We start from the raw sequence: 57,671 nt of genomic DNA on the forward strand, positions 1-57,671 counted from the left end.
GCTCGGATGGTGAAATTGGTAGACACGCTGGACTTAAAATCCAGTGAACAGCAATGTTCGTGCGGGTTCAAGTCCCGCTCTGAGTACTTTAAAAACTCCAACACAGTCGTGTTGGAGTTTTTTTTGTTTATAGAATTGGGTATTAATTGATATCTTTTCCTTTTATATCCTTCTTTCTTTATTTTATTCGTATTTTAGCTAAGCTATTTAAAAAACAAATTATTATGAAAAAATATATCATTGGGAGTTTTCTGTTTGCTTGTATTGGTTTACAAAGCTGTCAAAACAAAACATCTGAGAAGAAGCTTAAGAATGACGCAGCTAAACAAGAAAAACCTATTGCTGTTACCTGTTACAAGTCTATTTATGATAAAGATTCTATAACTTTACAACTGAACTCATTAAAAGATGGGAAGATTAGTGGGGATATGGTAATGAGTTTTAACAATGCTGCAGTAAAAAAAGGTACTGTATCTGGTAATACGAGTGGTGATACTATTTTTGTAAGTTATACTTTTATTGAAGGAGATAATACAAAAGTTACTTTTAAAAATCCAATGGCTTTTTTAAAACGTGGTGATTCGTTAGTGCTAGGTAATGGTAAAATGCAAACGACCATGGGTGCTACTTATTTTGTAAAAGGAGAGCCTATAGATTTTGATCGAGTTAAATTTAAATTTTCAGTTGTAGATTGTAAGTAATTTTTAATAGATTTCACGTTGATTGATTTCTAATAGATGAGAGTCGATTGAAATCATTATTTCTTCATTTTTAATTTCCCTTTTTGTGAAGCTAGTACACTTTACAAGTTAATTTTTTATTCGTTTTTTTAAGGGAATTGACATTTGAACTATTATGTGCCTATTTTTTTATGATTTTGTCCCAATAATTTTTTTCCTACTTTAATTCTTTGCCTACAATGAATTTGAAAGAATCAACCAATGCCACGTGGTTGTTTGAAATAACACCAAAAAATAAATTTTTCTCACTGCATCTCAAAGAAGTGTGGTTGTATCGTGATCTTTTGTTTCTCTTTGTAAAAAGAGATATTGTGACGGTTTATAAGCAAACTATTTTAGGGCCTTTATGGTATTTCATTCAGCCCTTGTTAACTAGTCTAACTTTTACTATTGTTTTTAATAATTTAGCAGGAATAAGTACTGGATCTGTTCCTCCATTTTTGTTTAATCTTGCTAGTATAACTGTTTGGAATTATTTTACTGCTTGTTTGAATGGTACTTCTAATACTTTTGCCTCAAATGCTGGAATTTTTGGTAAAGTTTATTTTCCTCGGATCATAGCTCCTTTAACTGTCGTCCTATCTAATTTGATCAAATTTTTTATCCAACTTTTTATTTTTCTTTGCTTTTTTATTTATTACTACAGTCAAGATGCTTTAGTATCTTTCAATTCATGTACCTATTTTTTTCCTCTTGTCGTTATTCTCTTGGGAATTTTAGGTTTGGGTTTTGGAATGATAATTTCGGCACTTGTTACAAAGTACAGAGACTTAACGTATTTAATTGGTTTTGGAATACAATTGTTGATGTATATTTCTGCCGTATTTTTTCCGCTGGATTTAATTGCTGTTAAAATGCCAAAATATGCTTGGCTTGTACAATATAATCCTTTGGCATATTGCATTGAAGCAACACGTTATATGCTTCTCAGCACAGGTGCTTTTCCTTTTTGGGGAATAATGTATACGTTATTCTTTTCTATCGCAGTTTTATTTATTGGATTGTTATTGTTTAATCATACAGAGAAAAAGTTTATTGATACCGTATAAAGTGAATAGTGAGCAGTGAATAGTGAGCAGTTTACAGTATACAGCTAGCAGTAAATATATAGGGAGATAGATGAATCCGATAATATGAATTAAATAGAAAACAGTTAATAGTGGGCGATGACGGGTGAACTGTAAAAAGGAGTAGTAAATAGTGATCATTCATCATTTGCAATTCACCACATAAGATTTATCTCTGGTAAGAAAAATGAAAGACATAATATTAAAAGCAGAAAATATTTCAAAGCAATACCGTTTGGGTACTGTTGGAACGGGTTCATTGGTTCATGATTTGAATCGTTGGTGGCACCAAATTCGTGGTAAGGAAGATCCTTATTTGAAAATTGGGGATACCAATGACCGTTCGACTAAAGCTGAAAGTGATTATGTTTGGGCGCTACAAGATATTAATTTTGAAATTGAGCGTGGTGAAGTAATTGGTATTATTGGTAAAAATGGCGCTGGAAAATCGACCTTATTGAAAATTTTATCACGTGTAACGGCACCAACAACCGGCAGTATTAAGTTTGGCGGACGTGTAGCTTCTTTGCTCGAAGTAGGGACGGGTTTTAATGGTGAAATGACCGGACGCGAAAACATCTATTTGAATGGTGCTATTTTAGGTATGACTAAAAAAGAAATTACCTCCAAGTTAGATGAAATAATTGAATTTTCAGGTTGCCAGCGTTATATTGATACTCCTGTAAAACGTTACAGTAGTGGGATGTACGTGCGTTTGGCCTTTGCGGTAGCTGCGTTTTTAGAGCCTGAAATCTTAATTATTGACGAAGTTTTGGCCGTAGGTGATGCCGAATTCCAAAAAAAAGCCATTGGCAAAATGCAAGATATTTCTAAATCTGGCGGTAGAACTGTGCTGTTTGTCAGTCATAATATGGAAGCAGTGAAGCAATTGTGCAGCAGGGGGATTGTTTTGGAGCATGGAGGAGTTGCTTTTGATGGAGAAATTTCAGAAGCAATTAGTTTATATTTATCAAAAGAGAATTTTGAACAAGTACTTGTAAATAACACTTTATTTGTGGGTGAAAATTGTGAAATTTCCAACACCCATATGCAGGCAGAAAATAATTTGGTTACTAATGGTGATGAAATTTTGATAAAAACGCAGTTTAAATCAATTGTAGATCAAAATTATTCTGTTATCCTTAGTGTTTTTCGGGAGTCAATTTTAGTATTTGCCGCAACGAGCTTTTATCATGAAAACCCAATATCTGGAATAGGTACTTTTGAAATTGAGTTTGCTATTCCCAAGTACTTATTAAATCCAGGTTTTCATCATTGCAATATTTCCATTGTAGATGGGACTGGGAATTTTAAACAATATTTATTAGTAGAAGAAATTCTTTCCTGCAATATAATTGATGACGGTTTTAGAAGAGGAAATAAGTATATGAAGGGATGGGATGGAGCAGTTTCTCCTATATTAAGAATAAAATGTACAAAATGTATATGTTAAATAGACTCAAAAAAGTAGCACATAAAGTTGTCAATAGTTTTGGTTTTACATTTTTAAAAACATCAGTTTTTGAAAATAAATACCGGTTGAATAGTGATTTTGTCCCTTTGGAACAGCTCTTTTATAAAAATCTTCATGCTGATTTTTTCTTTGTCCAAATTGGAGCCAATGACGGAGTTAGTTATGACCCTATCTTTAACTTAGTTACTAGGGAAAAAGTTAAAGGGATAGTTATTGAACCAATAAAAGATATTTTTTATCTTTTGGAAAAAAATTATCGAGATTATCCTCAAGTAAAGCCTTTAAATGTTGCTATTCATAAAAATCAAAAAAGAAAGACATTATATCGAGTTGATCCTAACAAGAAAAATTATCCTGAGTGGACAAAAGGCACTCCGTCATTTAACAAATCACATCATAAATTAAGTTTTATTGCTGAAAATGACATTATCGAAGAAATTGTTGAATGTATCTCGTTTAATGAACTAATTAAGGATTTTAATATAAAAGCGATTGACTTATTGCAGATAGATACGGAGGGATACGATGCGGAAGTTATTAAAATGATTGATTTTGAAATCGTCAAGCCTACGATTATTTCTTTTGAACATGGTATGCAACAAGGTATAATGAGTAAAAGTCAGTTTCAAGAATGTCAAGAATTATTGCTAAAAAACAATTATAATATTGTAGTCTTAGAAAATGATGCCATAGCATATTTAAATCGATTATGACAAAGAAAGTTTTAATTATACCGTCTTGGTATCCTAGTAACGACAACTTTTTAGTTGGATCATTTTTTCAAGAACAAGCATTTTTAATGCATCACAGTGGATTTGATATAAAAGTTTTGAATGGAAAAATTATTAAAGTTAAGCGTGTTAATTTTGTTTTGCAAACCATTAAGAATTTATTTGTTCCGAAGAAAATTAATCTAAACAAAAAATTCTTACTTCAAAATCCAGAGGCATTTTCCTTCCCAATTGTACAATCAATTCGCGGTACAGAGGAAGAAAATATGAACATCATTTGTAAAGCTTATTTGCTTGCATTTCTAGAATTGAAAGAACAAGGCTGGTTACCAGAATTAATTCATGCACAGTGCTCAGCCGATGCAGGTATTATTGCTAATTATTTAAGTAAAAAACTAGAAATACCCTATGTTTTAATTGAGCATCAAGTTTTTCTTTTAGGTCAATATTCTAAATTTAAACAAGAGCTTATTAAAAATTCTTTTATAAATGCAACCAGAGTTGGAGCAGTTAGTAATCATCAAGTAAGGTGTATACTAATGCATGGAATAAATTGTAAAATTGATATTGTACCGAATTTTGTGGATGAGAATAAATTTAAAATTGAACTTCAAAATAAGAGTGAAAAATTTAGAATCATCACAATCACATACCCAGACTTAATAAAAGATATTGAAACTTTCTTCAAAAGTGTAGCCTCTTTTTCAGAGATGTGTCCTGAGATTTTTGAGGTTGTAATTATCGGGAATAATTCCTTTAATAATTTAGCGGATGCTAATACAGCTATTTTTAATAATTTAGCAAAAAAATTTAATATTGAATCTAAATGCATTTTAATTCCATATGTTTCACGAGATGATATAAATAGCTATTTAACTACTGCAGATGTATTTGTTTCAACGAGTATAGCAGAAACGTTTGGAGTTGCCGTGAGAGAAGCCATGCTATGTGGTTTGCCTGTTATCGCAACCAAAAGTGGAGGTGTTGAGGACAGTATCAATGAAATTACTGGAATCAAAGTTAATATTGGAGATTATACAGCTATTGCAAATTCGTTACTCAAAATAAAAAATAAAGAGTTCAAGTATAATCCCCAGCAAATCAGGAATTTTGTAATTTCCCAATGCGGGAGTGAATATTTTTTGAATAAAATGAATTCATTTTATAACTAGTTCTATGATTAACGTAACCAAAACTTTCTTACCTCCAATTGCTGAATATACAGTTTTTGTGCAACGTGCATGGGACAATCAATGGTTGACCAATCGTGGGGAGTTAGTCTTGGAACTAGAACAAAAATTAAAAGAATATTTAGAAGTTCCCTATGTTACTGCAATGACTAACGGAACTATCCCTTTACAGATTGCTTTAAAGATGATGGGCAAAGGTGGCGAAGTCATTACGACTCCGTTTTCATATGTAGCTACGACTGCATCTATTGTTTGGGAAAATTGTAAACCCGTATTTGTAGACATTAACCCAGATTATTTGACTATTGATGAAACTCAAATTGAAGGTGTAATTACAGATAAAACAACCGCTATTTTAGCTACTCATGTTTTTGGAAATCCATGTGCTACGGACGTTATTGAGGCTATAGCCAAAAAGTACAATTTAGCAGTTATTTATGACGGAGCACATTCCTTTGGGGTACGCTATAAAAACCGATCTATTTTTGAATATGGAGATTTGAGTACCTGTAGTTTTCATGCAACAAAGTTGTTTCATTCAGGCGAAGGAGGTGCTTTATTTACTACAAATTCAATAGTACAGCAGCAGTTGTTCTACCATCATAACTTTGGTCATGATGGTCCTTTGGCTTTTCACGGCTTGGGGATCAATGGAAAAATGTCTGAGTTGCAGGCTGCAATGGGATTAGCAGTTTTTCCGTATTTAGAAACCATTATTTCGGATCGAAAGAGAGTAGTCGAATTTTACGATCAAAATTTGGATTTATCTCAAATTCAAACGTTAAAAATACGAGCAAATACAGAGTGGAATTATAGTTACTATCCTGTAATTTTTAAAAATGAGGCTCAGTTGTTAGCCATTCAAAAAAAATTAAACGAGCATCAAATTTTTCCAAGAAGGTATTTTTATCCTTCGCTCAATACTTTGCCTTATGTACAACGCATTGCTATGCCTGTATCAGAAAGTATTTCATCAAGAATCATGTGTTTGCCTTTATATGTTGATTTAACAAATGAGGACTTAAATTTAATTGTGTCACTAATTCATGAAAGTATATGTTGATAGTAGGAGCTAAGGGATTTGCCAAAGAAGTTTTGGAAGTGATGCATGAAAATAATCAATTGCAAAATTTAGTTTTTTACGATGATGTTAATTTGGATGCACCTGACTTACTTTTTGACACCTTTCGAGTTTTAAAGAATCCTCAAGAAGCCAGTTACTATTTTAAAACAGTAGACAATCGGTTTACTATTGGTATTGGGAATCCCGTACTTCGAAAAAAAATGTTTGATACATGCAATGCTTTAGGAGGAGAGTTAACTACAATTGTGAGTCCTCGAGCTACTGTAGGGAGTTATGATCTAGTTATAGGCACTGGAAGTGTGGTATTACCTCAAGCAATTTTGTCAAATTCGGTCTCAATTGGCATAGGATGTATAGTCTATTTCGGTGCCATGATCACACACGATTGTGTGATTGGGGATTATGTCGAAATATCTCCAAATGCTATCTTACTTGGACGTAGCAGTGTAGGATCTTATTCTCGAATAGGAGCAAATGCAACGGTATTGCCAGATATAAAAATTGGTCAAAATGTAACTGTAGGAGCAGGAGCGATTGTTACAAAAGATTTGCCCGATGATTGTGTAGTAGTGGGAAACCCAGCAAGAATAAGCAAACAATTAACACCACTACAATTCAATAAATGATGCAAAAACCCATGGTTAGTGTATGCATGATCACGTATGGTCACGAAATGTTTATTCGTCAAGCGATAGAAGGCGTGTTGATGCAGCAGTGTGCATTTGAAGTTGAATTTATAATCAGTAATGATTGTTCACCAGATGGAACTGATGACGTAATTAAAAATACAATCAATGCGCATCCTAATGGGAGTTGGGTTAACTACATCAAGCATAAAAAAAACTTGGGAATGATGCCGAATTTCCTAGATACGTTGCAAAATGCACGAGGAAAATATGTTGCTTTGTGTGAAGGGGATGATTACTGGACCGATCCTCTAAAATTGCAAAAGCAAGTCGATTTTTTAGAATTGAATCCCAATTACAGCATTCATAGTGGTAAGGCAGAAATTATTAAAGATGGAGTAATCGAAGAATTAATTGGAGATCCATTGGCAAAACAGGATTATATACTTTCTGATTTTTTTACACAAAATAATTTGATTTCTTGTACCGTTTTGTTCAGAAACACTTCGCTTTTACAAAAGTATTTTAAAAAGATAGTATTTGGAGATTGGATGCTTTATGTGCAAGTAATATCACAAAATACAAATACTATGGCTTATGTGTCTTCGGATATTTATGCTAATTATAGGCTTCATCAAGGTGGGATCATGCAAACACTAGTTACACTAGAAGATCATTTTGTGACACAACTTAAGCAGATACAAGCAATTCAAAAATGCATTAAAGTTCACTACACGACAGATGATGTTGACAAAATTGACACTTACTGCTTGCATTTATTTAAATATTATTTCCGGAGAGAAGAATATACAAAAGCTATACGTTACGGTTTCAAAAATTTGATTTTGATAAAAAAGCTAAGGCGTATTCGGGTTTATTTGAGTTTTATAAAACGGCATTTTAAAAGGAATCACGATGCAAAATAGTTTAATTTCAATTATCGTACCATGCTACAATCAGGCGCAATATCTGGATAAAGCGTTACAATCAGTACTCGACCAAACCTATAGCAACTGGGAGTGTATTATTGTAAATGATGGTAGCTCAGATGACACTGACATTTTAGGTAAGAAATGGGTAGGCAAAGACTCTCGGTTTAAATATATTTATCAAGAAAATGGAGGTTTGAGTAGTGCTAGAAATACAGGTTTGGATGTTTCTCGTGGTGGTTTCATACAATTTTTGGATGCTGATGATTTTTTAAATGATCAAAAACTAGAAAAGTCCATATTCGCTTTTCAAACGCACGATGCAACTCTTGTCCTTACTGATTTTAAAATGTTTGATTTAGATGTTTCTAAAACTAGTCCCCCTTTCTGTGTGTTGAAGTCGGACTATTTCAATTACAACAATATGCTTTTAAATTGGGATCATTTATTTTCAATACCAATTCATTGTGGACTATTTCAATCTGTTTTTTTTCAGGATTTTAGATTTCCCTTGGACTTAGCCGCCAAAGAAGATTGGATTATGTGGCTTTCATTATTTAAATCAAATCCCAAAACTATTTTTATTCAGGAAGCTTTAGTTCTGTATCGATTACATGAAATGAGTATGACTCAAAATCAAGACTTGATGAATGAAAATTTAGTTAATGCATTAGCTTATCTTAAAGAGGTATTGAGTAACGAAGATTATAAAGCTTTATTGGGTCATAAAATCAATCGGTTGCAAGCAAAAACAATAGCATTAGAAAAAGAAGTAGCTTTTCAAAAAAATAATTTTAGAACTATAAAGGATTCAAATACCTACAAGTTGGGTTATACATTGCGATATTTATTACAAAAAACTAAAACCTTGGGAATAGCCATAAAGATGTTAAAACTGAAGCAAAAATAGCACTATTTACTTTTTATTGAAGGAACAGCAATACATTGTTAATTTAAGAGAATTGAAATGAAAATAAAACTACCCTTTGGCTATTTTATTCGGGTTACCCGAAAATTTAAATCAAAGAAAGTTATTTTATCGGTGGGTTATGATTGCCATCCTGATTATGCACTTCAAAAAACTACTTTGCGAAGCAGAGTTTTCCTTTTGACTGGATGTTGACGGATCCTATTAAAGCTATAGATTTTGCTTTCTCCAATATTCAAGAGGAATTTCAATATTTTATGCGTGATTTAGTGGTGGACCAAGCGAGAAATGTTTTTGAAAAAAAATACTCTGAATCAGTATTTTCCATTATAAAGATTTGATAAAAAATGCTGCGTTACGGGAAAAATAAATATAAGATATAGTATTGCCATGCGCAACAGCTAATGAAAACCGGTTTCTTATTTATTGTTCCTTGTTTGCATGTGATTTCAGAAAAAGCAGTTCAAATGTATTTTCAATCCCTGCAGCATTTTCAACTATTTTGAAACCAACTCACAATTTGTTAGTCAATGGATGATTTGAAAATTTAGAAAAAGAAAATCAGCAATTTTGTAGCCAATTACTATAGAAAACAAAAGTTCATCTCAGGTACACACCACCACTTTTGTATTAGAATCAGCGGTGTACTGCTTTTGGGAAACGAACAGAAATACCGTACTTTGCAAACTAATTTAAAAGTAGATTATTATCAAGTAGCGTCTAAGATCAAGCTTGAAAAAAATAAAAAATAGATTTTACTCATACCTTCTCCTTTATGCTGGCCATTGTCATACCATACTACAAACTCACTTTTTTTGAAGCTACTTTGCAATCATTAGCGTTGCAAACAAATCAATGTTTTAAAGTCTATGTGGGTGACGATGCTAGTCCCGAAGATCCTAGCATATTAATAGATCAGTACAAGTCTCAATTGAACATGATGTATCATCGTTTTGATGAAAATTATGGAGGTGTAGCACTTTCTAAACAGTGGGAACGATGTATAGCATTAACCCATGAAGAGCCATGGATTATGATTCTTGGAGATGATGATTACTTGACTCCTAATGTGGTTCAGGATTTTTTTGAGCATCTAGGAATAATCTCAAAGGAAAAAATTAAAGTAGTACGTTTTGCTACAAAAGTGGTCAACGCAAAAGGAGAGTCTAACAATATGATTTATACACATCCAGTTATTGAATTATCAACAAACGCATATTATAGACACTATAATTGTGAAACTAGAAGTTCACTTTCTGAATATATTTTTAGTAGAGAAAGTTTTGATGAGTTCAAATTTAAAAATTTTCCATTAGCTTGGCATGCTGATGATTTAGCTTGGTTAGAATTTTCAAATTGCGGATCCATTTATACAGTAAATCATTCTACTGTTATTATAAGGCTCTCTCATCTAAATATTTCAGGAAGGACCGATAATCAATTTTTAAAACAAAAAGCAAGATTTCTTTTTTTTAAAACTATAGTTTTAAATTCTAAATTTAAGTTCTTAAAGAAACATAAAATCCAATTCCTTTTTGAATTTGGAATTCTTATTAAAGAACAAAACGCAGTAACATTAAAAAATGTTTTTCAAGTTTTTTTTCAATTTTTACAGATTGGGGAATTTTACAATGGAATGCGTTTTCTACGAAGGATGATACGTGCCAAACAAAATAAATAAAAAATGATAAACCCTTCAATATCGATAATCATTCCAGTTTATAATGCTGCTTTATACGTTGAAAAAGCTATCTTTTCGGCATTGCAACAACCTGAAGTTTTGGAAGTATTAGTTGTTAATGATGGCAGTACTGATGGCTCAGATGAAATTTTACAAAGCATAGCGTCTACTACAACTCGTGTTACTCTTCTGTTTCACCCTCAAAGAATTAACAAAGGTCGGTCAGCGAGCCGTAATCTGGGTTTACAACATGCAATAGGAACATACATCGCTTTTTTGGATGCCGACGATTATTACCTCGAAAACCGGTTTACAAACGATATGAAACTGTTTGCACAAAATGCTGCTTGTGATGGAGTTTATAATGCAATTGGTACAGATTTTTATAGAGATCCTGTCACTGATTTAGAAAAGAAAAATGAGTTATTTACTGTAAGGCAACGTATTGCCCCTGATGCTCTCTTTGATGCTTTAATCAGTGGGAAACATGGCCATTTTTCTATTGATGGATTAACTGTAAAGAAAAAGGTTTTCGGAGTAGCAGGTCTATTTAATGAGGAATTACAGGTTGCCGAAGATACTGAATTATTGTGGAAAATAGCTATAAAATCTCGTTTGGAATCTGGAATTTTAGATTCGCCTGTCGCTATGCGAGGAGTTCATGATGACAATGTATGTGATAATATTGATTTGTATAAAATTTATACTATGAAAATGTATGAATCGTTGCTGAAGTGGTGTTCCAACAATAAAGTAATTTACAAGATACAAGACGATTTGTTAAAAAGAATATGGATCGTAAAACAGAAAGAAAATAACGCATTATGTGTGGATATTAAATATTGGTTTGTACTTTTTGTTCCTAATTCTAATTTGTTTTTTTCAATGTTGAGTGTTAAATATTTTCCTTTTATTAGATATAGACAAAAATTATTCTCATTTTTATATAGATAAATCGAGTTGGGTCTCATTTGTACCTAAAAAAAACAATAAATTGCTGTAATAATGCTAAATACACCCATACTATTTTTGATTTTCAACAGACCTGAAATTACACAAAGAGTTTTTTTAGAAATAAAAAAACAAAAACCTAGATATTTATTTGTGGCTGCTGATGGTCCTCGGCAAGGTAATGAGCAAGATCTTGAAAATTGTAAAAGAACTAGAGATCTTGTAATTAAATCTATAGATTGGGATTGCGAAATAAATACACTATTTCGAGAGGAGAATTTAGGCTGTGGTTTGGCAGTTAGTTCAGCTATTGATTGGTTTTTTCAGCATGTAGATAAGGGAATAATTTTAGAAGATGATTGTTTACCACATGAAAGTTTTTTTGGATATTGTGAAACATTGCTAGAAAAATATGAATATTGTGAAAATATAAGCGTAGTAAGTGGTAATAATTTTCAAAATGGAATAAAAAGAGGAAATGCATCTTACTACTTCTCAATTTATTCTCATAATTGGGGATGGGCTACATGGAGAAGAGCTTGGGTCAATTATGATTTTAAATTAACACAGTTAGAAGATTTTATATCTAATAACAGAATTAGAAATATTGATAACCGATTAGTTTTTAAGAATTATTGGCTATGTAAATTTCAAGATGCAAAAAATGGAGATTTTGTCCATATATGGGACTATCAATGGTTGTTTACTTTGTGGAATTTAGAAAGGCTAACTATTTTACCTAATGTTAATTTAATTTCAAATATTGGTTTTGGTGATAACGCAACACACACTTTACAAAAAGAAAGTACTTTTGCGAATATGACCACAAATGATATTGGCTGTATAAAGCACCCAAAAAAAATTGAATTACATAAAAAAGCGGATAGATACACGTCTATTAATATGTTTCATATTGTTCATAAATATTCTTGGAAAAATATAAGAAAAAAACTTCTATTAAAGTCAAAAAAGCTTTTATCGAAGTTCTAATGATAACTGTCCTATCAGTTGGCAATTGAAGGTTAGTAAAACAATTTTTTACAAACTTTAGGAAGCAAGATAAAATAATTAAAGATTTTTCATAATGGCGAATGTTTTATTAGGGTATCTTTTATTCAAATAGAGTTATTTTTTTATATTATAAGTCCTGTTAAATAAAATTGTATCAAAAAAATTGATTATGAGTAAAATAAAAATCGATTGCGTTCAATCAACACTTGATCTAAAATCAAAAGCATTTTTGAAAGATAAGATCTTAGTTGATGAACTAGTACTTGGTTATCAAAAACAATTTAATATTAATGTTGAAAAATATTTTAACGGAATTAAAGAGGTTAAAGTATATGAATGCGAAAGTACAAAATATCGATTTTTTTACCCATTTGGGATTGATGGAGATGGCATGTTTTATGAATCGTTACAGAAATTTGATTGGTATTATATGCCATGGAAGTGGGAGCATGAAATGACAATGAATTTGTTGAAGGGTAATGAAAAAGTGCTAGAAGTTGGTTGTGGGGGGTTAGGTTTTATGCAACATTTATCAAAAGCTGGTTTTGACGTTTATGGTTTGGAGTTAAATTTAGAGAGTGTGGAGAAAGCAAAAAAAAATAATTTAAATGTTCTTCCAGAGACTGTAGAAATGCACTCTATAAATAATTATGAAAAATATGATTTAGTCTGCTCATTCCAAGTATTAGAGCATATTTCAAATGTCAACGCTTTTATTACGGCTCAAATTGATTGCCTTAAAAAAGGAGGTAAATTAGTAGTTTCGGTACCTAACAATGATTCATTTATTAAGTATAGTAAAGGTGGTCTACTTAATTTTCCACCACATCATATGGGGTTATGGAACAAAAAGTCGTTGACAAATCTTGTAAATATATTTAATTTGCAGGTTGATAAAGTAACTTATGAACCGTTACAAGATTATCATTTTGATTGGTATATTTCATCAGTTTTTAACAATTTCATCAGTAAGAATAAGATATTCAAAATAATTTTTAATAGATATACATTTAAAAAAATTTTTAAATTTTTTGTAAGTAAAACTAGGTATAAAATTCATGGTCATACTGTTAACGTTATTTTTACAAAAATTTAAATGAAAGTTTTAATTGTAAATACATTTGATAAAGGAGGAGCGGCTATAGCTAGCAAGCGATTACATCTTGGCTTGATTTCTAATGGAGTGCAATCTCAGGTTCTTCTTCGTCATAAAACGAATAATTGGTATAAATCTGCTTCTTTTACTCAGGTAAATCTGCCTTTTTATAACTTGTTGCGAAGAATTGTCAAGCGAACTTTGAAGGAATTAAAATTGTATCGAAATAAAAATCAGGAATTCTTGAGGGAAAGAAACAAAGATTTAGAAATGTTTAGTTTTCCTCATTCGGATTGTGATATAACTAAAAACAGTCTTTATGAAGAATCAGATGTAATTAATTTACATTGGGTTGCTGATTTTTTAGATTATCAAACTTTTTTTAAAAAAAATAAAAAGCCTGTTGTATGGACACTTCATGATATGAACCCCTTTACAGGTGGTGAACATTATTGTGAAACTTTTTTAGGACTAGATGAAGAAGGTTTTCCAGTTAAACGTAGTGTATCTGATAAGGAAATTAGATTAGCAAATAAGAATTTAGCTGTCAAAAAACTTGCAATCTCAAAAATTTCAAATTTAACAGTTGTTGCGCCCTCAAAATGGATAGAGGAAGAAGCTAAAAAAAGTGAAATTTTCAAAAATGTAAAAATCCATTATATTCCTAACAGTTTAGATAGTGAGATTTTTAGCCCTAAAAATAAAAATTATTCAAAAGATTTACTAAATCTTCCTCAAGATAAGAAAGTTGTTTTGTTTGCCGCAGAATCCATTTCAAATAATAGAAAAGGTTTTCTTTACTTAAAACGAGCCTTTGAAAGAATTGAAGATTCTAATATAGTTTTGTGTGCGATTGGTTCCAAAAAAAATAGTCTTGAATCAATTAAAAATGTTGTAGAATTAGGTCCTATAAATGATGAAATTTTGATGGCTGTTGCATATTCAGCTGCAGACGTTTTTGTTATACCGTCATTAATGGACAATTTACCTAACACCGTTCTAGAATCATTATTCTGTGGAACTCCCGTTATAGGGTTTCCTGTTGGCGGTATACGTGATATGATTCAAGATGGAGAAAATGGATTTTTAGCAGAGGAAATAAGTGTTGATTCATTGGTATTAACTTTAAATAAATTTTTGACCAACGTAAATTGTTTCGATAGAGAAAGGATTAGACAAAATGCTCTGAATAAATACGCTACAGCGATACAATCAGAAAGATATATTGATTTATTTAGATCAATTTTAAAATCTACCAACAGTTAATAACTATTAAATGTTAAAAATCTCCATTATAACCGTAAACTATAATAATCTGGAAGGATTGCAAAAAACGATTGAAAGCTTGGGCAGTCAAACGTGGCAGGAGTTCGAGCATATTGTGATTGATGGGGGCTCTACCGATGGGAGTGTAGCGTTTTTAGAAAGTAAATCGCATCAATTTTCATACTGGATTAGCGAGCCAGACCTAGGTGTGTACCACGCCATGAACAAAGGCATTGCCAAAGCAGAGGGTACCTATCTACTTTTTTTAAATAGTGGTGATCATTTGTATTCCAACACGGTGCTAGAACAGCAGCAACATCAAATTACAGACCAAGCCATTATTTATTTTAATTTACAAGTAGTAGAAGGGAACTCGACCTTTATTAAAGACTATCCAGAGGTTTTGTCCTTTTCATATTTTGTTACTGATACCTTGCCGCATCCCGCGACTTTTATAGCCAAAAGTGTTTTGGAACAAACCAAAGGTTACAAAGAAGATTTTAAAATTCTATCCGATTGGAAATTTTTTATAGATAGTATTTGCAAATTACAGGTATCTTATAAAAAAGTAGACAGCACTTTATCTACGTTTTATATTGGTGGTATGAGTTCGGATCCAGCCAATCGAGGCATAAAGCAACATGAAAAACAGCAGGTTTTACAACAAGAATACGCCTTGTTTGTGCAAGATAGTACTGAGGCAGTGTACTATAAAAATATAGTAGCTACCTTTAAAAAATCAAGAATTATAAAATTGTTGGTTCAATTAAGATTTTTAAATCGATTTTAAAAATGAGTGAACTAGTATCTATCATCGTGCCCTGCTTCAAGCAAGCTTATTTTTTAAAGGATTCTTTGCAATCGGTTTTAGACCAAAGCTATGTCAATTGGGAGTGTATTATTGTTAATGATGGTAGTCCTGATAATACAGCAATTGTTGCACAAGAATGGTGTGCTAAAGACACCCGGTTTAAGTATGTATATCAAGACAACGCAGGTTTGTCTAGTGCTCGTAATACTGGAATAAAACATAGCAAGGGAGAATTTATTTTACCGCTAGATGCTGATGATGTATTGCATCCAGACTATTTAAACAAAACAGTTCCCGTTTTGAGGGATCACCCAGCATTAGGAATAGTAAGTTGTTATAGTGCTTTTTTCTCGGGTACTACAAATAACATTGTTAATCAATTGAAACCAATAGGAGATAATGTAACTTCGTTACTGTTTGTCAATCAATTAGTAGCCACTTCTTTGTTCAGAAAAATATGCTGGGAACAAGTAGGTGGATATGATGAAACAATGAAAAGAGGATTTGAAGATTGGGACTTTTGGCTAAATTGTACCAAACAAGGATGGACGTACAAAATAATTCCTGAATTTTTATTTTATTACCGAAAGACTAAGAAGTCAATGCTGACTAATACAATTCAACATCATGCAGAAGAGGTGAAACAATTTTTATTTATCAAGCATAAAGAGTTGTACATCCGTAATTTTGAGAATTGTATGGAAGTGCTATTCTTTGAATTAAAAGTTCAACGTACAGGTCATGATACCTATAAAAACAGTCAAGAATATAAAATTGGGAAATTAATTTTACAACCTTACCGTTGGTTAACAAAATTGATCTTAAAATCAAAAAAGACATGAACATATCAGTAGTCATTAGAAATAAAAATCAAGCTCCTGCTTTGTCTTTTTTGTTAAAAAACTTAACAAAACGTTATGCTACAGATATTAATGAGATTATTGTTGTAGATAACCTCTCGACTGATGATAGTGAAAAAGTGGCGGCGCATTTTGGAGCTCGATTTGTAACAATTACCAATTTTAGTTTTGGCGGTAGCGCCAATGTATGTGCTTCTGAAGCTAAAAATGATATTGTTGTTATTTTTAGTGCTCATTCCTACCCTGTAAGTCCTGATTTTTTTAAGGTTATTCAAAATCAATTTGACCAAAATCCTAATTTAGCAGGAGTAAGATGTTTGCATCAACCCAATGATTATAGAAATTATATCAACGCCATCCCTGCCTCTGTTGATCCAAATAAGTCAGGATTAATTTTTGCAGGTTCAGCTTTTAGCAAAGCGGTCTGGGAACAACATCCTTTTAGAGAAGATGTAGCTACTTTTGAGGATAAAGAATGGACCAAACGGGTTTTGAAAGCAGGCTATGACATTGAGTTTGCTCCTGTTGTTTTTGCCTATGAAATCAAACGAACACCCAAACAGTTATTTTTTAGATTCCGAAATGATGTGGTTGGGAATTATCAATTGTGGGGAGAGGATGTTACATTTAAATCGATTTTTAAAAGTTTCTTAGGGAGTTTGTGGTCCAGTGCCACATCTTTTTTCCTAAGTATAAAGTACACTTTTTTGAAGTTGTTTTTTTTATTGCGTTTCTGGAGTAATAAACCTAAAAAAATGGAGTGAATTGAAAGCAAACGTAAATAATTTTAATTTTCTACGATTTCTTTTTGCCTTATTTGTAGTCATAACGCACTCCTATGCTTTATCAGGAACGCCAGAATCAGCAGAATGGATGTGGCAAATTACTGCGGGACAACTGTCTTTTTCTCAAATAGGTTTAAGTGGATTCTTTGTTATTAGTGGGTATTTTATTTTTATAAGTTTACAGCGGGCGAGTAGTTTAAAAACGTATTTTAAGAACAGAATTCTACGTATTTTTCCCGGTTTGCTTGGCGTATTATGTGTTACACTGCTCTTGATTCCGTTCCTTCATGTTAAAGGCTTTACGATATTTACACAATGGGATTATTACACCTATGTTCCTAGAAACATGACGTTGTACGGATTTCAATCTACAGTTAAAGGTGTTTTTGATACTAATTCTTACCATGCCATCAATGGTTCACTTTGGACCATACAATATGAGTTTAGTTTGTATGTATTGATTGCACTATTATTTTATTTTCGAGCGTATCAAAAATTGATTTCAGTTCTACTTGCGGTTGTGATGGTGCTGCTCTATGTTGTTTATACTTTTTTTTTAGAACGGGTGGCAGGAATGCAATTGTTATACCTGCAAGGATATCACTTTTTTAATTTAGGAACTTTTTTTGTCATGGGGAGTTTACTGGCTTCTATTCAATTTGAAAAAAAGGTTTCTGTTGTGATACTGTTTATTAGTGTTGTAATACTACTTTTAGCCATTTACTTTGAAGTTTATAGCACTGTAAAACATATCGTTTTTCCGGTTGTAGTTTTATCGTTGGGATTTATTCCTCTTCGTTTTTTTAGTACATTTGGGAAATACGGAGACTGGTCTTATGGTATTTATATTTATAGCTTCCCGGTGCAGCAGGTCTTTGTGCATCTCTTTAAACCCAAAGTATATTCTTTAATGGCGTTTTCCCTTTTAATTTCAATTATTTTGGGATTTATTTCTTGGCATTGTATAGAGAAAAAGGCATTAGAACAAAAAAATAAATATTAAAAAATTCGCAATAGAAAATGTAAAATGAATTTAAAAAAATTAAGGCAAATATACCGCATACTTATTCCTTTAAAGCAGACTGAAGAGCAGCGATTTGAGAGTTTATTAAGATCCAATAATCTCATTACCCATTTTGAAAAAAAGGGATATTTCTATGTGCTAAAAGTCGCTAACTCATTTACACTATTGCTTAGGGGGCAAGAGCATAGCGATTACGAAGTCTTTAAGCAAATATTTAATTTTAAGGAATACAATGTTGTCTTGAATCTCATAGATTTTAATTTAAATGTTCAAAAAGAAAAGATAATAATCGATGCAGGAGCTAATGTGGGATATACATCTGTTTTTTTCTCTCAATATTTAAGGAACGTTAAAATTTACGGTATTGAGCCATCAAAGTCTAATTTTGATATGTATCAAAAAAATGTCAGCCTTTTGTCTAACAGTGATGATGTTACTATTTATAACCGAGCACTAAGTGAAAAGGCAAATAGTAAATATATCATTGAGAGGGAATATGGTGACAAAAAGGATTGGGCTATTACTACGAAAGAAGATGAAGGCGGTGAAATAAAAGGTATTACTATTAATGAAATTATAAGCGAAAATAATTTGGAATATATTTCGCTATTAAAAATTGATATCGAAGGGGCAGAACGGTTTATATTTAAAAGAGGACAAGATGTATCGTTTTTAAAGATAACACAAGTAGTTGCTATAGAAATTCATGATGAGTTTAATATCCGAGATGAAATTCACACGGTATTGCAAAATAATGGATTCTTTATTTTTGAGGTCAGTGAAACAACAATTGGGTTAAATAAAAATATTTTTTCGAATGACAGAGTTGGATAATAAGTTAAGTATCATTATTCCTTGTTATAATGCAGCAGTTACTTTAAAGGAAACGTTGCAATCTGTCTTTGCCCAGGATTTTCAAAATTGGGAAGCAATAATTGTGAATGATGGATCTACAGATTATACTGAAGATATTGCTTTGCAATGGGTTAAAAACGATAGTAGATTTCATTATTTTTCAAAACCCAACGAGGGTTTGGGTAAAACTAGAAATTATGGAATTACAAGAGCGCAAGGCAAATACATATTGCCTTTAGATGCAGACAACCTAGTGATGCCAGATTTTGCAAAAAATGCAGTTGGAATTCTAGAAGCACAAAACGTAATTGATGTGGTTCACGGAAATGCTTTGTTTATTGGTGAAAAAACAGGTGTTTGGAACATTGGTACCTATAATATTGAGAAAATGCTTTTGGACAATTACATTGATGCTTGTGCTATATTTAGAAAATCAACATGGGAGCAAGTAGGCGGTTATGAAGAAAATTTACCTTATGATGGACTCGAAGATTGGGATTTATGGTTGGCTTTTGGAACTATTCAGGCAAAGTTCTATTTTATAGATTCAATTACATTTCAATACCGTGTTTCAAAAAATTCAATGATTAAAAAGTTTACACCTGAAATGAAATTGGCTTCCAGATCCTATATCGCCAAGAAATACAGCGACTTATATCAGTTTCAGTATTGTAAATTTGTAAGAGAGCATGATAATTTAGCCAGTAAATTAACTAATAAAAGATTTGTGCTAAATGCTTTTTGCAAAACATTTTTTGGTTTTTCTATTTTAAAATCAACCAAGTAATGACAGCTTATACCGTCAGTATTTTTATGCTCACCTACAATCAAGAAGCTTTTATAGGCCAGACTATTGAAAGTGTGTTGATGCAGAAAACAAATTTCACCTATCAGCTAGTTCTTGGAGAGGATTATAGCACTGATAAGACTCGTGAAATTTGTGAGCATTATGCCAAAAAATTTCCTGACACTATTAAACTTTTACCAAGTTTAGGTTACAATCAAGGATTAATTGCTAATTATATGCGAACTGTTGCAGCCTGCAATGGTACCTATATTGCCATTTGTGATGGTGACGATTATTGGACTGATGCTTTCAAATTGCAAAAACAAGTTGATTTTCTTGAAGCAAATCCAGATTTTTCGATTGTTGCTACAAATTATGAGTTGCTGCATCCTAATGGCGATGTAGAGCAAGTTAAAAAACTACGCAATAAAATGGAGTTTACATTTGAGGATCTAGTGTATGATAATTTAATTACTTCAGCTACAGTGCTCTTTCGGAATTATTTAGAATTTGATCCATTACCTCAGTGGATCTTGCAATTTCCATACGGCGATTGGCCTACTTATTTATGGATTTTAAGAAACGGAGGTAAACTGTACTTTCTACAAGATTATACTGCCATGTACAGGCTTGGTATTGGAGTTTCGTCACCCATCATTGCCACAAGTAGTTCACTTCTTGAGGTGAACATAGGAATTTTAGAATGTATGGTACAGGATCACTCTTTTGCACCACATCAAAACTCAATTGTAAAAAGTTTGAGGCGCCTAAAAGTGAATCGCATGACGAGTTACAACATGGAGGGTAAATTTAGAAAAGGATTCATATGCTTCCTGAAAAATATTTTGCAGTTAAAATCGAATTGGCACGTGGTAAAAATGTATTTTTATTCCTTAAACAAACGTTGGAGTAAGCAATACTAAGATGCTCCAATTTTTATTTGTTTCATAAATAACGGATCTAAATTTACCTCATGAAAATACTCATGGTAGCCATTCCCAATCATCATTTTTTTCAATGGGTGAACCAATTGAAAGATAGTGGGCATGACGTATTTTGGTTTGATAGTACTGATGGCGGAGGTTTAGTTGAGAAAATTCAATGGGTACACCAAATTAAAGGTTGGAAGTTGATGTGGGATTTTCCATTGAGACACTTCATCAAGTCTCGATTCCCGAAAGGGTATAGCCAAATTCAAAAAATTAACGAACGCAAGCTTGCTGAAGTTTTTGAAAAACAGTTGCAGCAAATCAAACCTGATGTAGTGCAGTGTTTTGAAATGCAACTTGCTGGAATACCTATTCTTGAAGTAATGGAAAAATATTCCAATATTCCCTTGATATATAGTTCTTGGGGAAGTGATTTGTTTTATCATAAAGAAATGGGTCTTTCATCACAAAACGTGCATCGCTTTTTAAAACGAGTGGATTATTTAATCACGGATTGTCATAGAGATTACAAGCTTGCACTACAAAATCAGTTTCGAAATATTTTTCTAGGAGTCTATCCTGGAAATGGTGGAATTGCATATCCTAAAAAAGAAATATTGCCTTGGCACAAAAGAAACTGTATTATTGTAAAAGGATATGATGATGAGGTAGGGAAAGCACTAGAAATAGGGAAGGCACTAGAACTAGTTGATCCTGTGTTGCTTTCGGATAAAAAAATTATTGTTTTTAGTGCTGATGCTGTGGTGGAGGCGTTTTTTAAAAATTCAAAAAAACTCCAAAACTACGATGTTGAAATACAACCCAGGAATCAATTTGTGCCAAATGAAATTCTGTTGAAACAAATGGGGCAAAGCATATTGTACCTTGGTAACAGCCTGTCAGATGGTATGCCCAATAGTTTACTTGAGGCTATGGGTATGGGCGCTTTTCCTATTCAATCTAATCCTGGCGGAGCTACCTCTGAAATTATAGAACATCAAAAAAATGGGCTTTTGATTGAAAATCCGTTGGATGTTACGGAGATTGCGCATCATATAACAAATTCTTTGCAGCACACTGCCCTCAGGGAAAAAGCACAAAAATACAATGTTGCCTTTTGTACTAAAAACTATGATAGAGCAGTATTGCAATCACAAATAGTACATTTGTACGACTCAATTACGGTTTAGCTTTACTACATTATGGATATCTCCTTTTTAATTGTTACTAAAAACCGACCCGATGAATTGCGGTATACGCTATCACGGTTGCAAAATCTTGTGACAATTGATAAGCATGAAGTTTTAGTATTTATTGATGGGTGTGTGGCTACTCAGGCATTGGTTACAGAGTTTGATTGGGTAAAATGGACCGTTTGGGATCATAGTATTAGTGCTTCTCCGGCAAGAGCTATTTTGTATCAAAAAGCTGTGGGTACTTTATTCATTGGTCTTGATGATGATGCACATCCTATTAGTGCTGATTTTATCCCAAAGGTACAACAGCATTTTGAGACTAATCCTCAACTGGGAATCTTGGCTTTTCAGGAAGTTAAAGGAATTTACCCAACAGATGATTTAGCTTTGCTTCAAGCAAAAAATAAAACATCGTTTTACACTAAAGATTTTGTAGGTTGTGGTTTTGCTATAGCCAAAAAAGTATACGCCATTACCAATGGGTTCCCTACGTGGATCGATATTTATGGTGAGGAACCTTGCGTGGCTTTTGAGGTTCTGGATACGGGCTATACTATATTTTTTGCACATGATATTGTAGTCAATCATAGAATTGACAGCGAAAAAAGAAAATTGCAAGGCAAGAATTACTTCCGATTTGAACGACAGTTCCGCAATAGTTTTAAACTCTATCTAGTCTATTATCCTAATCCTTTGCCTGTAATAGCACGCTTGCTTTTTCATAATTTTAAACGTTATGCTTGTACTGATTTTATTTTTTTTAAATTGTACTGGCGCGCTGTTGGACACATGATATTTACTTTTTTTGATACCTTAAAATACAGATCTCCTATTCAAAAGAAAACGCTTAAAGCTATTCAAAAATTAAAAAATATGCCTTACTAATATGCTTTTTAACACCCTCATGTACTCCTTATTTGTACCCATAGTTTTTGTGGTGTATTGGTATGTTTTGGGTAAATCAAGTAAGGCTCAAAATATTTTTTTGTTGTTGTGCAGTTACTATTTTTATTCTTGTTGGGATGTGCGGTTTCTTGGATTGTTATTGTTTTCAACGGCTTTAGATTATGTATCGGCGTTACAAATGCAAAATTCAAAATCAGAACAAGTCCGGAAAATATGGTTCTGGTCAAGCATCGGAATTAACATTTCTTTCCTCGGAATTTTTAAATACTATAACTTTTTTGCAGTTTCAATGCAGTCAGCACTGCAGGTGTTGGGTTGGGATATTGATTTGTACGTGTTGAAAATTATTTTGCCAGTTGGAATTTCATTTTACACTTTTCACGGACTATCTTACGTGATTGATGTTTATAAAAAACGACTGGTTCCAGAGCAAGACCCCATAGCTTATGCCTTATTTGTATCTTATTTTCCCCTTTTGGTTGCTGGGCCTATTGAGCGAGCCACCCATTTATTACCCCAACTCAAAAAAAACAGAACATTTTCATACCAGCAAGCAGTAAATGGATTGTACCAAATAGTGTGGGGATTGTTTAAAAAAATTGTGATTGCTGATCAATGTGCGCTTTACGCCAATGGAATTTTTAATAATGCACCACAGGAATCCGGAAGCACCTTATTTATAGGAGCTTTATTTTTTGCTTTCCAAATTTATGGCGACTTTAGTGGCTACTCAGATATTGCATTAGGAACCTCAAAACTTTTTGGATTAGAGTTGCTTCAAAATTTTTCATTTCCCTATTTTTCCAGAGATATTGCGGAGTTTTGGCGTCGTTGGCACATTTCATTATCCTCTTGGTTCAAAGATTATGTGTACATCCCACTGGGAGGTAGTTCAGGCTCTCGTTTTTTTAAAATCCGAAATGTTTGTATCATTTTTTTATTGAGCGGTTTTTGGCATGGAGCCAATTGGACGTTTATCGTTTGGGGGCTTTTGCATGCCTTGTATTTTGTGCCTTTGTTGCTGGCGCAAAAAAATCGAAAACATATTGAGATAGTAGCTTTTTCAAATACATGGCCTAGTGCTAAGGAGGTTTTTCAAATGGGAAGTACTTTTTTAATGACAACTCTTGCGTGGGTTTTTTTTAGGGCCAATTCTTTGTCTGCTGCTATTGATTATATTTCGGGTATTTTTTCAATTTCTTTATTTACAATACCCAGTGTACGTCCAACCAATGTCTTAGTCCTGATTTTATTTTGTATTACTGTAGAATGGTTTGGTCGTAGGAATGCATTTGCATTAGAAAACTTTAATTTACAAGGGAACAGACTAATTAGATGGTTTTTTATAAGTTTTGTTTTAATTCTCATTTTTGTATTTAGTAGTCCTGTAGAACAACAATTCATCTATTTTCAATTTTAATATGCGGCGTTTTATCCTCCATAGTGTCCTTTTTTTAGCTACTTTTTTTGTGGTGGATAAGTTGTTTTATTTTTTCTTGCATCATGCGCCCACACTGGAGTACGACACGCGTTTAGAACAAGTATTAAAAGGAAAGATGAACAAAGACGTATTGATTTTAGGGTCTTCAAGAGGCGCTAATAATATTTTGGCAGGACAGATAGAAAGCAAAACAAGCCACAGTACATACAATCTTTCCTATCCTGGATCAGATGTTAGGTTTCATTATTTTGTATTAAAATCAGTATTGAAATATAATAAAAAGCCGAAAATGGTAGTCTTAACCATTGATAATCCGCATGAATTTGTAAATGAAAAAACACTTAATTTTCGTTTTGATCGTTTGTATCCATTAGCTAAATACAATTATATCACACAAGAGTTGATCCGTCAAAAAGAAAAAAATGTGCTTTCTTGGGTTTTTTGTTTGGCGCGTCTCAATAGATCTAATTTTTCGGTATCGAAAGTAGCTATTCCGCTTGACGGAAAAATTGATGCTTGGGGTTCCATGCCCTTTTATAACAGAAAAGTTTCTTTTATTGGTAAAAAAAATTCGGTTCAATTGTACAATAGATCTTTAGAAAATACAGAAAAACTCACCGCTTTTAAGGCGTTACAACAATTGTGTTTCAAAAATAAGATACAAATAGTTTATGTTTTTCCGCCCAGTTATGGGGCATTCGACAAACAATTTTACAAGCGGTTTTTAAAAATGGTGCCTGCACATGATGTTATGGTTTACAATACCTTGAATACGATTTATCAAAACGAAGCTAGTTTTCATGACGAATCCCATTTACAACAAAAAGCCGCCCAAGTTTTTACAAATGAAATAAGTACCTTTATACAAAATAAAAATTACCTGAAATGAAAAAAATAGGTTTGATTCCGCTACGCAAAAACTCTAAAGGAATACCAGGAAAAAACAAGAAAAAAATGTTGGGGAGACCCTTGTTTTCTTGGGTTTTGAGTGAAGCTATTTTTTCAAATTTAGATGAAATATATGTGTTTACAGATGATACAGAAATCATTCATTACATAGAAAAAGAATACCATTGGAGTTCAAAAGTAAAAGCACTCTTGCGAACTGATGAGAATGCATCGGACACTGCCTCAACCGAAAGTGTTATGACTGAGTTTACTCAGCTTATTGCTCATGATTATGATGTTTTGTGCTTGCTTCAGGCAACGTCACCTTTAACGCAACGAGTAGCAATTAATACCGTTTTAGCCAAAGTAGAGCAGGAATCTTATGATGCAGCTCTTACAGTGGTTAAAACACACCGTTTTATTTGGGATGCATCGGGTAAACCACAAAATTATGACATCTACAACAGGCCTAGACGCCAAGATTTTGAAGGACTTTTGGTTGAAAACGGTGCCGTATATGCCACTACCAAAGCCGCTTTTGCACGTTCAAAAAACAGAATAAGTGGCAACATAGGACTTGTGGAGATGGATGAAGAGTCTTACACGGAAATTGATTCAACTGCAGATTGGGAAATTGTAACCCAGTTGCTGGCTCATCGTTTACAAAAAAGTAAAAAGCATAATAAAATATCCTATTTGGTTCTGGATGTTGATGGTGTTTTTACCAATGGTGGTGTATACTATGGAGCTGATGGGGAATTGATGAAGTATTTTGACATGCGTGATGGGATGGGACTTGAAATAATCAGACAAAATCAAGTAGAAGTTGTAATTATGACCTCTGAAAACTCCGAATTGGTAAAAACCCGCATGAAAAAATTGCAGATAGAACATTGTTTTATGGGAGTCAAAGACAAATATTCATTTCTGGAACAATTTTTAATAACTAAGGGAGCCTCCTATTCTCAAGTAGCGTATGTAGGTGATGATGTGAATGACTTGGCCAACATTTGTAGTGTAGGTTGGTCTTTTTGTCCAGCTAATGGAACTGAAATAGTAAAACAACATGCGGATTATGTTTTGACCCAAGCATCTGCTCAAGGCGCCATTAGGGAAGTGTGTGAGCGCATTATGAAATACAACCTGCGCTACTCTTAAAAATAAGCATCTACTTAAACGGCATTATGATACAATACGAAAAGAAATACAAATAAGGAGATGGCATTTGTAAAGCCAGATGTTTTTGTAAGGTTCGATGTATGTTGCGAAAGCAATAGAGTTGAGGTGTTGTTTTTAGCCAAATATTAATACGGCAAAGTAATCGTTTTTAGGAAAAAAATAATTTTCTTTGCTTACTAAAATAAAAAAAATGAAGGCATACAAAGCACCTTATGTAATAGCTGAAATAGGATGTAATCATAAAGGAGATATGGTTATTGCAAAGGAATTGATTCATATTGCAAAGATTTTTTGTAATGTAGATGCCGTAAAATTTCAAAAACGCAACAACAAAGAATTACTTACTATAGAGCAGTACAATTCGCCTCATCCCAATAGAGACAATTCTTATGGTGATACTTATGGAGCACACCGAGAGTATCTAGAATTCACAGTGGAACAACATGCTGAGCTAAAAGAATATTGTGAATCAGTAGGATTAGTATATTCTACATCAGTTTGGGATGTAACATCGGCTCAAGAAATAGCCTCTTTAAAACCTGAATTCATAAAAATTCCATCAGCATGTAATAATAATTATGCCATGCTCGAATGGTTATGCGACCATTACAAAGGGGAAATTCATATTTCGACTGGAATGACAACGCAAGATGAAATGAAAGATATTGTAGACTTTTTCGTAAAAAAAGAACGCAATCAAGATTTGGTTTTATACAATTGTACTTCAGGATACCCAGTTCCTTTTGACAGTGTTTGTTTGTTAGAAATTAATGCTTTGCAAAGTAAATATGGAGGACTAGTAAAACAAATTGGTTTTTCAGGTCATCATTTAGGCATTGCTGTGGATGTAGCCGCCTATACCTTAGGCGCCTCTATTATTGAACGCCATTATACCCTGGATAGAACTTGGAAAGGCACCGATCATGCCGCCTCTCTTGAGCCAATGGGTATGCGTAAGTTGATACGAGATTTAAAAGCAGTGTACCAAGCTTTGACAACGAAGTCGACGGATATTTTGCCAATTGAACAAGTACAAAGAGATAAATTGAAGAATAAAAAAGGATAAACAGTTTTGTTTTTAAATCGTGTGTTGGGTATGCATGCGTATGCCAAATCGCATTTTAAAGTTTGAATTTTTGAAGTAAATGGGTAACATGAATAAAAAAGTTTTTGTTTTTTTTCCAGATGGAGTAGGGTTGCGCAATTTTGCATTTACTCAGTTTAAGGAATTGGGAGAGGAACGCGGGAATACCATTGTGTACTGGAATAATACGGTATTTTCACTTGAAAATGAATTGGGTTATGAGGAATTACCACTCAAAAATCATAAAATACATCCATTAACTCCTTTGTACACTCGAGCTAGAAAGCATGTTGAACTCGATGTTTCACAGAAAAAATTCAAGGATTCCGTTTACGCAACTTATAAATTTCCTTTTAGTTACAAAGGAATCAAAAATATTTTAAAGAGTGTCTTTACCCAAATACTCATTGGCTTGAACTCCTCTGAGGTAGGTATAATTCGCATTAGAAAACGAATCAATAGTTTAGAACGTTCCACAAAAAAATACCAGTACTGCAAAGCCCAGCTGCAAGCACATAAACCAGATCTTGTTTTTTGTACCACACAGCGTGCCACACAATCTATAAGCGCATTGCTAGCTGCTCAAGATTTAGGAATTCCTACAGTAGGTTTTGTATATTCTTGGGACAATGTTCCAAAGGCGATGCAGCTAATAGAAACAGATTTCTATTGTGTGTGGAGTGATTTGATGAAAAAAGAAGTACTAACTTACTATCCGTTTATCAAAGAAAATCAAGTTTTTGTAACTGGTACTCCACAGTTTGAACCTCATTTTGATACGAGTTTGGCACAAAGCAGAATGGATTTTTGTAACCAACATAATTTGGATTATCATAAAAAGTACATTTGTTTTTCTGGTGATGACGAAACTACCTCACCACTGGATCAGTTTTATTTAGAGGATTTGGCTCAAGCCGTGCGAAGTTTAAATGCTAAAGGTCATGATCTAGGAATAATTTACAGGAAATGCCCAGTAGATACTACCACGAGATATGAAAAAATAATACAGCAATACCAAGATGTTATTGCTGTGATAGATCCTTTGTGGACCTCCAAAGGAACACAATGGAATGAAATTTTACCCACAAAAGCTGATTTAGGTTTGTTGTATAATGTGTGTGAACATTCGGAATTTGTGGCCAATGTGTGTTCCTCAACTGTTTTTGATTTTGTATTGCACAATAAATCCTGTTTGTATTTTAATTACGAGCAACCTCAATTGAAAAAAGGCATTCGGGATATAGGTCAAAACTATAACTATGTTCATTTTAGGAGTATGCCCAGCCCAGATGCTGCCGTTTTTTGTAACCATAAAAAAGATTTAGAATTCTTGGTTGAACAAATTTTAGAACAAAAAGTATCCAATGTTTCAGTAGGGAAAAAATGGTTTGATATTGTTGCGTCAAATCATCCATCAGTTGCGTCTAAAACTATTTGGGATACCATAGAAACTATTTTAAAAAACTAATATGTTTTTCAATTCACTTGCCTTTGCGGTATTTTTGCCCATTGTTTTTATCTTGTATTGGTTTGTTTGTAATAAAAACAAGTCCTATCAAAATGCACTTCTTATTATTGCGAGTTATTATTTTTATTCGTGTTGGGACTGGCGTTTTTTATTTTTGTTAATTTTCTCTACATTTTTAGATTATTACACGGGGATTCAAATAGAAAAAAGCAGTAGTAAAACGGCTCGAAAATTTTGGTTTTGGCTCAGTATAGCCATCAATTTAGGATTTTTAGGGATATTTAAATATTACAATTTCTTTGCTGATTCGTTTTCTCAATTGGTAAATGGTTTTGGTTTTAAAACCAGTCCATTGTTACTCCATGTGGTCTTGCCAGTAGGAATATCTTTTTACACCTTTCACGGCTTATCTTACGTGATTGATATCTATTACAAGCGCATCAAAGCCGAATATAATTTTGTAGATTATTCGTTGTTTGTGAGTTACTTTCCTTTGCTTGTGGCTGGTCCTATTGAAAGAGCGACCCATTTATTACCGCAGGTAAAAGTGAAGCGCAGTTTTGATTATCAAAAAGCTAAAGAAGGTGTATTTCAGTTCGTGTGGGGATTAGTCAAAAAAGTGGTCATTGCGGATACTTGCGCAACTTATGCGAATGCTATTTTTGATAATTACCCGTCTATGAATACCTTATCACTTGTTTTGGGTGCTGTGTATTTTGCGTTCCAAATCTACGGTGACTTTTCGGGCTACTCTGATATGGCATTGGGAATGTCAAAATTGTTTGGGATTGATTTGTTACGGAATTTTAATTATCCCTATTTTTCAAGAGATATAGCTGAGTTTTGGAGGCGTTGGCACATTTCGCTTTCTTCTTGGTTCAAAGATTATTTGTATATTCCGCTAGGAGGTAGCTCAGGAGGTATGGCTATGAAAATTAGAAATACTTTTATAATTTTCTTGGTTAGTGGTTTTTGGCATGGAGCCAATTTGACTTTTGTTGCTTGGGGTTTTATCAATGCCTTGTACTTTTTGCCATTATTGATTTTAAATCGCAACCGTTCGAATATGGAAACGGTTGGTTTAAATTTGAATTTTAACGGTATTAAAGTATTCTTTAGCATGCTGACTACTTTTGCTTTAACCTGTTTGGCTTGGATATTTTTTAGGTCCAAATCTATCGAGGCTGCCTATGAGTACATCGTACGAATGTTTTCGAATCGTATTTTTGAAATACAATATTTAGAGAATCAAAGGTATAACTATGAAATTGTAGTTCTGATACTAGCTTTTGTTCTTGTAGAATGGAAAAACCGTCAGCAAGTAGAACCTATTTCTGGAAAATACAGTTACTTAAGGCTGAGCCTTTGTCTTGTTGCTATTGTAGCTCTAGGCACTTACGCTGATTATAAAGAATTTATTTATTTTCAGTTTTAAAAATAAATAAGATAAGAAAACCTCAAATTCAACCTCGAAAAAACGAATAATGAAGCAGTTTTTAATTTTTATTGGCAAAACACTCTTGATACTCCTTTTGTTAGCAGTGATCTTGGATGTTTTGTATACCTCTGTTTATTTGCAATCCTCCACAAGAGGAAAGATAGAACAGGTTTACAACTCAAAAGCTCAAAAATTTGATGTGGTTATTTTGGGATCCTCAAGAGCAAATAATCATTTTGTAACTCCATTATTTGAACAAAAAGGGTTGCGCGCTTTTAATTACGGAATGAGTGGTGGACATCTTTTTGAAGCCTCACTGCTATTAAAATTAATGATCGAAAAAAAGTATGTTATAAAAAATGTAGTTTTAGAAGCTGATTTGAATCTCTCCAATGAAAAGCGTGACGAAGGAGTTTCATCACATTTTCTACCATTTTTGCATCAATCTCAAACTATAGCAAATCATTTTTCGAATGAAACTGATTTTGCATCCATGTATTATGTACCGTTTTATAGGTATGTAGCATTTGATGCAAAAATAGGTTTTAGAGAAATGCATGACGTTTTGTTTCATAAACCTACAAAATTACTCGATCACTTAGGCTACTATCCTTTGTACAAAAATCCTAAGGCAAATATGAAGAATGATTTGACCAACTTAAAGCCTTTGAAAAACAAATACTTTGAAGAAATAAAACAGCTTTGTAAAGAGAATAACATTAACTTTATTGCTATCATGACGCCTATGTGTAGCAATACTAAAGGCATAAATTATTTTGAAAAAGTAAAGAAATTATATCCTGAAATTCATAATTATGAAAATGTGGTGATTGGAGATCAATATTTTTCATCTTGTGGCCATTTGAATGATGCAGGAGCTAGAAAGTTTACCTCAGTTGTAATTAAGGATTTTTTTAACAGTAAAGAACACAAAATTAAATAGAGCAGAATAAAACGTCGATGGGTTAGAATAATACACTGGCCATTAAACTTGTAATCCATACCTTATGCACATTGCTTTTCTTACGCCAGAATATCCTCATAAGCAAGTGGGTCACGCTGCGGGCATTGGCACAAGTATTAAAAACTTAGTAGTAGCTTTAGCTAAACAAAAGATTAAGGTAACCGTGATTGTATATGGTCAGGCGGAAAATGCTCAACTTGACGAAAATGGAGTAACGATACATATTTTAAAATCAAAAAAATATCGATTTTTAGGCTGGTACTTGCATAGAAAATACATTCAGGATTATGTAAATGATTTGATAATCACCGAAAAAATTGATCTTCTTGAAGCACCTGATTGGACAGGGATTACTGCTTTTATGAAACTAAAAGCGCCATTGGTAATTCGTTTTCATGGCAGTGATACCTATTTTTGTCATCTTGAAAAGCGCAAACAAAAATGGAAAAATTTTTGGTTCGAAAAGCAAGCTGTCAAAAAAGCCAAGGAGTTTATAGCTCCCACTGCTTACGCAGGAAGAGTATCGAAAGAATTATTTGGAATTAAAAACAAAACTGTAAAAACCATTCATTATGGGTTGGCATTAGAAGATTTTCAAAATCCAAATCCAACACAATTTGAGAACGGACTGTTATTGTACATAGGCACCATTATTAGAAAAAAAGGAGTTTTGGAATTGCCTGCTATTTTTAATATCGTGCGTACGAAATTCCCAGAGGCCAAACTGGTTTTGATAGGCGGAGATGCATCCGATGTGGCAACGGGAGCAACCTCTACTTGGGAGTTACTACAGCAAAGTTTTGACAGTGAAGACGTAAAAAACGTAACGTACTTAGGGAAAATACCGTATCAAGACATCCAAAAACACATAAGACTAGCACAAGTATGTATTTTTCCTAGCTATGCAGAGACCCTTGGAATGGTGACAATTGAGTCTATGGCTTTGCAGAAACCTGTGGTAAATACCAATATTGGATGGGCGCAAGAATTGATGGTGGATGCTGATAGTGGTTTTCTAGTGCATCCTGCAGATCATCAACAATTTGCAAATCGTATTCTTACTGTTCTGGAGCAGCCGCAACTTGGTATTGAAATGGGTAAAAATGCTAGCCTATATGTACAAGAACATTTTGATATCGAAAAAATTGTAGAGCAGAATATTCAATTTTATAAATCAATTCTTAAGAAGTGATTATAGTATATCATAGAGATAGCAAGGTTACTGCCGTTGATGGAGTTTCGCCTCTGTTTTATTCAAAGTTAAATAGAAGCAATATTGCGCACACATTATTTCTTATTGCTAGTGAAAATCCAAATGTAAAAATAGTTTGGTGTCATGAAACTGTGAAGAAAAAACTGAATCTAACAGTCTTAGATGCGCTTTCAAAGCATAAAAATGTGATGTTGAGTTACAAAGGAGCAGCAGATTTGCCTTTTCAAAATTTAGTAGGTTATATAGAGCAATCTCCCTTTATAAAAGTCAATCACACCGTTACCTATCCTACGTGGTGCATGAGCTCAACCGTGGGAGTGATACATGCCTCGGTACTAGAGCGCAATAAATCACAGCTTAAACCAGATGTCAATTTGAATTATTTTTTGTGTTCTATTGCAAAAATAGGAATGATTAAAGGCCTGTTTTGTTATGCTGCACCACAATTATTGTTTGATAATCAAGATGTAATTCATGAAAAGCCTATTAGTATCTTTGCAGCTTTTAAGTTTGTGAGTCAGCATTTTAAAAAGCAATGGGTGTTCTTTTTATTTTTTATGATGTTGGTTTATGAAAAACGATTGACTTTTTTTCCTCTTTTAAAGGCCTTGTTTTTTAAAAGTCGCTTGTATATGGACCTTAGTTTTGAGTCCTTAATGGCAGATGTTGACCAAGATGCACAAGAGTTGCCTTCTATTGATGTTATCATTCCTACTTTGGGAAGGAAAGTGTATTTATATGATGTACTTCTAGATTTGGCTGCCCAATCTCATTTGCCTGTACATGTAATTGTGATTGAGCAAAATCCTGTACCTGATAGTATTTCAGAACTAGAATATTTGCAAGAAAAAAACTGGCCTTTTGTTGTAAAACACGTCTTTACACATCAAACTGGTGCTTGCAATGCCCGAAATCTAGCTTTAGATCTAGTGGAAAGTGAGTGGGTATTTCTTGGGGATGATGACAACCGTTTTGGACAACATTTGATTCGGGATGTGTTACAAAACGCTACAAAGTATGGCTTAGAAGCTATAACTACTGCTTATTTGCAGGAGGGTGAAACTCAAATATTCAATACCATTCATCAATCGGGTATTTTTGGGTCGGGAAATAGTTTTGTAGCTGCGCCATCCTTAAAAAACATTCGTTTTGATAAGGCATTAGAATTTGGTTATGGAGAGGATACTGATTTCGGTCTACAATTACGGAATTCAGGTTATGATATTATTTATTTTCCCAGTTTAAGAATAACGCATCTTAAAGCACCGTCGGGAGGTTTTAGAACGCCGCTGCCTCAATTATGGGAACAAGATTGCATTCACCCCAAACCATCACCTACTATATTGTATGTCTATTTAAAACATTTTACTTTAGAGCAATTAAAAGGTTTTAAGCTATTACTTTTTTTAAAGCTTCTAAAAAAAGAGCCCATTTTAAAGAGTATTCTTTTTGTTCGTAATTTTAATAAAAAATGGGAAAGAAGCATTTTTTGGGCACAAAAATTAAAAATAGGACAACATGAGAATTAAATACGTCTATACTAAATTACTCAAAAGATGGGATGATTTTAAGCAGCATCCATTAACAAAAGATACTGTTTGGAAAGCTTTTTTTAGATATGTTTCATTCAATAGTATTCAAAGTTTACATCCTAAACCAAGACAATATGATTGGATTGATGGTTTGAAGTTTTATGCTCAAAAAGGAGATGCAGGTATTGTGGCCAATATTTATTATAAACTATTTGATTACGAAGATTCTATGTTTTTGTTGCATCATTTAAAACCGAATGAGCTGTTTATTGATGTTGGAGCAAATGTGGGACATTTTACTTTACTGGCTGCAGGAATATGTCAAGCAGATGTTATAGCTTGTGAACCAATACCATCCACGTTTGTAAAATTGACAAAAAATATAGACTTAAATAATCTATCGCAAAAAATCACAACATATAATATTGGAATAGGCGAAGAGGAATCCTTCTTGAATTTTACACAGCATAAGGGAGTAATGAATGCGGTTGCTTTAGATCAGGAATCAGGATATGTTACCGTTGAGGTAAAAAAACTCGATACAATTTTGGCTGATTTTGCCCCAACTTTTTTGAAAGTTGATGTTGAAGGTTATGAATATTTTGTTCTAAAAGGAGCAACAGAAATACTAAAGCGTGAAAGTCTTAAATATATTATTATTGAGTTAAACTCGTCTAATTTGAAATTTGGTCATACCAACCAACAAATATTTGAATTATTACTTTCTTTTAACTTTGTACCTATTCGATACGATGTGGAGAATAAAAAGTGTATTGAAATGGAGAGTTTTAACACTTTGACATTCAATACTATTTTCATTAAGAAAAGCAAATAATACAAATGCTAAAAATTTATACCAATCATCTGTTTATAACTCCTGAAAACCGCAAAGAAGTTTTTCCGTTGTTGTTTGATTTGTGTTATACGGAGAATAGTATTTTGAATACCCTTTATGAGTTCGTATCAACTCTTGAAGCTTGTGATGTAGCAATAGTTCCTGTAAATTTGCGACGGTTTGGTACCCGTAGGGATTTAAATCAATTTATTTCTGAGGCCCAAAAAAGGCGTAAAATAGTTTGGCTGTATTCTGGGGGAGATTTTGGACTGACATTAGATACTACTGTTCAAGTATTTAGAAACGGTGGTTTTCATTCTAAGTTACCAAGGACTACTTTTATTTTGCCGTCTTTTATCAATGATCCATTTCAAAATAAAGATCAAGTAGTAGTTGCTATTCCTAAAATTGCGTTGCCTCAAATAGGATTTGTGGGGCATGCAGCTAATTCAATTACTAAACAGTTAAAAGAATCAATTGGGTATTGTAAAAATAATTTGGATATCATTTTAAAACGGGAACAAGCTGATTTTCAAAAGTTTTATCCTTCTAGTGCAAAACGCTATTATTTTTTAAAACAATTATCAAAAAGTGAAAAAGTAGCAACTAATTTTATTTTGAGAAAAAATTACAGTGCTGGCGCAAAAACAGCTCAGGACAAAGCCATTGCAAGACAGGAATTTTTTGATAATATTGCTGCTAATCCATATACGTTTTGCATGCGTGGAGCAGGAAATTTTTCGGTTAGGTTTTATGAAACGTTGGCCATGGGAAGGATTCCGGTCGTGGTAAACACGGATATTCGATTGCCTCTAGACGATCAAATTGATTGGAGTAAACATTGCGTAATGGTATCTGAGGAAAACATGATACAAGAGTTAGTCGCTTTTCATAAGGCTATATCACCAGAAGATTTTATTCAAATGCAAATTGACAACCGTAATTTATGGTTGAATTTTTTAGAACGAGAAGCTTATTTTAGGACTATATACCGTGTTTTTAAAAATAAAATAAATGAAGTTTAGTCTCATTATATGTACGTACATGCGCCCGCAAGCCGTGGTAAAGTTGTTGCTATCTGTTGCGCAGCAGTCACTTTATCCAGATGAAATTTTAGTCATTGATGGCAGTGAGAACCAAGATACGGAAAATGCTATTGCACAACATGATTTTGATAAGGTGGCTTATTACAAAGTAAGTGAATCAGAAAGAGGTTTGACAAAGCAAAGAAATTTTGGTATTCAAAAAAGTGATAGAAGTTTCCAAGTGATTTGTTTTCTGGACGATGATACCATACTTACTCCTAATTATTGCTTGGAAATCATTAAAACATTCAAAGAGGATGAAGGCCTTGTAGGAGTGGGAGGTGTTGCAGTGAACGAAAATAAATGGCAAGAAAAAAAGCCGAATATTTCTTATCATCCTCATTATTTTTATCAATGGGAAAATTACGTTTATCCCGAGGGATTACGTAATGTAGTTCGCAATTATCTGGGTTTGTCTTCTCCATTGCATCCCGGAAAAATGCCTAATTTCTCTCATGGTCGTACTTGTGGTTATCCCTTGACAGGCAAAATCTATGATGTAGATTTGTTAATTGGAATGGCAATGTCCTTTCGGGCAAGTGTTTTTAATGAGTTGCAATTTTCTACTTATTTTGAAGGATATGGCTTGTATGAAGATGCTGATTTCAGTTTGAGAGTTTTGCAATATGGCAGAAATGCTATCAATACAAAGGCGCAATTACTTCACTATCACGAACCTTATGGTCGGCCAAATCAATATAAATATGGTAAAATGGTTGTTCGAAACGGGTGGTACGTATGGCACGTGAAGAACTCAAATCCTAAAATCAAGGATAGGCTCAAGTGGCATCTAATTACCGTTTTGTTATTGTGCATCAGAGGTACAAATTCTTTTAGGGGCAATGATAAAAAAGTCGCATTTTTAGAAACCATAGGAAGAGTTGTGGGTTGGATATCGATTTTATTTTCTCCGCCGTAAATACAAAATAATGACTGTGGAGGCCTTTAAAAGGTTCAGAAAAGATTCGTTAAGAATTCCGTTGGCTTTTCGAATAAAAAAGCATTAAATTTGAATGCCGCAATTTTCCCTACTGTATGCAAAAACACATTATTCATCCTGATACACACGCTAAATTAGTATCATCTACAAAAGATTTTTTTCATTTTGAAGACGGTAGCATGTTGCCTGTTTTTAATGGTATTCCAGTTCTTTTTAGTACGCAGTCTATGTTCTGTTACGAGGATATTTGCAAAGCCAAAGTGACTACTCAAAATGGGGCTCATTTAGATACCTCAAACCTGAAGAATTACATCCGTAGAAAAATGTTACCTGCTTTATGTGCTGATTTTAACATGGATCAGCGGTATGCTGAACTAGCAAAAAGGTTGGCTAAAGGCAGTAAAGTACTTATTGTAGGTGTGGGTGAAAAAGCTACTTATTATAAAAATATTTTCAGTGATTGCGAGTTTATAACCACTGATGTTCATGCTACTTTTAAACCCGATTACATTTTTGACGGGCATTACATCCCGTTTGAAAATGCTTGTTTTGATCTTGTTTTGGCGGCACAAGTTATAGAGCATACTTTGCATCCGTGGCTTTTTTGTGAAGAATTACAAAGGGTTACAAAAACAAATGGTTTCTTGCAAATAGAAGCTCCACAATCATTTCCATATCATGCTGAACCCTATGATTTTTTTAGATTTACTTTTACTGGTATGCGAAGTTTGTTTCGGGAATGTGCCGTTGTTACTTCTGAAATAACTGAGGGGAACGCAGCAAATGTAGCGGTTACGGTATCTAATTTTTTCATCAATACATCTTCTATTAGATGGGTAAGAAGTGCGTGGTTGTTAGTCACTAGATTGACATTAGGATGGATGAAATACCTAGATCGCCCGAAAGCTATCCTTACCAGACGATCTGTTTCAATGCCAAAAGGATATGCTTTTACTTTTAAAAAAGATTCTCATCCCCGATCTTCAAAAGACTTACTAACGGAGTTTTATCAATTAAAAAAATGAGACTTCTTGTTATTACCCACGTTCCTCATGTTCATAAAGATGGGCGTTATTATGCCTATGCTCCTTATGTTAAAGAAATGAATTTGTGGTTTAAATATTGTGATACAGCTACTATTATTGCTCCTTTACAAAGCGAAAAGCATACAGTAATTGATGCTTTTTATGCACACAATAGATTACAATTTGTACCTGTAGCACGTTTTGATGTGCTTCATTTTACGAGTACATTGCAGGCTTTTTTTAAAATACCAAAAATTTGTATCCAGCTTTTTAAAGCAATGCAAAAGGCAGATCATATTCATTTACGATGTCCTGGAAATATAGGAATGCTAGGCTGTATCGTTCAAATATTTTTTCCTAATACCCCAAAAACAGCTAAGTATGCAGGCAATTGGGATCCTAATGCAAATCAACCTTGGACGTATAGGCTGCAAAAGTGGATTTTGAATTCTACTTTCTGGACCAAGAACATGAATGTTTTGGTGTATGGTGAATGGAAAAACAACAGTTTAAATTGCAAACCCTTTTTTACGGCAAGTTATTCAGAAAATGAAATAGTTCCACTTGAACCATGGAATCCAAATGCTGCCTTTACGTTTGTCTTTGTGGGTGCATTGGTACCGGGTAAAAATCCTCTTTACGCCATAAAACTTATCCAAAATTTATTACATCAAAATTGTAGTGTTACTTTAAAAATCTATGGTGACGGACCTTTAAAAGTTTCTTTAGAAGAGTATGTCAATACTAATAATTTGTATCAATGGATTACCGTAATGGGAAATCAAAGTAGTGAAGTGGTAAAAAAAGCCTATCAATCCAGTCATTTTGTGATATTACCTTCGAATAGTGAGGGTTGGCCCAAAGCCATTGCCGAAGGTATGTTTTGGGGTTGTATTCCACTGGCAACTGCTGTATCTTGTGTTCCAAATATGTTAGATTTTGGCAAAAGAGGAGTTTTGCTTACCATGCAATTAGAGCAGGATAGTAAAGAGATTTTTGCTCTTTTACAAGATGCAACTAAGCAAGAAACACAACGCAAAGCGGCAGCTTATTGGTCCAGAGCATATACCATAGAGCGTTTTGAAAACGAAATCCAATTGCTTTTACAACCATGAGAATCATACAACTCATAGATACACTTGCTGCTGGAGGCGCTGAACGAATGGCTGTGAATTATGCCAATGCGCTAAACACAAGAATTGATTTTTCGGGGATTGTATGCACGCGACAGGAAGGACCATTGCGAGAGCATATTGAGTCTAAAACCGCTTATTTTTTTTTAAACAAAAAAAGAACCCTTGATTTTAAAGCTATTTGGGCTTTGCGCCAATATGTTGCTAAACATAATATTGAAGTTATTCATGCGCATAGTACCTCCTTCTTTTTAGCTTTTATGGTAAAACTGCTACGTCCTTCTTTACAATTAATTTGGCACGATCACTATGGCGATAGTGAGTTTTTACAGGCTAGACCCACTCTGCCATTGCGTTGCATTTTACCCTTCTTTAGTGGGATTATTGGTGTAAACCAAAAATTAAAAAATTGGGCTGAAACAAAAGGGTTTAGTAATAATGTTATTTATTTAGAAAATTTTACTACGCCCCAAAAGCTCGAGCAAAGCACAAGTAAATTGCATGGTGAATTGGGAAAACGAATTGTATCTTTAGCTAATTTGCGGCTTCAAAAAAATCATGCTCTCCTTGTAGATGTTGCTGTATTAGTCAAGAATTCCCATCCTGACTGGACCTTTCATCTTGTAGGCAAAGATTTTAATGATGATTATTCGAATGATTTAAAAAAAAATATTGTAGCCCTTAATCTTGAGCAAACCGTTTTTATCTATGGAACTAGAAGTGATGTTTCAAATGTTTTACACCAAGCGACAATTGGGATATTGACTTCATCTTCAGAAGGGCTACCTCTTGCTTTGTTAGAATATGGTACCGCAGGTTTGGCTACTGTTGTTACTAATGTGGGGGAAAATGGAGCTGTAATTAAAGATGGTGAAAATGGGTATCTCGTAGTTCAAAATTCAAAAAGATTCTATGAAAAACTACTGCTTTTGATGCAGGATGAGGTAAAACGAAGTACTTTTGGCGCAAAGCTGAAAGAAACTGTTCATGCAAAATTCTCAGAGGAGCATGTGATTTCACGTTATTTAAGTTGGTTGAAAAAGCACAATAAATGAAAAAAGACGATAAGACCTATTTGTTTTTAATTCTCCTGCATGCCGTATTAGGTATGTTGGTTTTTATAGTTCCTTTTGTGGCCAAATTGTATGGATACGCTGTGTTTTTTTTAGGAATTTATTATGTAGTTAAAAAACAAAATGCAAATAATGAATGCTTGCAAGTTGCTGCTTATGTAGTAGGTAGTGAAATAATTTTAAGAATGACCGGAGGGAATATATCCTATGAATTTTCAAAATATGAGGTCATTATTTTTTTGTTTTTGGGAATGTATTTTAAGGGGTTTTCTCGTTCTGCTTTCCCGTATTGGTTTTTTTTATTCCTTCTTATTCCTGGGATAATCATGTCTACTTTTGTACTGAATTTCAATACGAATATAAAAAATGCGATCGGATTTAATATTTCGGGACCTATTTGTTTGGCATTTGCTTCTTTGTATACCTATCGCAGAAGAATAAGTTTGGCTCAAATGAATTTAATCCTTCTTTGTGTTGGATTACCTATTGTGAGTTGCACTGTCTATCTTATTTTTTATACACCCAATGTTCGGGACGTTATAACAGGAACCCAATCCAGTTTTGAAACATCGGGGGGATTTGGGCCGAATCAAGTTGCTACTTTTTTAGGGTTAGGAATGTTTATCTTTTTTTCGAGAATTATTTTAGAATCAAAAAATACTTTTTTGGTTGTACTTAATTTGATAATTGCCTTGAATATTGGGTATAGGGGAATGGTTACTTTTTCAAGAGGAGGTATGATTACTGGTTTTTTTATGATTGTTATGTTGTTGTTGTTCTTATACTTCAAATCAAATAGTACAGGAAAGGTTAAATTAAGTTATATATTCATTATTATATCATTCGCTATGATGGCCATTTGGTCTTACTCTTCTTATCAAACGGGTGGACTTATTGATAAACGTTATGCCAATCAAGATGCTGCGGGAAGAGCAAAACAAAGTCAGTTTACAGGAAGAGAAGATGTGGCTCAAAATGAAATCAATATGTTTCTGAAAAATCCGATTCTTGGTGTAGGTGTAGGAAAGGGAGTGGAGATTAGGGAGCAGGAAATAGGCATTAAAGTTGTATCTCATGATGAAATAACTAGAATGCTTGCTGAGCATGGATCCTTAGGACTCATTGGATTATTAATTTTGATCATCACACCCTTTGTTTTGTTTGTAGAAAACAAGTTTAACATGTATTTAATTTGTTTTGTAGTGTTTTGGTTTCTTACAATTAATCATGCAGCCATGCGTACTGCTGCACCTGCGTTTATTTATTCTTTGGCACTGTTAAATGTACAACTACGTCCTTCGTCAAGAGACGAAACACAATGAAGTGTGTGTTTACATCATAGTTACTATTTCATTCTTTTCTTTATGTTGTAGTATTCTTTTGCTTTTTTTGAGTTGCTATTTTTGTTAAAAAAATACCGATTTTCTAAAATTATCTGCTCTTAAAAGTAGTATCTTGCAGTACCAATCATAAATACCACTTATGCTTTCCATTGGCAAAATACACTTTGAAATTTCGGAACGTAAGTTAATTTTACGACTTTTTGACGTTCTGTTTGTTTTAACAGCCTTATATCTATTGGGTCAGTTTTTGGTGTTTGATTATTTTAGTATTTCAACAACTAATTATTATTGGACAATAGTCCTTGCAGTGTACATCAATTTCTTTGGTACCATTTTCGAAATGTACAATTTGCAGGTAGCAAGCAATCAATTTCAAGTTTTAAAAAGTACTTTAATTACCGCCTCTGTTACTGCGTTGGTATATCTGTTAACACCTTTTTTCTCGCCTGTTTTACCAAGTAGTAGGCTTCAAATCTTATTGTTTTTCAGTGTTACTTTCCTCTCTTTATATGCTTGGCGCATCTTGTATGTTATTTTTTTAGCCTCTACTAGATTTTATCAAAACGCAATTTTAATTTGTGACCAAAAACGGGTTCAAGAACTTATAGAGGGTCTTGAAGATATAGACCCGCATTATAAAATTTTAGGGTATGTTAATGTTTCACAACCTGATACAGAAAGTAAACATTACAACTATGTTCCTGAAATCACATCGAATGATCTATTGCAATTTGTCAAAGAAAATAAAGTATCCGAAATTGTTGTGTCTACACATCATGAAGAGGGTATGGATACTATCTTGTATCAAAATTTACTTCATGTTTTGGAGTCGGGAACAGTAATTAGAGAATACACTCAAGTTTACGAAAGTAAAACCCAGCGTATCCCTATTCAGTACATGGAAAAAGATTTTTACCGCTGTTTTCCTTTTAGTCGAAGCAATCATAACAAGTTGTATTTATTAATTGTGAGATTCTGTGAAATTGCAATTGCTTTGTTAGGTGTTTTTATTGGTTTGTGTTTGATTCCATTTTTATGGATAGGAAATAGTTTGGGCAATAAAGGGAGTTTGTTTTATTTTCAAGAACGAGTAGGCAAAAACGGTATTGTTTTTCAAATTTTGAAATTTCGTACGATGATTGAAAATGCCGAAAAAGACGGAGCAGTTTTCACTACCATAAATGATTGTCGCGTAACAGCTTTTGGAAAATTTTTAAGAAAAACAAGAATTGATGAATTCCCGCAATTTATCAACATTATCAAAGGTGATATGTCAGTTATAGGTCCCCGTCCAGAACGTCCTGTTTTTGTCAAAGAAATTGGGACTATCATGCCTTTCTATGATACTCGTCATATTATTAAACCTGGACTCACCGGTTGGGCACAGGTTAATTATTCCTATGGCGATACCATATCAGATAGTGTTATAAAGTTGCAATATGACTTATACTACATCAAACACCGTAGTATCTATCTTGATCTTAATATAGTTTTTAAAACCATTACAACCGTTTTGTTTTATCGCGGTCAGTAAATTATATTTGTGATTGAACACTTAGATAATAATTGGAATTCTACGTTTGTTTTGGATGGCAATTCTCACTAAAATGATTCCAGAAGTTACAAGTAATGGCAACGCAAGAATAAGATGAACTTTGTTGATCATTATTATCAGATAAACCAGTAAGCAAAGAATATTAAAAAGAGCAAGTCTATACATTCCACTTTTATTTTTTTTCCAAAAAAAGAATAAAAAGCCAAGCAGCGTAGGATTAAAAAGCAAAATATTATAATTATTTGCTAGTTCAAGATGCAAGGAATAAAACCATGCAAAAGTGAAAAAGAACCCAATGCAAGCCATTATACTCAAGAAAAATAAATTTATAAATCGCTTGTTGAGTAACACTATAAAAAAAAGTAAAGCGAAATAAGTGTAAGGATTGTTCCAGTAGGAAAACGGAGCTTCCTTGTTAAGTGAAAGCAGTGTTTTAGTTTCTGATACAATTGGTTTATTTTGATATTGAATTTTTTTCAAGCTTTCCAATAATTGAAAGGGTAAAAAAAGCTGTGTGCCTTGCTGATCTACTTTAGTTCCAAAAATGATACTTGTTCCTAGTTTTTCATAAAAGTGATTTTGAAAATAGGGAAACAAAATAGCTCTGTATGTCTCGTCTTGGTGAGATTTATTTACAATTAGTTTCGTTTTGAGCGTTTTATTGATCATGTCAACCACCATTGAGGTGCAGTTCTTGTCTATGAATTTATAAGTATAATAACTAGATCCTGATGTAAGGGACTCGTTCAAGGCATCAAACAAATCTTGTTTTTGGGCGGTAGAGAGTTGTAATTCTTGTTCAAAAACAGCTCTTTCTTCATACTGATATTGAGATAAAAATTCGGGAAATGTATGGTCCGCAGCAAAATATTGCAAGTCTCCTTTTACAAATTTCATAACAAAATTTGGGGTTTGAAAATCAAATGCACCATAGTTGTAAACCAAATCCAATGCGTTTGCAGGATCTTGTATTCTCAATGCTGTGTGACCAAAAAGGGAATACGATTCATTTCCTGTTCCACAAGTAATTACACTTACTTTAGAACTATTTGATAATAAAGTTTTTTGACTGAAAACCCATTGCGATACGATTAAAAAACAAAGTATAAGTGCATTTTTTTTAATCATTGATGCTAGCATGTTCATGTAGTTTAGTTGGATTTGTAGTAATGAAACAGTAAACAAATATAAAAATAATAAGCTTTGACCTCTTTATTTTTGTTCAAAACAAACTTGAAAACCTTTTCAGACTTGAAAAATATTCAAAGAATTTTAATTTCGAAACATACTTAAGTCAACCTTTAAGGAAAAGATATTAGAATATAATGCGGTACTTTGATTGCCAATATCTGTCAAAGCATAATCTATTTGAATGCCTTTGTATTTGAATCCTAATCCTATATTAGGCTGAAAACCTACTTTTTCACTACCGTCAAGTTGCATTACGTTTTGAAAATTCCCCATTCCAGTTCGGATAAAAACCAAATCGGTATAGCCAAATTCTAGTCCTACAGCAGGATCTATACTAATGCCATCTGTTGAAATCAAATCATTTGTTTTTGCAAATCGCATGTTCATATTAACCGCTGCTTCAATACTGTAATCATATCTAAATATGAATTTTTTTGCTAATCCTAGTTGGGCTTTTGGAGCTGTTATTTCATTACTTTCGGGTAATTCTTGGTTTTCACCTGGAATAGCATTAGCAATTTTTTGGTATTCTTTTTCATTGATATCCCACACGTTGTAGGTAGTGGTAAGATCTCTAACCATCAATCCAAATTGCCAATTATTTTTTTCAAATTGGATTCCTGCATCAAAACCAAATCCCCAAGAATTGGCAAATTTCCCTATAATACGCCGAATTATTTTCGCATTAATCCCATATTGAAATCCGGGTACGGGTAGCTTTCGAGCATACGAAAAGGTAAAACCATAATCAGCCGTTGAAAATAAGCTGATTCTATTGTAGTCAATATTTCCTTCGCTATCAATAAGTTCAGTGGTGTTTAAAATGTCATCAACCCCAAAACGGATCAATGAAATTCCCCATGCACTGCGCTCATCAATAGGACTTGCGTAGGCTAGATAATCGTATTGAGCAATATTTGCAAAATAATTGGCATGCATAAAGGAGACTTGATGTTCCTCAAGAGCCACAAGACCCGCAGGATTCCAGTATCCAGAGTTCACGTCTTTTGTAGAAGCAACAACAGTATTTGATCGGCCTAATGCCGCAGCATCTACGCCAATATTCATGAACTCATTTGAATATTTTCGAACAGTTTGACTACTAGCAACGGTACTTATGCAAAGTGTAATTATGAAAAGACTTTTTTTCAAGTATATGGTTTTTTATGTAGTGCTATTTTTTTTCAAAAATAGAATTTTTTAATGAGCTTCATGCTATTAGTAAATTGAATTATAACGCCATAACGATTGTAAAAGTATGGTTCTCCAATTATAAAGCTGAATAATAGAATTCTTTTGTGCCAATTTTAAATGTATGAATTAAAAAAAAACGTGTATTTCATAGACTTATTGTACTAAATTTGTCCTATTAATTTATAACGCTCCACAGATGATGCTTAAAAAACACATTCCTAATATTATCACATTACTCAATCTTTTTTCTGGTTGTATTGCGCTTGTTTTTGCTTTTCATCAAGATTTTAAAATGGCGTTCTTTTTTGTATGCCTCGGGATTTTTTTAGATTTTTTTGATGGTTTTTTTGCCCGTTTGTTCAAGGTATCTAGCCCATTAGGTTTACAACTTGATTCATTGGCAGATATGGTTACGAGCGGTGTAGTTCCAGCAGTGGTTATGTACCACATGATGATTAGTAATTTAAGTACTGCGGCAGCTGCACCATGGCAGTATTTCCCTTATTTAGGTTTTATAATTGCACTAGGTTCTTGCTATAGATTGGCTAATTTCAATATAGACACCCGTCAATCCGATTCTTTTATAGGACTTCCCACTCCAGCAAATGCGCTTTTTATTTTAAGTTTACCTCTTGTTTTAGCAAGTACTGATTCTTTAATTGTAATTGAATTGCTAACTAACGATTGGTTTTTATTAGTAATAACACTATTGAGTGCTTTCATGCTCAATGCCGAGATTCCTTTGTTTTCATTGAAAATTAAAAAATTTAGTTTCAAAGAAAATAAATTACAAATTATATTCTTGGCAGTTTCACTTTCTCTTCTGCTATTTTTTAGGTTTCTTGGAATTCCGTTGTTAATTATTTTCTATATCCTTCTATCTGTACTTCAAAATAAATTTTTACAAAAGTAATTTTTGTAATGAGAAAAAAAGTCAGCACAAGAAAGTATTCATACAATAGAACGACGACTAGAAAAACGAAGCGTTCTAAAAGTAATCTTTTTTGGTGGTTTTTAGTGGTTACCTTTTTTGGTGTGATTTTATATCTGGGCTATCATTATAGAGGAGGTCTTGCGTATTATTTAGGATTTAAATCCAATAAAGTAAATTCCCAAACTGCCGAAGAAAAAAGAATTTCTGACATAAGAAACGTTCAAGTTCTTGAAAAAAGTAAAGGAAAAAGTGTGGGTATAGATGTTTCTGAATACCAAGGGAAAATAAGTTGGTCTTATGTCGATACGTTGGAGCAAAACTATCCCATACAGTATGTTTTTATAAGAGCCACAGTGGGCAAAGATCGAAAGGATAGAAAATTTGATCAAAATTGGGCTGGCGCCAAAAAAAATAAAATGATTCGAGGAGCCTATCATTATTATCGTCCCAATGAAAATTCAATAGAGCAAGCCAGACTTTTTATAAAGACGGTTAACCTGCAAAAGGGAGATTTACCTCCAGTGGTTGACCTTGAAAAGCTTCCAAAAAATCAATCCATTCAAAATTTAAAACTTGGTTTGAGAAGATGGCTGCAGGCTGTTGAAGCGCATTATCAAGTAAAACCCATCATTTATACCGGAGAACGTTATTATGATGATTTTTTGAAAGAGGAATTTAGTGACTACCTTTTTTGGATAGCCAATTACAATTTTTATCGAGAAGAAATGAAAGACAATTGGTTGTTTTGGCAATTTACAGAGAAAGCCACGGTACCAGGAATAAAAGGCAATGTAGACGTAAATATTTACAACGGAGATTTACAACAATTACAACACATCACCTTAGAGGAATAACCAAAAGAATTTTACTGTAATTAGTGATAAATTAAAATTCTAATTTTCTTTTTCTCAATTCAAAATTTTGTCCAAGATACACTCTACGTACCATTTCGTCCTCTACTAATTCTTCGGGAATTCCTGCTTTAAGAATACCGCCTTCAAACATTAAGTAGGTTTTGTCAGTAATAGCAAGGGTCTCTTGTACGTTGTGGTCTGTTATTAAGATACCAATATTTTTGTTTTTCAATTGCGCCACAATTCTTTGAATATCTTCTACCGCCACTGGATCTACACCTGCAAAAGGCTCATCTAGTAATATAAACTTTGGGTCGGTAGCTAAACAGCGTGCAATTTCTGTTCTACGTCGTTCTCCACCCGAAAGTAAATCACCACGGTTTGTGCGAATGTGTTCTAGGCTGAACTCTTCTATTAAACTTTCCATTTTAGCTTCTTGTTCCGCCTTAGAAAGTTTAGTCAATTGCAATACACTGAGAATGTTATCTTCAATACTTAATTTTCGAAAAACGGATGCTTCTTGAGCAAGATATCCTATGCCTTGCTGTGCACGCTTGTACATAGGATAGTCAGTAATGTTCAAGTCATCTAGAAATATATTTCCCGAATTGGGTTTAACCAATCCTACTATCATGTAAAAAGATGTAGTTTTTCCAGCTCCATTGGGTCCTAGTAGGCCTACAATTTCTCCTTGATTTACCTCTACAGAAATCCCTTTTACAACACTTCTTCCTTTGTATGTTTTAATTAAATTTTCGGCTCTTAATTGCATTTAAGTTATCAGTTTAATGAGTTTGTAGTTTAATTTGAAATGTGCACTTTCAAACAATTGGGTATAATGATAGTTTTTTATTGAATATACAACTTTAGGTTTTGCTAATGCTTTTATTTAGCATCGTTTTCTTCTAGTGCTTCCCAAAATTCATAAGCTCTACGCAAATGAGGAACAACAATAGTACCACCCACAAGGGTAGCAATTCCCATAGCTTCCATCATTTCTTCCTTAGTAACGCCTTCTTTGTGACTTGTTTCTAAATGGTATTTAACGCAATCATCACAACGTAATACAGCTGATGCTACAAGACCTAGTAGCTCTTTTGTTTTTACATCTAGTGCTCCAGCAGCATAAGCATTGGTATCAAGATTAAAGATTCTTTTTACAATTTTATTGTTGTCTGCTAGTAATTTTTCGTTCATTTTTGAACGGTACTCATTGAATTCTTGAATGATATCAGCCATTTTGTTTGTTTTGATTTTTTACTACTATTTTTGATATTAAGATACTTGCTTCATAAATGATTAGCATAGGTATGGTAACTATAATTTGACTCACTACATCTGGAGGTGTTACAATTGCTGCCACAACAAGAATGATAATGACGGCATATTTCCAGTATTTTCTCAAAAAAACAGGAGTTACAAGTCCTACTTTGGTTAGAAAATAAATAATTATTGGTAACTCAAAAAACAGGCCACAAGCTATGACACTTGTTTTTACCATACCGATATAGGAATCTATACTAAACTGATTTTTAACTACACTACTTATGGTGAAGGTAGCAAAGAAATTGACAGACATTGGAACTATTATGTAATACCCAAAAAGAACGCCCATGAAAAACAACATAGAGGATGAAAATATAAATATCTTTGCATGTTTTTTTTCTGATTCATACAATGCGGGGCTTATGAATTTCCAAACTTCCCAAAGTATAAATGGAAAGGCGAGTATAAAACCGGCAGTGATACAAGACCAAATAAGTACATTTATTTGTCCCTCCATATTTGTGTTTTGGATAATAAAAGGCATTTCTTTAACACAAATCAAATCGGAATAGCCTAGCTGACTGGATAACTCACAAAAAAACCGATAGGTTACAAAATTAGCATTTGTAGGGCCAAAAATAATGACGTCAAATATATAATCACTAATTAAAAAAGCAACCGTAGCTAGTATTAATACTGCTATAGTACTGCGCACCAACAACCATCTCAATTCTTCTAGATGGTCCAAAAACGACATTTCGTTTAGATTTTTTTTTGCCATTATACGATTCCTTCTTTTAAAATGTCATGTAAATGCAATACTCCTTTGTAGACTCCTTGATCAACTACTACGAGCTGGGTAATAGCAAAATCTTCCATGGTGTTTAATGCGTCTACTACCATAGCTTCGGATGTTGTAATTTTTGGATTTTTAGTCATGATGTCACTGGCCGTTAGTTCCGTAAAGGTATCCCTTTCGTTCAACATTCTACGTATGTCACCATCAGTAATTATTCCTATGACAATCTCATTCTCTACAACAGCTGTAACGCCCAAACGTTTTTCTGAAATTTCAAAAATAACTTTTTTTATAGAGGCATCTGCGGATACTGCTGGCTTTAAACTGTGTTCCAGCATGTCTTTTACACGCAGTAATAATTTTTTGCCTAGTGCACCTCCAGGATGGTAAACCGCAAAATCCTCCGGTTTAAAATTCCTAAATTCCATTAAGCATACCACAAGAGCATCTCCCATTACAAGTTGTGCGGTTGTGCTGTTTGTTGGGGCAAGATTATTAGGACAAGACTCGGTATCAATAGTGGTGTTTAATACAAAATCAGATCCTTTTGCTAAGAATGATGATGTATTTCCGGTGATTGCAATCAATGTGTTTCCAAAACGTTTTAATAACGGAACGAGTACTTTTATCTCGGGACTGTTGCCGCTTTTTGAAATACAAATAATCACATCCTCATGTTGTATCATGCCTAAATCTCCATGAATAGCCTCTGCAGCGTGTAAAAACAAAGAAGGTGTTCCAGTAGAATTGAATGAAGCTACCATTTTTTGAGCAATGATAGCGCTTTTCCCTATTCCAGTAACGACTAATCTCCCTTTTGAATTGTAGATTGAGTTTACAGCATTTACGAAGTTTTCGTCCAGATAATCAGTGAGTTTTGCTATTGATTGACTTTCAGATAAAATGGTTTTTTTGGCACTAGCCAATATATTTTCTTTTGAATTCAAAACAGAATAATTAAAATTTGTAAGTGTAAAAGAAATTTGTACCTTTAGATATTGCAAATTTATACAAAATACCACGTAATAAAGAATGAATTCAAACGAAATTGACATACACAAAGAATTAAAGAAGCATTTTGGCTTTAGCCAATTTAAGGGATTGCAAGAGCAAGTGATTAAGAGCATCCTAAATCAGCAAAATACATTTGTGATTATGCCTACTGGTGGAGGAAAGTCACTTTGTTACCAATTGCCAGCTTTAATTCAAGAGGGAACTGCAATCGTGGTTTCGCCTCTTATTGCATTAATGAAGAACCAAGTAGATGCAATACGAAGCCTTTCTTCAGAGAATGGTATTGCCCATGTTTTAAATTCATCATTAAATAAAACTGAGATTACTCAAGTTAAAAAAGATATTTCATCTGGTTTAACTAAACTTTTATATGTAGCTCCAGAGTCTTTAACAAAAGAAGAATATGTGACTTTTTTAAAAAGCGTCACAATTTCATTTGTTGCTATTGATGAAGCACACTGTATTTCAGAATGGGGTCATGATTTTAGGCCAGAATACAGAAATCTAAAACACATCATCAAGCAATTGGGTGATGTACCTATTATAGGACTTACGGCTACGGCTACGCCAAAAGTACAAGAGGATATCTTGAAAAATTTGGATATGTCTGATGCGACAACTTTTAAAGCCTCGTTCAACAGACCCAATTTATATTATGAAGTACGTACAAAGACAAAAAATATAGAGTCGGATATCATTCGATTTATAAAACAACACAAAGGGAAATCAGGTATTATTTATTGCTTAAGCCGTAAAAAAGTAGAGGCAATTGCCGAAGTTTTGCAGGTTAATGGTATATCAGCTGTTCCCTACCATGCGGGTCTAGATGCTAAAACTAGAGCCAAACACCAAGACATGTTTTTGATGGAAGATGTTGATGTAGTGGTGGCTACTATTGCTTTTGGGATGGGTATCGATAAGCCCGATGTTCGGTTTGTAATTCACCATGACATCCCTAAATCACTTGAAAGTTATTATCAAGAAACGGGTCGCGCGGGTCGTGATGGAGGAGAAGGACACTGCCTAGCCTACTATTCTTATAAAGATGTAGAAAAACTCGAGAAATTCATGTCTGGAAAACCTGTTGCCGAACAAGAAATAGGTTTTGCATTGTTGCAAGAAGTTGTGGCTTATGCTGAAACGTCTATGTCTAGACGCCGATTTTTATTACATTATTTTGGTGAAGAGTTTGATGATGTTACAGGTGAAGGAGCTGATATGGATGATAATGTTCGTAATCCTAAAACAAAAGTTGAAGCTAAAGATCAAGTAGTACAGCTCTTGCAAGTAGTGCGAGATACCAAACATTTGTATAAATCAAAAGAAGTCGTTTTTACTTTAATAGGACGTGTTAACGCCGTAATTAAAGCACATAGAACAGATACGCAATCTTTTTTTGGTTGTGGTTCAAATCACGATGAAAAGTACTGGATGGCATTATTAAGACAGGTCTTAGTAGCAGGATTTTTGTCTAAAGATATTGAAACCTACGGTATTGTAAAAGTCACAAACAACGGATTGAGCTATCTAGAAAATCCGCACTCTTTTATGATGTCTGAAGATCATGAATACAATGAAACGGTTGACGAAGCGATAGTAACAGCCGCAAAATCAACTGGTGTTGCTGATGAGGTTTTAATGGGGATGCTACGAGATTTACGTAAAAAAGTGGCCAAAAAAATTGGCGTACCACCATTTGTAGTATTTCAAGATCCTTCTCTAGAAGATATGGCTTTAAAGTATCCTATAACACAAGATGAGATGATAAACATTCATGGAGTAGGTGAGGGTAAAGCTAAAAAATACGGAAAAGATTTCTTAGAATTGATAAGTCGCTATGTTGAAGACAACGATATTGTAAGACCAGAAGATTTAGTAGTTAAATCAACCGGAGTAAACTCTGTAAATAAGTTATACATTATTCAAAACATAGATAGAAAATTATCCTTAGATGATATTGCCTCTGCCAAGGGGATAAATATGGATGCTTTATTAAAAGAAATGGAGCAGATTGTTTACTCAGGGACTAAGTTGAATATTAAGTATTGGATTGACGAAATGCTTGATGAGGATCAACAAGAGGAGATTCACGATTATTTTATGGAATCAGAATCTGATAATATTGAGGCTGCGCTAAAAGAATTTGATGGAGATTATGATTTGGATGAATTGCGATTAATGCGCATTAAATTTATTAGTGAAGTAGCTAATTAAATTCAGAAGACATGGCTCCAATTAATCTATATTCCTGATGTTAAGTATTGTTATTCCAACATTCAATGAAGCTCAAGTGATCGCAAGTACGATACAAATGCTCCATGAAAATTTGATTGGAAAACAATATGAAATAATTATTTCTGACGGAGGTAGTTCAGATGACACGGTAAATTTGACTACCAAAATGGGAGCTAAAGTTGTAGTTTCTCCCCAAAAAGGAAGAGCAGGTCAAATGAATTTTGGAGCAAGCCAAGCGTTAGGAGATATCTACTTTTTTCTTCATGCTGATTGTGTCCCTACGCCTAATTTTTATGATTTAATTAATCAGACAGTTTTACAAGGGTATAACTGCGGCAGTTTCCGCACCGAGTTTGATTGTTCGAATACCCTACTGAAAATCAATGCCTTTTTTACTCGTTTCAATTATTTATTTTTTCGCGGAGGTGATCAAGGTGTTTTTGTCACTAAAGAACTTTGGAATACCGTGGGAACTTATAAAGAAGACATGTTCATCATGGAAGATTATGATTTTATTGCACGATTGTGGAAGCAAGGAAAGTTTAAATTGATTCCGAAGGCCACTTTAGTATCTGCAAGAAAGTATGATGAAAATTCATGGCTGAAAGTACAACTAGCAAATTTAAAAATTGTTCGAATGTATAAAAAAGGTGCTTCACAAATGGAGATGGTTACTACTTATAAACAACTTTTAAGCTATCGTAAAAATGCGTTTTGATTCAAAAGTAGTATGGATTACCGGAGCCTCATCAGGAATCGGTAAAGAATTGGCAATCCAATTATCAAATCTTGGTGCTACTTTAATTTTGACTTCATCAAATGCCGTATTATTAGAGATTCTACGATCAGAATTACAATCGACCAAAATACATGTTTTAACTTATGATTTATTCGATTTAGACGGAATTCCAACTCTAGTTGAGCAAGCTTTAGCCTTTGAAGGATCAATTGATTACGTCATTCAAAGTGCGGGTATAAGTCAGCGTGCTATGGCAGAAGATACTGACATTACGGTGTACAAGAAATTGATGGACATCAATTATTTTGCTCCTTTGGCAATAACTCAAGCTATTTTGCCACATTTTAAAATGAAAAATAGTGGAAATATAACTGTGATTAGCAGTATTGCAGGACTTATTGGTTTTCCATTGCGGACGGGTTATGCAGCATCAAAACACGCTGTGAAAGGCTACTTTGAAACCTTGCAATGCGAGTTGTATAAAACCAAAACTACCATTTCTATCGTATATCCAGGAAGGATAAATACCAATATTTCTAAAAATGCTTTAATCGGTAACGGTCAGCAATTTGGCTTGACCGATGCCAATAATAAAGTAGGTATGGAAGTAGATGTTTGTGCTAGGAAAATTATTAGAGGGATATACAAAGGCAAAAAGACAATAATTATTGTTAAGGCAGAACGAATTTTATTTTGGTTGTGGTGGTTTATACCATCGTTGTATTATAAAATTGCGCATGCCAAAGGCCTAGAAAATTAACAACATAATATATGCATCAATTTTTATCAGGAATTCAACAAGTGGGAATTGGAGTTTGTAATGCTACAAAAGCTATGCATACCTACAAACATCTTTTTGGGATGGATGTTATAATTTTTGATGATGAGGCGAAAGCCAGTTTGATGACTCAGTACACAGGAAATGAAGTGCGCAAGCGTCGCGCTATCTTGACGATGAACTTACAAGGAGGCGGTGGATTTGAGATTTGGCAATTTCAAGATAGAGCTCCTCAAAAAGGTGTAAAAGTACAACTTGGACACATTGGTATTAATGCCGCGATATTAAAAACTCATAACATTTTGCAATCCCATAATCGTCTTTCAAAAATAGAAGGATTAGTGGTTTCAAAAATGGAAATTGGACTTGACCAAAAGTCTTTTTTTTATGTTACCGATAGTGATGATAATCTCTTTAAAATTATTCCATCAGATAATTGGTTTCAAAAGAAAGAGTATGATTTAGGCGGTGTTGTAGGTGCTGTTGTAGGAGTACGTGATATGGATAAATCATTAGATTTTTACAAAAATATTCTTGGGATTGACACTGTGTTATATGATGGTGTACGTGTTGAAAACAATCAAAAGTATCATATAATCGGACTTTCTAAGAAAGCAACGGGTAAAGGTGCTTTCAATAAATTATTAGGAGATGTAACCTTAGAATTAGTGCAAATTTTAAATACAAAAGCACCTAAAATTTACGAAAATAGATTTTGGGGAGATTGTGGATTTATCCATCTTTGTTTTGATGTAGTAGCAATGGATGCTTTGAAAGCGCATGTTATTGAACATGGTTTGCATTTTTCTGTAGACAGCAATAATACTTTTGCTATGGATAATGCATCGGGACGTTTTTGCTATATTGAAGATCCTGACGGAACACTAATTGAGCTTGTAGAAACGCATAAAGTTCCCATTTTAAAGAAAGTAGGTTGGTACCTCGATCTTAGAAAGCGCAATCAAGAAAAACCCTTGCCAGATTGGATGATAAAAATGCTCGCTTTGAGTAAAGTTAAGTAATTAGTAGCTTTTATAGCTTTTGTAAAACCAAGCACTTATTGGCATTACAAAGAAAAGGAGTAAACCCATTTGTAGGTTGAAGCAAAATGTTACTACTGCTGAAAGTTGAAATACAATTAAAGGATATAAAAGTAACAGCATTCCAAACAAAATGGAGTCATAGAATACAGAATTTTTTGTTTTTTTGACGGTGATTTTTTTTAAGATCCAATAGATCCAATAATTAGAGAGAAATCCAATTAAAGCTGGAAATGCTATTACAACTTTCAATAATCGTGAATGCCATTTTGAGGTCGGTTTTACTAATTTTATATCTGATAAATCTTCTTTTACAACCATATTATTTAAAATATTCTTCTTTAACAAGGTGTTGAATGTATTGTAAAAAATAGATTCTTTTGCTTGATCAATATGGTGTACTCCAAAACAAAGATTGAAATTGATTTCAACCTCTTTAGGATTTTTATGAAACGAAGAGTAATTGACATTGGTGGGTTGAATTCTTAAATTTAACAAACCATCTTGCATTGCCATCAAAGCTAATCGCGCCGTACCTTTTTTAAGAGGTCTTAAATTCCATTCGTTTATACAAATTCCTTCTGAGAAAATTAAAATGGTTTTATTTTCGTGTAATAAATCGAGACAAGTTTTGAAGGTATCTTGGTTTTTATTCAAATTTTCTTTGCCTTCGCTTAATCTATAAATAGGGATGAGGTGTAAAGCGCGTAAAAATTTTGTAACAATTGGATTTTTAAAGGCATCACCACGTGCTAAAAAATAAATTGGTTCAGGATAATGAACAGCGATGATGATAGCATCAAAAAAAGAGTTTGGATGGTTACTTGCAATAAGGGTTGGTTCCTTTTTACCTCTATTTCCTTGAAAACGGGCTACGGTCTTTTTGCAATATAATTTTAATGCTAAAGATGCTGCTATTTTAAATAGTGTATACAAATTGCTTTATTTCCAATGTTGAGGTAAATCTTTTTCCTCATCAATATCCGATAATTTATTCAAATTAGAAAACGATAGGTTTACATTTTTAAAATCTGTTATCGTATCCATATATACACTATCAGTGCTCCAAGTTTTATTCTTGAATACTGTTTCATGAAATTGGTTCATTCCCAATAAATAATAGCCGCCATCAAATGTGGGGCCTATAACGGTTTCATTCGTTTCTAATGCTAAAAATGCTCTGTCAATAATGTCAGAAGTAAGTTCGTAGCAATCACTCCCAATAATACAAACCGATTCATATCCTAAGCAAAAAATTTCTTGAAAAGCGTTTGCCATTCTAGCGCCTAAATCATCACCATGTTGTACTTTTTTGTAAAACGAACCCGCATTCCATTGGTCCTCTTCCGTAATCGAATCCGAATAGAATACAAATTTGTCAGCTCGAACAGGAGTAACAATTTCTTGGGTATGCACTAATAATTTTTTGTAAATGTAAAGTGCTTTTTCGTTGCCAATAGTCTTGGCAAGTCGTGTTTTGACTTTTCCTAGTTCAGGATTTTTAGTAAAGAGAATGATAGCTTTTTTGTTTTGCATATAAAGGTGATAAGTAAAGCTGCAGCATTAAGAATACTGCAGCTTTATCGTGTTTAGCAACATCCGCCTCCGTTGTAGTGAAACGTTGATTCACTTATAAAAATATCGGTTCTGTTTAAATCGGCTAGCGCTTGTGCTGTTTTGTCACAGACTGCTAGCGGTTGATTTTTCATCAAGACATGTCCTTTTTTATCATCAAAATAGTCATCTTTGCCATAAAAAATAGCTGCCTTTCCTGTGAATACACATGGTCCATCGCTAGGCATAGGATCTTTGATAGCGCAAACTTCAATACTCTCAATGAAAATTAATTCATCGGTAGCATAATTTTCAGGGTCTAAAATACGATATGGTCTTCGGCCTCTAATTTCTATAGTTCCAAAACCTACATCTGTCAACATTTTAATATACTCCTTGATTGGGATACTCCCGCTCAAACAAAGCGCTCTTAAATGATCATCATTTCTAAGAGTTTCGTTCATTTCTTGTTCACAAGTTGGGTCACTCATTACCAATCTTCCGTGAGGTTTGAGAACCCGATACATTTCTTCAAGTGCTTTTCTTAAATCATCGGTTTTAAAAATATTGAACAAGCAATTTTGAGCTGCAATATCAATACTTTCGTTTTCGATCGGTAGATTTAATGCATCTCCTTTTTTCAATTCGACAAATTCACTTTTAAACCAGTCGTTTTCCTGCTCTGCAATTTTAAAATTTTGTTTGGATGCTTCCAGCATTTCATCAACAACATCTACACCAATCACACCACCTTTTTGACGTGAAAAATAAGAGAATTGAAGCAATTCCATACCACCACCTACACCTACATATAATATTTTTGGATTGTTGATTAGGTCTTGAGCCGAAATGGTACTGCCACAACCATAATTCATTTCTTGCATTATTTTTGGAATTTCTAAGCCAGGAAATTTCCATATTGGTGTTGTTGTACAGCACAGTCCCACATC

General features: G+C 33.5%; 55 protein-coding genes and 1 tRNA gene (1 of these 56 running past the window's edge). 47 read left to right on the forward strand and 9 right to left on the reverse strand.

Translation table 11 applies throughout. The annotated features are described in order from the left end of the window. The 41 genes from DNC80_RS02240 to DNC80_RS02440 all read left to right on the forward strand — a co-directional run bounded on the left by DNC80_RS02240 (nt 1) and on the right by DNC80_RS02440 (nt 43,102). Nucleotides 1-86: transfer RNA gene (locus DNC80_RS02240), tRNA-Leu, on the forward strand. 138 nt (nt 87-224) lie between these two features. Beyond that, complete coding sequence (locus tag DNC80_RS02245; RefSeq protein ID WP_182648840.1) at nt 225-701, forward strand: hypothetical protein; 477 nt, start codon at nt 225-227, stop codon at nt 699-701. Between the two features lie 218 nt (nt 702-919). Then, nucleotides 920-1,789: an ABC transporter permease gene (locus tag DNC80_RS02250; RefSeq protein WP_182648842.1), complete on the forward strand. Its 870-nt coding sequence runs from the start codon at nt 920-922 to the stop codon at nt 1,787-1,789. A 205-nt stretch (nt 1,790-1,994) separates the two neighbouring features. After that, nucleotides 1,995-3,260, forward strand: coding sequence for an ABC transporter ATP-binding protein (locus DNC80_RS02255; RefSeq protein WP_182648844.1), 1,266 nt, complete (start codon nt 1,995-1,997; stop codon nt 3,258-3,260). Beyond that, nucleotides 3,254-3,994: an FkbM family methyltransferase gene (locus DNC80_RS02260; RefSeq protein WP_182648846.1), complete on the forward strand. Its 741-nt coding sequence runs from the start codon at nt 3,254-3,256 to the stop codon at nt 3,992-3,994. Before DNC80_RS02255 ends, DNC80_RS02260 begins: the two co-directional genes overlap by 7 nt. Beyond that, nucleotides 3,991-5,184: a glycosyltransferase family 4 protein gene (locus tag DNC80_RS02265; RefSeq protein WP_182648848.1), complete on the forward strand. Its 1,194-nt coding sequence runs from the start codon at nt 3,991-3,993 to the stop codon at nt 5,182-5,184. The genes DNC80_RS02260 and DNC80_RS02265 overlap by 4 nt, the downstream gene beginning before the upstream one ends. A 4-nt stretch (nt 5,185-5,188) precedes the next feature. Beyond that, complete coding sequence (locus DNC80_RS02270; protein WP_182648850.1) at nt 5,189-6,265, forward strand: DegT/DnrJ/EryC1/StrS aminotransferase family protein; 1,077 nt, start codon at nt 5,189-5,191, stop codon at nt 6,263-6,265. After that, entirely contained in the window at nt 6,259-6,912 is a 654-nt protein-coding gene (locus DNC80_RS02275) for an acetyltransferase (protein WP_182648852.1), read from the forward strand. The genes DNC80_RS02270 and DNC80_RS02275 overlap by 7 nt, the downstream gene beginning before the upstream one ends. Beyond that, entirely contained in the window at nt 6,909-7,838 is a 930-nt protein-coding gene (locus DNC80_RS02280; protein WP_182648854.1) for a glycosyltransferase, read from the forward strand. The genes DNC80_RS02275 and DNC80_RS02280 overlap by 4 nt, the downstream gene beginning before the upstream one ends. Continuing rightward, nucleotides 7,828-8,751: a glycosyltransferase family 2 protein gene (locus DNC80_RS02285; protein WP_182648856.1), complete on the forward strand. Its 924-nt coding sequence runs from the start codon at nt 7,828-7,830 to the stop codon at nt 8,749-8,751. The genes DNC80_RS02280 and DNC80_RS02285 overlap by 11 nt, the downstream gene beginning before the upstream one ends. Before the next feature lie 793 nt (nt 8,752-9,544). Then, nucleotides 9,545-10,450, forward strand: a complete 906-nt coding sequence (locus DNC80_RS02290; protein WP_182648858.1) for a glycosyltransferase family A protein — start codon at nt 9,545-9,547, stop codon at nt 10,448-10,450. A gap of 3 nt (nt 10,451-10,453) precedes the next feature. Then, nucleotides 10,454-11,404, forward strand: a complete 951-nt coding sequence (locus tag DNC80_RS02295) for a glycosyltransferase family 2 protein (protein ID WP_182648860.1) — start codon at nt 10,454-10,456, stop codon at nt 11,402-11,404. A gap of 75 nt (nt 11,405-11,479) precedes the next feature. Then, nucleotides 11,480-12,391 carry a nucleotide-diphospho-sugar transferase gene (locus DNC80_RS02300; RefSeq protein ID WP_255493148.1) on the forward strand — a complete coding sequence of 304 codons (912 nt, stop codon included), beginning with the start codon at nt 11,480-11,482 and terminating at the stop codon, nt 12,389-12,391. A gap of 190 nt (nt 12,392-12,581) precedes the next feature. Beyond that, on the forward strand, nt 12,582-13,508 hold the full coding sequence (locus tag DNC80_RS02305; protein ID WP_182648864.1) for a bifunctional 2-polyprenyl-6-hydroxyphenol methylase/3-demethylubiquinol 3-O-methyltransferase UbiG: 927 nt from the start codon (nt 12,582-12,584) through the stop codon (nt 13,506-13,508). Then, a complete protein-coding gene (locus DNC80_RS02310) occupies nt 13,509-14,774 on the forward strand; it encodes a glycosyltransferase (RefSeq protein WP_182648866.1) in 1,266 nt (421 codons plus the stop codon). 10 nt (nt 14,775-14,784) lie between these two features. Beyond that, on the forward strand, nt 14,785-15,564 hold the full coding sequence (locus tag DNC80_RS02315) for a glycosyltransferase family 2 protein (RefSeq protein ID WP_182648868.1): 780 nt from the start codon (nt 14,785-14,787) through the stop codon (nt 15,562-15,564). A 2-nt stretch (nt 15,565-15,566) separates the two neighbouring features. Beyond that, the gene (locus DNC80_RS02320; RefSeq protein WP_182648870.1) at nt 15,567-16,427 is read left to right on the forward strand and encodes a glycosyltransferase family A protein; all 861 of its coding nucleotides are present in this window, start codon (nt 15,567-15,569) and stop codon (nt 16,425-16,427) included. Then, a complete protein-coding gene (locus tag DNC80_RS02325) occupies nt 16,424-17,209 on the forward strand; it encodes a glycosyltransferase family 2 protein (protein ID WP_182648872.1) in 786 nt (261 codons plus the stop codon). The genes DNC80_RS02320 and DNC80_RS02325 overlap by 4 nt, the downstream gene beginning before the upstream one ends. Nucleotide 17,210: 1 nt before the next feature. Beyond that, the gene (locus DNC80_RS02330; protein WP_182648874.1) at nt 17,211-18,233 is read left to right on the forward strand and encodes an acyltransferase; all 1,023 of its coding nucleotides are present in this window, start codon (nt 17,211-17,213) and stop codon (nt 18,231-18,233) included. 24 nt (nt 18,234-18,257) lie between these two features. Further along, the gene (locus DNC80_RS02335; RefSeq protein WP_182648876.1) at nt 18,258-19,088 is read left to right on the forward strand and encodes an FkbM family methyltransferase; all 831 of its coding nucleotides are present in this window, start codon (nt 18,258-18,260) and stop codon (nt 19,086-19,088) included. Continuing rightward, the gene (locus DNC80_RS02340; protein WP_182648878.1) at nt 19,072-19,896 is read left to right on the forward strand and encodes a glycosyltransferase; all 825 of its coding nucleotides are present in this window, start codon (nt 19,072-19,074) and stop codon (nt 19,894-19,896) included. Before DNC80_RS02335 ends, DNC80_RS02340 begins: the two co-directional genes overlap by 17 nt. Then, nucleotides 19,896-20,819, forward strand: a complete 924-nt coding sequence (locus DNC80_RS02345) for a glycosyltransferase (protein WP_182648880.1) — start codon at nt 19,896-19,898, stop codon at nt 20,817-20,819. The genes DNC80_RS02340 and DNC80_RS02345 overlap by 1 nt, the downstream gene beginning before the upstream one ends. 50 nt (nt 20,820-20,869) lie before the next feature. After that, on the forward strand, nt 20,870-22,015 hold the full coding sequence (locus tag DNC80_RS02350; protein WP_182648882.1) for a glycosyltransferase: 1,146 nt from the start codon (nt 20,870-20,872) through the stop codon (nt 22,013-22,015). Between the two features lie 12 nt (nt 22,016-22,027). After that, a complete protein-coding gene (locus DNC80_RS02355) occupies nt 22,028-22,906 on the forward strand; it encodes a glycosyltransferase family 2 protein (RefSeq protein ID WP_182648885.1) in 879 nt (292 codons plus the stop codon). A gap of 1 nt (nt 22,907) precedes the next feature. After that, the gene (locus tag DNC80_RS02360; protein ID WP_182648887.1) at nt 22,908-24,347 is read left to right on the forward strand and encodes an MBOAT family protein; all 1,440 of its coding nucleotides are present in this window, start codon (nt 22,908-22,910) and stop codon (nt 24,345-24,347) included. 136 nt (nt 24,348-24,483) lie between these two features. Continuing rightward, entirely contained in the window at nt 24,484-25,257 is a 774-nt protein-coding gene (locus DNC80_RS02365) for a hypothetical protein (protein ID WP_220485196.1), read from the forward strand. Further along, complete coding sequence (locus tag DNC80_RS02370) at nt 25,254-26,414, forward strand: acylneuraminate cytidylyltransferase (RefSeq protein WP_182648891.1); 1,161 nt, start codon at nt 25,254-25,256, stop codon at nt 26,412-26,414. Before DNC80_RS02365 ends, DNC80_RS02370 begins: the two co-directional genes overlap by 4 nt. Nucleotides 26,415-26,625: 211 nt before the next feature. Continuing rightward, entirely contained in the window at nt 26,626-27,501 is an 876-nt protein-coding gene (locus tag DNC80_RS02375) for an N-acetylneuraminate synthase family protein (RefSeq protein ID WP_182648893.1), read from the forward strand. Between the two features lie 88 nt (nt 27,502-27,589). Continuing rightward, nucleotides 27,590-28,987: a UDP-glycosyltransferase gene (locus DNC80_RS02380; protein WP_182648895.1), complete on the forward strand. Its 1,398-nt coding sequence runs from the start codon at nt 27,590-27,592 to the stop codon at nt 28,985-28,987. A gap of 1 nt (nt 28,988) precedes the next feature. Continuing rightward, nucleotides 28,989-30,422: an MBOAT family protein gene (locus DNC80_RS02385; protein ID WP_182648897.1), complete on the forward strand. Its 1,434-nt coding sequence runs from the start codon at nt 28,989-28,991 to the stop codon at nt 30,420-30,422. A gap of 49 nt (nt 30,423-30,471) precedes the next feature. Next, nucleotides 30,472-31,368 carry a hypothetical protein gene (locus DNC80_RS02390; RefSeq protein ID WP_182648899.1) on the forward strand — a complete coding sequence of 299 codons (897 nt, stop codon included), beginning with the start codon at nt 30,472-30,474 and terminating at the stop codon, nt 31,366-31,368. 64 nt (nt 31,369-31,432) lie between these two features. Beyond that, a complete protein-coding gene (locus DNC80_RS02395; protein ID WP_182648901.1) occupies nt 31,433-32,581 on the forward strand; it encodes a glycosyltransferase family 4 protein in 1,149 nt (382 codons plus the stop codon). Continuing rightward, complete coding sequence (locus tag DNC80_RS16110) at nt 32,578-34,131, forward strand: glycosyltransferase family A protein (protein WP_182648903.1); 1,554 nt, start codon at nt 32,578-32,580, stop codon at nt 34,129-34,131. Before DNC80_RS02395 ends, DNC80_RS16110 begins: the two co-directional genes overlap by 4 nt. Continuing rightward, a complete protein-coding gene (locus DNC80_RS02405) occupies nt 34,121-34,969 on the forward strand; it encodes an FkbM family methyltransferase (RefSeq protein ID WP_182648905.1) in 849 nt (282 codons plus the stop codon). Before DNC80_RS16110 ends, DNC80_RS02405 begins: the two co-directional genes overlap by 11 nt. Before the next feature lie 5 nt (nt 34,970-34,974). Continuing rightward, complete coding sequence (locus DNC80_RS02410) at nt 34,975-35,994, forward strand: exostosin family protein (RefSeq protein ID WP_182648907.1); 1,020 nt, start codon at nt 34,975-34,977, stop codon at nt 35,992-35,994. Continuing rightward, entirely contained in the window at nt 35,984-36,973 is a 990-nt protein-coding gene (locus DNC80_RS02415) for a glycosyltransferase family 2 protein (RefSeq protein WP_182648909.1), read from the forward strand. The genes DNC80_RS02410 and DNC80_RS02415 overlap by 11 nt, the downstream gene beginning before the upstream one ends. Before the next feature lie 116 nt (nt 36,974-37,089). Next, nucleotides 37,090-38,019 carry a methyltransferase domain-containing protein gene (locus tag DNC80_RS02420; RefSeq protein ID WP_182648911.1) on the forward strand — a complete coding sequence of 310 codons (930 nt, stop codon included), beginning with the start codon at nt 37,090-37,092 and terminating at the stop codon, nt 38,017-38,019. Further along, entirely contained in the window at nt 38,016-39,134 is a 1,119-nt protein-coding gene (locus DNC80_RS02425) for a glycosyltransferase family 4 protein (protein ID WP_182648913.1), read from the forward strand. Before DNC80_RS02420 ends, DNC80_RS02425 begins: the two co-directional genes overlap by 4 nt. Then, a complete protein-coding gene (locus tag DNC80_RS02430; RefSeq protein ID WP_182648915.1) occupies nt 39,131-40,207 on the forward strand; it encodes a glycosyltransferase in 1,077 nt (358 codons plus the stop codon). The genes DNC80_RS02425 and DNC80_RS02430 overlap by 4 nt, the downstream gene beginning before the upstream one ends. After that, on the forward strand, nt 40,204-41,547 hold the full coding sequence (locus DNC80_RS02435; RefSeq protein ID WP_182648918.1) for an O-antigen ligase: 1,344 nt from the start codon (nt 40,204-40,206) through the stop codon (nt 41,545-41,547). Before DNC80_RS02430 ends, DNC80_RS02435 begins: the two co-directional genes overlap by 4 nt. A gap of 160 nt (nt 41,548-41,707) precedes the next feature. After that, nucleotides 41,708-43,102: a sugar transferase gene (locus DNC80_RS02440; protein ID WP_182648920.1), complete on the forward strand. Its 1,395-nt coding sequence runs from the start codon at nt 41,708-41,710 to the stop codon at nt 43,100-43,102. 21 nt (nt 43,103-43,123) lie between these two features. On the opposite strand, the gene DNC80_RS02445 is transcribed toward DNC80_RS02440, so the two are convergent. Together DNC80_RS02445 and DNC80_RS02450 are read right to left on the reverse strand one after the other, a co-directional pair. Then, complete coding sequence (locus DNC80_RS02445; protein ID WP_182648922.1) at nt 43,124-44,263, reverse strand: DUF4105 domain-containing protein; 1,140 nt, start codon at nt 44,261-44,263, stop codon at nt 43,124-43,126. 132 nt (nt 44,264-44,395) lie between these two features. Then, nucleotides 44,396-45,382: a PorV/PorQ family protein gene (locus DNC80_RS02450; protein WP_182648999.1), complete on the reverse strand. Its 987-nt coding sequence runs from the start codon at nt 45,380-45,382 to the stop codon at nt 44,396-44,398. Between the two features lie 322 nt (nt 45,383-45,704). Here DNC80_RS02450 and DNC80_RS02455 point away from each other — a divergent pair, with 322 nt between their 5' ends. Further along, the gene (locus tag DNC80_RS02455) at nt 45,705-46,421 is read left to right on the forward strand and encodes a phosphatidylcholine/phosphatidylserine synthase (protein ID WP_182648924.1); all 717 of its coding nucleotides are present in this window, start codon (nt 45,705-45,707) and stop codon (nt 46,419-46,421) included. 8 nt (nt 46,422-46,429) lie between these two features. After that, the gene (locus tag DNC80_RS02460) at nt 46,430-47,296 is read left to right on the forward strand and encodes a glycoside hydrolase family 25 protein (protein ID WP_182648926.1); all 867 of its coding nucleotides are present in this window, start codon (nt 46,430-46,432) and stop codon (nt 47,294-47,296) included. 31 nt (nt 47,297-47,327) lie between these two features. Here DNC80_RS02460 and lptB read toward each other — a convergent pair whose 3' ends face one another. The 4 genes from lptB to DNC80_RS02480 form a co-directional block, all read right to left on the reverse strand. Next, a complete protein-coding gene (gene lptB / locus DNC80_RS02465) occupies nt 47,328-48,068 on the reverse strand; it encodes an LPS export ABC transporter ATP-binding protein (RefSeq protein WP_086452666.1) in 741 nt (246 codons plus the stop codon). Nucleotides 48,069-48,181: 113 nt separating this feature from the next. Continuing rightward, on the reverse strand, nt 48,182-48,535 hold the full coding sequence (locus DNC80_RS02470; RefSeq protein ID WP_144893068.1) for a carboxymuconolactone decarboxylase family protein: 354 nt from the start codon (nt 48,533-48,535) through the stop codon (nt 48,182-48,184). Then, entirely contained in the window at nt 48,528-49,343 is an 816-nt protein-coding gene (tatC, locus tag DNC80_RS02475; protein ID WP_182648928.1) for a twin-arginine translocase subunit TatC, read from the reverse strand. Before tatC ends, DNC80_RS02470 begins: the two co-directional genes overlap by 8 nt. Then, on the reverse strand, nt 49,343-50,308 hold the full coding sequence (locus DNC80_RS02480; RefSeq protein WP_182648930.1) for an SIS domain-containing protein: 966 nt from the start codon (nt 50,306-50,308) through the stop codon (nt 49,343-49,345). The genes tatC and DNC80_RS02480 overlap by 1 nt, the downstream gene beginning before the upstream one ends. Before the next feature lie 85 nt (nt 50,309-50,393). On the opposite strand from DNC80_RS02480, the gene recQ reads away from it, so the two are divergent. Genes recQ through DNC80_RS02500 form a run of 4 tightly spaced genes read left to right on the forward strand, consistent with a single transcriptional unit; the run spans nt 50,394 to nt 55,149 of the window. Beyond that, complete coding sequence (gene recQ / locus DNC80_RS02485) at nt 50,394-52,589, forward strand: DNA helicase RecQ (protein WP_182648932.1); 2,196 nt, start codon at nt 50,394-50,396, stop codon at nt 52,587-52,589. A gap of 37 nt (nt 52,590-52,626) precedes the next feature. Next, the gene (locus tag DNC80_RS02490) at nt 52,627-53,328 is read left to right on the forward strand and encodes a TIGR04283 family arsenosugar biosynthesis glycosyltransferase (RefSeq protein ID WP_182648934.1); all 702 of its coding nucleotides are present in this window, start codon (nt 52,627-52,629) and stop codon (nt 53,326-53,328) included. Beyond that, nucleotides 53,318-54,109: an SDR family oxidoreductase gene (locus tag DNC80_RS02495; protein WP_182648936.1), complete on the forward strand. Its 792-nt coding sequence runs from the start codon at nt 53,318-53,320 to the stop codon at nt 54,107-54,109. The genes DNC80_RS02490 and DNC80_RS02495 overlap by 11 nt, the downstream gene beginning before the upstream one ends. An 11-nt stretch (nt 54,110-54,120) precedes the next feature. Then, nucleotides 54,121-55,149 (forward strand): VOC family protein, encoded by a 1,029-nt coding sequence (locus DNC80_RS02500; RefSeq protein WP_182648938.1) that lies wholly within the window; start codon nt 54,121-54,123, stop codon nt 55,147-55,149. Here the strand turns inward: DNC80_RS02500 and DNC80_RS02505 are convergent, their stop codons facing one another. The 3 genes in view from DNC80_RS02505 to arsM are tightly spaced (at most 53 nt apart) and all read right to left on the reverse strand, a layout consistent with a single transcriptional unit that may run on beyond the window. Next, the gene (locus tag DNC80_RS02505) at nt 55,150-56,103 is read right to left on the reverse strand and encodes a 1-acyl-sn-glycerol-3-phosphate acyltransferase (RefSeq protein ID WP_182648940.1); all 954 of its coding nucleotides are present in this window, start codon (nt 56,101-56,103) and stop codon (nt 55,150-55,152) included. A gap of 6 nt (nt 56,104-56,109) precedes the next feature. Further along, complete coding sequence (locus DNC80_RS02510; RefSeq protein ID WP_182648942.1) at nt 56,110-56,703, reverse strand: TIGR04282 family arsenosugar biosynthesis glycosyltransferase; 594 nt, start codon at nt 56,701-56,703, stop codon at nt 56,110-56,112. Nucleotides 56,704-56,756: 53 nt separating this feature from the next. Then, on the reverse strand, nt 56,757-57,671 hold the 3' portion of the coding sequence (gene arsM / locus DNC80_RS02515) for an arsenosugar biosynthesis arsenite methyltransferase ArsM (protein ID WP_144893084.1). It continues 57 nt past the right edge of the window; only the last 915 of its 972 coding nucleotides appear in the window; its start codon lies beyond the right edge, outside the window; the stop codon is at nt 56,757-56,759.

This window comes from Flavobacterium sp. SOK18b (assembly GCF_014156605.1).
GTDB lineage: Bacteria > Bacteroidota > Bacteroidia > Flavobacteriales > Flavobacteriaceae > Flavobacterium > Flavobacterium tiangeerense.

Coding starts and splice junctions, on each gene's coding strand:
- DNC80_RS02460 (WP_182648926.1), top strand. CDS start 46,430: ATGAGAAAAAAAGTCAGCACAAGAAAGTATTCATACAATAGAACGACG.
- DNC80_RS02495 (WP_182648936.1), top strand. CDS start 53,318: ATGCGTTTTGATTCAAAAGTAGTATGGATTACCGGAGCCTCATCAGGA.
- tatC (WP_182648928.1), bottom strand. CDS start 49,343: ATGGCAAAAAAAAATCTAAACGAAATGTCGTTTTTGGACCATCTAGAA.
- DNC80_RS02335 (WP_182648876.1), top strand. CDS start 18,258: ATGAATTTAAAAAAATTAAGGCAAATATACCGCATACTTATTCCTTTA.
- DNC80_RS02405 (WP_182648905.1), top strand. CDS start 34,121: ATGAGAATTAAATACGTCTATACTAAATTACTCAAAAGATGGGATGAT.
- DNC80_RS02380 (WP_182648895.1), top strand. CDS start 27,590: ATGAATAAAAAAGTTTTTGTTTTTTTTCCAGATGGAGTAGGGTTGCGC.
- DNC80_RS02270 (WP_182648850.1), top strand. CDS start 5,189: ATGATTAACGTAACCAAAACTTTCTTACCTCCAATTGCTGAATATACA.
- DNC80_RS02295 (WP_182648860.1), top strand. CDS start 10,454: ATGATAAACCCTTCAATATCGATAATCATTCCAGTTTATAATGCTGCT.
- DNC80_RS02275 (WP_182648852.1), top strand. CDS start 6,259: ATGTTGATAGTAGGAGCTAAGGGATTTGCCAAAGAAGTTTTGGAAGTG.
- DNC80_RS02250 (WP_182648842.1), top strand. CDS start 920: ATGAATTTGAAAGAATCAACCAATGCCACGTGGTTGTTTGAAATAACA.
- DNC80_RS02395 (WP_182648901.1), top strand. CDS start 31,433: ATGCACATTGCTTTTCTTACGCCAGAATATCCTCATAAGCAAGTGGGT.
- DNC80_RS02420 (WP_182648911.1), top strand. CDS start 37,090: ATGCAAAAACACATTATTCATCCTGATACACACGCTAAATTAGTATCA.
- DNC80_RS02255 (WP_182648844.1), top strand. CDS start 1,995: ATGAAAGACATAATATTAAAAGCAGAAAATATTTCAAAGCAATACCGT.
- DNC80_RS02375 (WP_182648893.1), top strand. CDS start 26,626: ATGAAGGCATACAAAGCACCTTATGTAATAGCTGAAATAGGATGTAAT.
- DNC80_RS02355 (WP_182648885.1), top strand. CDS start 22,028: ATGGATATCTCCTTTTTAATTGTTACTAAAAACCGACCCGATGAATTG.
- recQ (WP_182648932.1), top strand. CDS start 50,394: ATGAATTCAAACGAAATTGACATACACAAAGAATTAAAGAAGCATTTT.
- DNC80_RS02470 (WP_144893068.1), bottom strand. CDS start 48,535: ATGGCTGATATCATTCAAGAATTCAATGAGTACCGTTCAAAAATGAAC.
- DNC80_RS02325 (WP_182648872.1), top strand. CDS start 16,424: ATGAACATATCAGTAGTCATTAGAAATAAAAATCAAGCTCCTGCTTTG.
- DNC80_RS02280 (WP_182648854.1), top strand. CDS start 6,909: ATGATGCAAAAACCCATGGTTAGTGTATGCATGATCACGTATGGTCAC.
- DNC80_RS02320 (WP_182648870.1), top strand. CDS start 15,567: ATGAGTGAACTAGTATCTATCATCGTGCCCTGCTTCAAGCAAGCTTAT.
- DNC80_RS02360 (WP_182648887.1), top strand. CDS start 22,908: ATGCTTTTTAACACCCTCATGTACTCCTTATTTGTACCCATAGTTTTT.
- DNC80_RS02450 (WP_182648999.1), bottom strand. CDS start 45,382: ATGAATATTGGCGTAGATGCTGCGGCATTAGGCCGATCAAATACTGTT.
- DNC80_RS02510 (WP_182648942.1), bottom strand. CDS start 56,703: ATGCAAAACAAAAAAGCTATCATTCTCTTTACTAAAAATCCTGAACTA.
- DNC80_RS02340 (WP_182648878.1), top strand. CDS start 19,072: ATGACAGAGTTGGATAATAAGTTAAGTATCATTATTCCTTGTTATAAT.
- DNC80_RS02430 (WP_182648915.1), top strand. CDS start 39,131: ATGAGAATCATACAACTCATAGATACACTTGCTGCTGGAGGCGCTGAA.
- DNC80_RS02365 (WP_220485196.1), top strand. CDS start 24,484: ATGAACAAAGACGTATTGATTTTAGGGTCTTCAAGAGGCGCTAATAAT.
- lptB (WP_086452666.1), bottom strand. CDS start 48,068: ATGCAATTAAGAGCCGAAAATTTAATTAAAACATACAAAGGAAGAAGT.
- DNC80_RS02285 (WP_182648856.1), top strand. CDS start 7,828: ATGCAAAATAGTTTAATTTCAATTATCGTACCATGCTACAATCAGGCG.
- DNC80_RS02440 (WP_182648920.1), top strand. CDS start 41,708: ATGCTTTCCATTGGCAAAATACACTTTGAAATTTCGGAACGTAAGTTA.
- DNC80_RS02305 (WP_182648864.1), top strand. CDS start 12,582: ATGAGTAAAATAAAAATCGATTGCGTTCAATCAACACTTGATCTAAAA.
- DNC80_RS02345 (WP_182648880.1), top strand. CDS start 19,896: ATGACAGCTTATACCGTCAGTATTTTTATGCTCACCTACAATCAAGAA.
- DNC80_RS02435 (WP_182648918.1), top strand. CDS start 40,204: ATGAAAAAAGACGATAAGACCTATTTGTTTTTAATTCTCCTGCATGCC.
- DNC80_RS02245 (WP_182648840.1), top strand. CDS start 225: ATGAAAAAATATATCATTGGGAGTTTTCTGTTTGCTTGTATTGGTTTA.
- DNC80_RS02310 (WP_182648866.1), top strand. CDS start 13,509: ATGAAAGTTTTAATTGTAAATACATTTGATAAAGGAGGAGCGGCTATA.
- DNC80_RS02445 (WP_182648922.1), bottom strand. CDS start 44,263: ATGCTAGCATCAATGATTAAAAAAAATGCACTTATACTTTGTTTTTTA.
- DNC80_RS02370 (WP_182648891.1), top strand. CDS start 25,254: ATGAAAAAAATAGGTTTGATTCCGCTACGCAAAAACTCTAAAGGAATA.
- DNC80_RS02390 (WP_182648899.1), top strand. CDS start 30,472: ATGAAGCAGTTTTTAATTTTTATTGGCAAAACACTCTTGATACTCCTT.
- DNC80_RS02500 (WP_182648938.1), top strand. CDS start 54,121: ATGCATCAATTTTTATCAGGAATTCAACAAGTGGGAATTGGAGTTTGT.
- DNC80_RS02410 (WP_182648907.1), top strand. CDS start 34,975: ATGCTAAAAATTTATACCAATCATCTGTTTATAACTCCTGAAAACCGC.
- DNC80_RS02490 (WP_182648934.1), top strand. CDS start 52,627: ATGTTAAGTATTGTTATTCCAACATTCAATGAAGCTCAAGTGATCGCA.
- DNC80_RS02265 (WP_182648848.1), top strand. CDS start 3,991: ATGACAAAGAAAGTTTTAATTATACCGTCTTGGTATCCTAGTAACGAC.
- DNC80_RS02455 (WP_182648924.1), top strand. CDS start 45,705: ATGATGCTTAAAAAACACATTCCTAATATTATCACATTACTCAATCTT.
- DNC80_RS02385 (WP_182648897.1), top strand. CDS start 28,989: ATGTTTTTCAATTCACTTGCCTTTGCGGTATTTTTGCCCATTGTTTTT.
- DNC80_RS02290 (WP_182648858.1), top strand. CDS start 9,545: ATGCTGGCCATTGTCATACCATACTACAAACTCACTTTTTTTGAAGCT.
- DNC80_RS02425 (WP_182648913.1), top strand. CDS start 38,016: ATGAGACTTCTTGTTATTACCCACGTTCCTCATGTTCATAAAGATGGG.
- DNC80_RS02315 (WP_182648868.1), top strand. CDS start 14,785: ATGTTAAAAATCTCCATTATAACCGTAAACTATAATAATCTGGAAGGA.
- DNC80_RS02415 (WP_182648909.1), top strand. CDS start 35,984: ATGAAGTTTAGTCTCATTATATGTACGTACATGCGCCCGCAAGCCGTG.
- DNC80_RS02350 (WP_182648882.1), top strand. CDS start 20,870: ATGAAAATACTCATGGTAGCCATTCCCAATCATCATTTTTTTCAATGG.
- DNC80_RS02260 (WP_182648846.1), top strand. CDS start 3,254: ATGTTAAATAGACTCAAAAAAGTAGCACATAAAGTTGTCAATAGTTTT.